The sequence below is a fragment of the Labilibaculum euxinicum genome, from assembly GCF_009795715.1.
Classification (GTDB): Bacteria; Bacteroidota; Bacteroidia; order Bacteroidales; family Marinifilaceae; genus Labilibaculum; species Labilibaculum euxinus.
Genome location: NZ_WTCR01000007.1, coordinates 57,672 through 115,342 on the forward strand (window position 1 = coordinate 57,672; position 57,671 = coordinate 115,342).

The following is a 57,671-nucleotide window of genomic DNA, read 5'->3' on the forward strand; positions in this document are numbered from 1 at the left end:
ACGGGCATTTTTCACCCTTTCAGGCATTTGTTCGTAAACAGATTTTATCAATTTAAAATCAAATAGCATAGTTTGATGAAGTTTTGATTTATATATATTTTCACTTGGTATTTATTTCGAATTCGAAAAAGTCTACAAAATAAATAAATTATTATCGGATTTCCCGATCTTTTTATGCATTTTATTGTACATTTCACTCAAATACCTGCATTCTGACTTACAGCTGTTTATAAGGCTTTCAGTAAAAAACTGATCTGCTAAGTATAATTAAATTTAAATATCTAAATATAACAAAAACTTGGTATATTAAAAAGCATGTACTAAAAATCTTCATGAGCTTTCAGACAGCTTAAAAAGGAGCATAATTACCCCTTCCTTCCAATAAATTCCCCCTTGATAAAACAGACTTTTCAGGTATTTCTGAACTTCGGTAAGTTAAGTGCTTTTACTTGCCCTTACTCCCAAATTCCACAACTTGAAGATCTTTAATTTCCTTTGCTTCAATTGTGAATTTCACTATTGTTTGCACTTTGTGGAAACCATGAACTCCAGATGCTCCCGGATTTATATGCAAAAGATTCAATTCTTTATCGAAAATAACCTTAAGAATATGCGAATGACCTGAAATAAATAATTGCGGAGCATTCTCAAAAATTTCGGGTTTTACATTCCGATCGTAATTTTTGGGATAACCACCAATGTGTGTGATCCAGACATCAACCTCCTCGCAAACGAAGCGTTGGTGTTTTGGGTAAACCATGCGAACATTATGGTCATCTATATTTCCATGAACGGCTCTAAGTGGTGCAATTTCAGCTAATTTATCAGCAATTTCAATTCCTCCGATATCTCCGGCATGCCATATTTCATCGCATTCTTTAAGATGCTTTACCACAACCGGGTCAAGCCATCCATGAGTATCAGAAAGTAATCCTATTCGCTTCATAAATTTTTTATTATCCGCAATTTTGACGCGTAAATCTACAAAAAGAAAATGAAAGAAAATGCAGAAATAATCAAATTGAATTAAGCAATCGTTAGCGCTTGAAAGCAGCATATACCTAGGCTGTCACCCTTGCATGGGGTTCATCAGGCTACTAAAGGACAAGCTATTTAATCGGCAGATAAACACCTATAATCAGTAAAAAATGATTACTTTTGCATGCTTTTATTTTTAAAGAAAATACTATCAATGGGGTTTAAAGACGAGATAAAAAGACGAAGAACATTTGGGATTATTTCTCATCCGGATGCGGGAAAAACAACACTAACTGAAAAATTACTTTTATTTGGTGGTGCTATTCATGTTGCTGGTGCTGTAAAATCCAACAAAATAAAAAAAACGGCTACTTCTGATTTCATGGAAATTGAACGACAAAGAGGAATCTCTGTTGCAACTTCCGTTATGGGATTTGAATACAAGGGCCACAAAATAAATATTCTTGACACACCAGGTCACCAGGATTTTGCTGAAGATACTTTCCGTACACTTACAGCATGCGATAGTGTAATTATCGTTATTGATGTTGCAAAAGGGGTTGAGGCACAAACCAGAAAATTAATGCAGGTTTGCCGGATGCGAAAAACGCCGGTTATTGTTTTCATTAACAAAATGGACCGAAGCGGAAAAGATGCGTTTGATTTGCTTGATGAAATTGAAACCGAATTACAAATTAGTGTGAATCCTTTGAGCTGGCCAATTAACATGGGGCCTGAATTTAAAGGAGTTTACAATATCTATCAAAAGAATTTGAGTTTGTTTACTCCGGCAACTCAAACAATTCAGGAGACCATTGAATTTGACGATCTCTCCAACCCTAAATTGGAAGAATACATAGGGGATGATGCTGAAATTCTCAGAGAAGAGCTTGATCTAGTTTCAGGTGTTTATCCTGAATTGAATATTCAGGAATATCTGGATGCAAAAATTGCTCCTGTTTTCTTCGGTTCAGCTTTAAATAATTTTGGTGTTCGGGAACTTTTGGATGCTTTTATTCAGATTGCACCTTCTCCCCTTCCTTGCCAAACTGTTGAGCGTGTAATTGAACCTACAGAAGAAAAATTCTCAGGCTTTGTTTTTAAGATTCATGCGAATATGGATCCAAATCACCGCGACCGTATTGCCTTTGTGAAAATTGTATCGGGTGTATTTAGAAGAAATACGGCCTATTTACATGTTCGGAATGGCAAAAAAATAAAATTCTCGAGTCCTACAGCATTTATGGCCGAGAAAAAATCGATTATTGAAGAGGCGTACCCCGGCGACATTGTTGGTTTGCACGATACTGGAAATTTTAAAATTGGTGATACTTTAACTGAAGGTGAAAAAATCCACTTCAAAGGAATTCCGAGTTTCTCTCCTGAGCTGTTTAAATACATCGAGAATGCTGATCCGATGAAATCGAAACAACTGGCAAAAGGTGTTGACCAATTAATGGATGAAGGGGTTGCCCAGCTTTTCACTTCTGAATTTAATGGCCGCAAGGTAATTGGTACCGTTGGTGCACTTCAGTTCGAAGTAATTGAATACCGTCTGCTGCACGAATATACTGCCTCATGCCGTTGGGAACACATCAACCTTCACAAGGCTTGCTGGATCAAATCCAATGATGATGAACAGCTGAAAGAGTTTAAAAAAGCCAAATATCAATACATCGCAAAAGATAAACACGGAAGAGATGTTTTCCTTGCTGATTCTGGCTATATGCTGCAAATGGCACAAAGCAATTACCCTAAATTGGAATTCCATTTCACATCGGAATTTTAATCATCTAACTACGATATAAACAATTTTTATATGGCATTAAAAGAAGGATTATCTGTAACACAAACAATGACTGTCAGCAAAACAGATACAGCAATACATCATGGTTCCGGTAAACTGGAAGTGTTTGCCACACCGGCCATGGTGGCTTTCATGGAAAATACGGCCGTTGCCTGTATCGATCCGGAAATGGAAACAGGAACAGATAGTGTTGGTATTCAGATTGACACCAAACACAACAAAGCCAGTAAAGTTGGAGCTGTTATTACCTGCACCGCTAAATTAGTGAAAGTAGATGGCAAGAAACTAAGTTTCGAAATTGAAGCTTCAGACGAGGGCGGAAAAATCGGAAACGCGTTTCATATTCGATACATCATCGATCCTGTAAAATTTATGAGCAGACTCTAAACCCTGCTTTCAAAATATGAGAAAAGCCTGCAAACCAAATCGATTTGCAGGCTTTTCCCTTTTTCTCCTTTATATCTTAATCCATCAAGCGTTTTTCGCCATTCAGTTTTCGGATATCAGTTACATCCTGACTGACTTCAATACAGCCTTTGTAAGCATTATCCTCATCGCGTAAAGCGAAATACTGAATCAAAACAAATCTCCCCTTCATCTGAATCCAAAACGATTCGCTGCCCTTTTCACCACTTTTAAACGCTTTCACCAAATCGTCAACTACATGAACACTCTCGGGTGGATGACAATTCTGTACTGTTCTTCCAATGATCGCTTTCGAGCGGGAGAAAAAACGCTCCTTCGGATTGGAAAAGAAACACACCCGGTCATTTTCATCAATCATGGTAATATCAACCGGCAAATGATTCAGCAACATCATCGCTTGTTTCAAAGTCATTAGTCCCGTTTCAAAGTTAAGTACTGCATCTCCCAATTGATCCATATCTAATTTATCTCCTGCCATTTCGCGCTTGTTTGTTTCTTGTTTTTTTTCCTTTTTCACCAGTTTGGGGGCTTCGATAAAACTGAAGCCAATTTCATGACTTTGTGCGTTCATTTCCTCCCACAATTCTTCCGAAACAGCATTCAAAGCCACTGGAAACAGCAGGTATTCTTCTCTGGAAATAATTGCATACATGAAAAAGAACAAGTCTCCCAACAAACGGTTAATCAATCTTAAATCGATAAAACCGGATGTAAGTTCTGCTGTCAATTGCTTTTGAACTCTTCGGATATCATCGTGAATGGACCACATTACACCCAAACATTTGTAATCGGGAAACTGATTTTCGAAATAAGGAAAGAAAATATTTTCTTTGCGCCGGTAATGCTTATCCATCTCAGCCAATGCTTCTATCTTAGTTTTCAGGAAAGACAATTCATCAGCCAATTTAGCCTCATCTTTAATTGTGTTGATTCTTTTTGCCAAAGGTTTAATCTCCTTCAGTCGAGTATCCAGCTCAGCATTTTCCTGCATCATGATGCCCAAAAAATGAGTTGAATCCACATCAGGCTTTGGATGATTATGTATCTGCCTGTGAAATACGTTGAGTGCTTTATTGATCCCTATCTTAAGATCTTCCATCGGGAGTTTTGCCTCAACCAAACGATGCACTACCAAAACAATATCGTTTGGTGTTAATTGGTCGATAGCCGCCTGATGCTTTTTGATTAATTCGGTACCCTTCGCTCCATTTATCAGATGAAAACAAAAGTCATACAACGAATTAACTCTTGCCTGATTGTTATTTATAAATTCGGACATATGGTAATTTTTATCGTTCCTATATTCAGGGAAAATACAATAAAAAGCCCATGAAACCAACATATATGAAAGTTCCGTTCTATCAGTTAAACAGAATTTAAATGCATAATATGCACAGAAAACCTAAATCTTTACTGTGAAATTATTTATAAGATCCTTGATCACATTTCGTGCGTTATCGGGGTAATTTATGTGAACTGACTTTTCCTTTTGTTTTAACCAATGCCCGATTAGCTCAATGCTGTATTCTTCCAAATCATAAAAAACGGGAACACCTAATTCTTCCAATGCATGAGCATTACAAACCTGCTCGAATTGATTCTTCATCGGAATTACCGCCAACTTCTTACCCAAATGCATGGTTTCGGCTGGTGTTTCGAAACCGGCACCACAAAGAACACCTTCACAATCTTTTAGCCCTTCGATAAATTCTTCGGAATTTACAGGCCGAATGCTGACATTATTTTTCTGATATGCCTGCTTGCTGTGTTTTGAGAAAACCAACCACTTTGTAGATGAAAACTGCGACAGCACTGAGGTTATTTTTTCATCGGAATAAGCCGGCAAATACACCACATAAAAGCCCTTGTTCTGCACCTCCAATTTGCGGATTTCCCTTCGTATTATCGGTGTAAACATGTTGTGCCCGTATTCTTTAAAATGAAAACTTAAATTTTGTGAGCATGGAGCATAGTATTTTAATATTTTAAATCCGAATGCATCTATGTTTCCGGGCAAAGGGGTTCTGCTGTTCAGCATTGCTGACTGATGGCTCAGTCCTAAACAAAACACCTTTTTCAGTTTGCAGGCCCATGCTGTAACCGGTTCAAAATCGCTGATTACCAAATCGTACTCTTCAACCGGAAGTGATTTTATGTCCCGGATAAAACGGTAAACATTAAATTTTCGAATGGTTTTCCAAATATCAACACCTCCGCTTTTACCAAAAAAGAAGCCCAGGCCCTGCTTTTTATATTTAATTGGATGTTTAAATTCCAAATCGTGATGCAGACCGGAAATTAAAATATCGACTTCGGCCTCTTCCTTTAAATGAGGTATTAATTCAATTGCCCGGCTTAAATGACCATTGCCGGTACCTTGAATTCCGTATAGTATTTTCATTGATTCAGTATTATATGGAAAGGAGAAAGCTTGTAACAACTCGATTTTAGCTTTGCACTAGGATGCAATAAGCTTATTATTGGATGTAAATTCAGTAAGCATCTCCTTGAATATTTTATCGTAATCATCCAGCTTGTAACTCTCCAAATCGGGAACTATATCTCTGGCATTTTCATCTTCATTATACTCATAAATACTCCATTTTCCCTGGTGATATTCCAAAGCACTCAAACTCTCAATCCAATCTCCTGAATTAAGATACATTGTTGCCCCCTCTTTATTACTTATTTCCTTCATTTCAGGGTGATGAATGTGCCCGCAAACTACATAATCGTAGCCTTTTGTTATGGCAATATCTCCGGCAATTTCCTCGAAATTATTAATGTATTTCACTGCCGACTTCACACTGTTCTTGATCTTCTTAGATAGAGACACCTTCTCCTTGCCCAACATTTTAGCAAAAAAATTAACAGCCGAATTAATCAGAATCAGCAGATCATAACCAATAGATCCTAACTTGGTCAGCCATTTGGCATACTGCATGGTAACATCGAAAACATCGCCATGAAATATCCACGCCTTTTTTCCATCGAGATTCAAAACGATTTTATTCACGATACTTAAACCTCCCAAGGTAAAGCCTTCAAATTTCCGAAGCAATTCATCATGATTTCCGGTAACGTAATAAACAGGAATCCCTTTCGATAAAAAAGAGGTGAAATGCTTGATGATGCGCATGTGTGATTTTGGCCAGAATCGTTTGCTAAACTGCCAGATATCAACAATGTCTCCATTCAAAATTACTTTCTTAGGCTGAATCGAACTTAGGTACTTCAACAGTTCTTCGGCCCTACATCCCATGGTTCCTAAATGAATATCAGAAAGAACCAGAACATCTACTTCGCGTTTGCTTTTAGGCATAAATAACAGATTAATTTATACAATAAATATATACTGCGCCTGTTAACTTACGGCCTAACCTATTTTATGAAATAATAAAAAAATACAGCTTTATTGTTAAGAAATTGTTACAAGCCCAAAACAGAAATGAATGATCGGGAAAAGGAGAATGGTGAAAAAATAAGTGTGGCGAAAGATTTCCGAATCGGGCGAAGACTGCCCTACTTCGGGCGGGCACTCCACAAATCGGGCGAAGACTGCCCCGCTTCGGGCGGGCACTCCGCAAATCGGGCGAAGACTGCCCCATTTCGGGCGGGCACTCCGCAAATCGGGCGGACAGTCCCGAAAAAATTGTAAAGGCATTCCGGTCTGTTTTCTCCTCCACCCGTTTTATTTCCTGTTATTTCATAAGTTGCTTAAAAAAACCAGGAGTATTTGTTTCAAATGTCATCTCTTTTTTAGTAAAAGGATGTTGTATGGTAAGTGATGCCGAATGCAGAGCCAAGCGCTTCACTCCCTTTCCTTTTATTCCATACACTTTGTCGCCGGCCACCGGATTTCCATGTTCGGAGAAATGAACACGAATCTGATTTTTACGACCGGTAAACAGATTTATTTCGAGCATACTAAAGTATTTCGATTCCCTGATGACCTTGTAGCCAGTCTTTGCATACTTCCCTTTGTTCGGATTTCGCACAGAAAAAACCCTGTGAATGCTGTTCTCGGTCAGGTACGATTCTATAATGCCCTCCTTTTCGGCCAGCTTTCCTTCTACAACGGCAATGTATGTTTTACTGAAACTTTGCCACTCGGTTTGCAGGAAGATTTTCGCTGCTTCTGTTTTGGCAAATACCAATACACCTGATGTATCCTTATCCAGACGATGCACAATAAAAATTCTGTTTTTCGATCGCGGATTTCCTTTTTTCACGTAATGCGTTACGTGCTGATAAGCTGTTTTTGTGCGCTCACGATCGCTTCCCATGGTTAGCAAACCACTCACTTTTTCAACAACAATTATATCCTGATCTTCGTAAAGAACAGCACACCCTCTGGGTTGAAATCTTGGTTTTACTTTATGCTGTGGTTTCTGATTCTCTTCCATTATTTCTATCTGCGGATATCGGATTAAGGCTATGTTTTTTTTTGATTGTGCAAAGATTGCTCTTTCCTTTTAAGGATACAACTAAATTCCCTTTTTGTATTGTCGGCTGGTAGTATATTGAATGACTTCTTTCACTTTCGTTTCAGAATCTGCTTTCCCGTCAAGCAAATTTTCAAAAAGCTGAATGACTTCTGATTTCGACACCAATAGCTTGCTTTCGGTTTTTACATCCCGTAAATCAATCATAAAAGAAGAAAAAACATATGGCAAATCATTTAAAATGTCTGTATTCAGGAAATTGTTCTGATTGTAGATGGTATGATAGTTTCCTTTTGATTTTTCAATTAAAAACGAATTGTTTTTCAGGTTGGTGATGGATGATGATTTCTCGCATTGCTGAATGCATGTATCATCCACCCGGTTTTTCTCACAAGCAGTTACCTGATGAAACAAACATTGTCTGCTGGTCATCAGCACAATGGGATGATAAATGCTGTAGTGAAGTTCACAATCATCTGGTGCTTTAACAGCTTGAATCTGATTCTTCGTCAGCTCGTTAGAGATGAATGCCCCCGAGCAATTAAAATTCTCTTTTAAAGACACTAGACTGTACGAATTCACAATATTAATTTGCGGACCTGCAATCCAATTTATTCCCAACCGATAAGCTTCGTAAGCTATGCCGGTGTTATTGGTGACAATCAATTTTGGTTTTAACTGTTTCAGAAATTCGACCGCAGCAGTATAATCTTCCCCAATAATCACCGAAGGAAAGTAGGGAATCAAGCTTTTGTTCTTTGCAAAGAAATCTACAAAGTGAGAACGTTTGTTCTTAAAACTATTGGGCAGCTGAAAATAGATATCGGCCTTAGTTTTCTCAGCAAGAAACAACTCTTTTTCCGAAGAAATCAATACCGAAAGTCTCGGTTTATCAATCTCCTTTTCAGGATTATTTATAGCAGGAAGCGTAACCGGGGCAACAGTTTCTTTCGATCCATTTAAAATGAACAGGATTTTTTTCTTAAGTGAAGTAAGCTCTTTAAAAGAAATATAAACCGCAGTCTTTATGCCTTCCAAATTCAACTCCTCTATAAAATATTCGGTGTCGTTAAAAGCTTTGAATCGCTTTAAAACCATAGCCTCAGTCAACACCTCTGTGCCCTTGTTGAACAGATTGCTTTCCGAAAATATATCAAAGCCTGCATCCGGTGTTTTTACAGAAACTTTTAGCGGAGAACCACATTCTCCGGAAAGATGAATTTGCAAAGGCGCTTTTTTCGCACTTACCTGATTGATCTTAACCTCAACCAAAGCTTTAATATCTTCCTTTTCCTGATATAATTTTAACTGCCCAGCCTCTACCTCATCAGCGGAAGCATACGAATTAATTTCTGAAAGATGTTTGATGGAATGATCGCGGGGATTATCGATAAACATGCTTTTGCTGATCTCTCCTTTCAGTAAAGTATTGGAGAAACCGCGGTTAAATACCTTGTGCAAAAGGCTGTCATCCGTACCAATTTTGCCCTGTGAATAAAAAGTATCGAGTTGCTTTCTCCAGACATCCACCACCGTGTACACATAATCGTACTTCTTAATTCTTCCTTCAATTTTTAGGGAATCAACACCGGCATCATACAATTCCTTCAGATCGAAAAAGGCCGAATTGTCTTTTAAATTCAGCGGGTATTCTTTGCCTGCAGCAGTAGTCTTGTACTGATCACGGCAAGGTTGACTGCAGCGACCGCGGTTGCCCGAATTCCCACTTAAAACAGAACTAATATAGCAGAGTCCCGAAAAGGAGATGCAATTGGAACCATGCACAAAAGCCTCCGTTAAAATGTTATTATCGTGTGCAATTGAAGTCAAATTCTCTATTTCACAGATGTTTAACTCCCGTGACAAATTCACCCGGGCAACAGAAAGTTTGCTTAAGAATTTTATCTGACCTTCATTGTGGGTAGTCAACTGAGTAGAAGCGTGAATATTTAGGCTTTTGAAATACTTTCGAAGCAAATAAAGCATTCCCAGGTCTTGTACAATTACACCATCGATACTGGTACTTACCAACTTGTTCAGCAAACCAATCAGAGCCGGAATTTCACGTTCTATGATAATGATATTGAGCGTAAGAAAAACTTCACAATTGTGGCTGTGAGCCAAATGCAAAATGCCCTGCAGATCTTGAAAACTAATATTGACAGCTCTATTCCGGGCATTGAACTGATCCAGTCCGCAATACACTGCATTTGCACCGGCCAATATCGCTGCTTTTATGGAATCAACGTCTCCGCCCGGCGCTAATAATTCAATCTTTCTTTTCGTCACAATCTCTTACTCTTTATGGGATGCCAAAAGTAAAGCTTTTTTAGTTGAATTCCTGAATCTGGTCAGGCTTAACGATAATGTTTTCTTAAGAAAGTTAGATTTGCTTCAATCTCTTTATTATCGTGAATATCAGCATTAATAATTACATCAATTGAATATTCTATGTTATATCTTGATAATATTTCATCCAATTTAGTTTTCTTCATTTGAGCAACTGATATTTTCTGATAATAAGACACCAACGATCCAATTGCTTTGGGCAACACTAAAAAACCAATGCCAATTATAACCATTGGAACAGTTGACATTGCACCTTTCTTAAAAAGATAAACACCCAAAAAGTAACCAGTAAACATCAACGAAACACCAATCCCAAAATACAGACTAAAATTAAGATAGCACAAAAATTTATCTCTTCGAATTGATTCAAACTCAATATTAACCTCCCTAATTTTATCTTGATATTTCTTATCAAATATTATATCAGAACATTTTTCTTTAAAACATGGTCGCTCGTTGGTAATGCCACATCTGGTTCCCGTTTTAAAATCATATAACTGATTCTCGCAAATTTCACAGTGTTTAGACTTTTCCATATGTTTTATCATCTGATTATTCATGGGAGTATAATGGGATGCTAATTCTCAAAATTCAATAATGTTCCCATAATCGCATCCCGCAATTTTGGATCTACACTTACTTCAGTGGCATAATTATTCCAATTTTGCACTTTACTGTTTATTTCAGAGATAATTTTTTCTGCTTTTTTAATGTTCATTGCTTTTGCAAAGCTGACTAAATCTTCTCTTGTAATATCTTTCCTTTTGCCATTAATACTTAAAGCATGCTGACTCACCCACATACTGTCGGGTCGGTAGGCATGGCAAATATCGTATGCCGGTGCCAACTCCCAACTTTCTCCTTTTTTCAATCTAAAAGCAAAATTCTTGGTATGATCATCACAATTTCGTGCAATCACATTAAATACCATTCTTCGGTACATCTGCTCTGCTTGAGGATATGGCAAACGCAGTATTCTCATGGTCTGAAACAACTGCTCGTAACTAAAACTTCCTACCTCATTAAAATCATAATGCTGCATTGCACAAAAGGTTTGAATGTGGTGTTTCTGAGAACCTTCCCCCCGATCGAACCGCTTGGTCATGAAATGTGCTCTGCCATTTTCCTGAAGCAAATCAGATTCCATCATCTCTATTCCACAGTCCCTTGTCATGTTGTAATAGGCCATTTCAACTCTTCCATAACCAATGGTTTTTCCAAATTGAGCATCACTTACACCATCCAGCTTTATTAACCAATGCTCAAAACCTTTGGGAGCATTCGTTTGTCCGGAGCGAACCTGTCCTGTTTTTTTGTTGTAGGCAATAATTGCTTTTGGTCTTGCTCCACCAGCTGATGTTCCAATTTTTAGGATTTCCATCATTGCCCGCTGTTCATCTTTGCTCAAATTGGCTTCAAAATCTTCCCGCTTTCCCAGCATTTTTTGTGCAATATCAACCAAGCTAGTTATTTCAACCTGAAAAGAGTTTTTATTAGAGTTGAGTTGTGTGGGTTCAAATTCCAGCGCTCCCATTCCTCTGGTTCCAATAAAACAGAGTTGTTCTATTGGGTTCATACTGTTAGCCGGGCGGCCATTTTGTGCCAACCAAACATTAATCAGCTGATTTCCATATTTATCGGGTAACACATCTGCCAATAAACCAGGCAAACCTTTAAATGTATCGTATTCGCTGTTTTTTGAAGGCCTGAGTTCAGGAAATGAAAATATGCGCTGACTGGATTGAACCGGCATTTTGACTGGCGCTAAATCAATTCCTTTCGATTTAAATTTAGGTTCATATTCGAAACTGGCCAGGCCCTGATTCTCATCCCAGGCTACAGCCCCAACAGTCTGTCCCCAAATTTTTACATATGCCGTTTTTATTTCTACCATTCGCTTTCATTTTGCTTGTTATCATCCTTGCCTCTGGCTCTTTGCCGTTTTTGCTTATCCAACTTAGCCAGTTCCAAGGGACTTAACTTAGTTTCAAGCTTAAAATTGTCGAGTACATGCAGTAAGTCAAGAGCCCGCAGAATTTGGAGTAATGAAATTAATGAAACAGCTTCCCCTTTCTCTAATTGACTCACGGTCCAGCGATTAACTCCAGCAGTTTCAGCGATTTTTGCCTGTGTTTTATTTTGAAGTAAACGTTGCTGTTTTACATACCTGCCAATTGTAGAAATAATTGCCTTATCACTCATCGAAACCCAATTATAGTTGGTATTTTCCATCACTAATATTTTTATATGTATTTAATGTTGGTATTCACAGGCATAAATATATAAAAAAATAATTCAGACACAAACATTTTATGTTGGTAAATACAATCACTATCACATAAAACATACATTTACGTTGGCTTTTCCTATCAATAAAATTTGTATTTACTAATTTTAATATATCCTCATTTTTTAAACCAACTCTTTTGTCGGATACAGAAATGATCAATTGCTTCTGCTTATTCTCCACGCCAGATAGCTTATTTGCAATTTACACGGAAAAATTTTCATAAAAACATACAGCCAATATGACCTCATATGAAACTGAAATTATAATTTTTTTGATTTTTCAATTTCCCATATTTAACTTATATTGCGAAACTTTTATGATAATATATGAATACGAACCTCTCCTCTGTCTACAAAATTAAGCAAGGCGATATTGCCACCTTCAAGAGCTTATATCTGGAGTATTATAAAAAACTATGTTTTCACTCTTTTAAAATTACTAACCGTAATGATATTGCAGAAGAAATAGTACAGGACGTGTTTGTTAAAATTTGGGAAAAACGCGAAAAGCTTAACCTTTCTGATAATATTGGCAGCTACTTGTACCGTGCTGTACTAAACGAATCACTCAATTTTCTGAAAAAACAGAAGTATGATACTTACGACGAAAATAGTATACAAAACCTGAAAAACCTTAGCGACTGCCATGAGATGGAGGTCAACCAAAATGAGATAAGAAAAGAAATAAGGAAGGCCATAAAAAAACTACCCGACAAAACGCGACGTGTTTTCATTATGAGCCGTAAACTAGAACTCTCTTACCAAGATATAGCAGACAGGCTCAACATAAGCATTAAAGGTGTTGAATATCATATATGCAAAGCCTTAAAATTATTACGGGAAGATTTGAATTCAACTCTTTTTTTACTTTTTTTTATGCTTTTCACTATGGTATCAGCAGCTTGCATTGTTATAACTATATAAATCTCTTCTTAAAATGTCAGGTAATACAAAACATACAGAAAACGAACTTCTTATTTCCCGCTTTTTAAGCAACCATGCTTCAGAAGCCGAGAAACAGAAGGTAATTAATCTGCTGCAAACCGACGATCAATTTAAAGAAGTATTTCTCGATATGCAGCAAACAGTAAAAACCGTTGATGCTCTTCTTTTTTACGAAAGCATTGATGAAGAAAAAGCGCTTAAACAAATTTATTCGAAAGCAAATATTAAAGAAGAAAATACAGTTAAACCAAAGCCTGCAATACAATTAAGAAGAGTTCTAAAAATTGCAGGGATAATTATACTTGGAGCTATTCTTACCTTTTTGATTCAGGATAAACCAAAACAGATATTACTTTCTTCAACAAACAGTATCCTTTCTGAAAAACTAATGCCCGACAGCTCAATTGTAACTTTAAATAAAAATAGTTCTTTGAAGTACTCCAATAAATACGGCATCAAAAATCGCACTGTACAACTTAATGGTGAAGCATTCTTTTCAGTTAAAAAAAATACCCGACTTCCGTTTATTGTAGATTGTAGCGGACTTTTCGTAGAAGTAACCGGAACTTCATTTAGCATCAGTAATTGCATGAACAGCAAACAAATTAACGTTTATGTTACATCCGGGCAAGTGAAAGTTTATGATAAGAAAGGAAAATTGGAAATACTAAATCCCGGCGACATAATTGTCTACAACAAAACGAATAAAACACTAAATAAACCTCATGCCGAAAAGAATTCCAATATCAATTCCTGGTTAACCCAAACATTGGCTTTTGACGATTGCCCATTACAACAAGTTATTAATGACATCAATAATCATTACAAGGTACATATTCAGCTTGATGTTAAAAACATCGAAAACTGCAGACTTAGTGCAAATTTCGAAAAATCAAGTCTGGAATCAGTTCTTAAAATAATTTGTTTATCATTTAATTTAGAGCTAATAAATGACGGTACCCTCACTTTAAAAGGAGACGGATGTTAATACAACCCTGCAGGAATAATACCTCCACCAAATTATATTTAACCTGAAATCTCACATTAAAAATTTACAATTTGCTAATTACCCGAAATTCATGCCTGGTGTTTTTCTTTTTTTTTCATTCCTTCTCTTTCGCCCAAACAACTTTAGAAAATAAAAACATCAGCCTGCAACTTAACGAAACCTCATTGATAGAAGTAATAAAAGCTATTGAAACACAAAGTGGTGTTTCTTTTGTCTACAACACTTCCATAATGAAAAACGCTCAGAAAGTGAGTATTGATGTTAAAGATGCTGACATCAATACTCTTTTACAAAAAATTTGTAAGGAGTCGGGCAACAACTATAAAGTAATTGATAATCAAGTGGTTTTTTTTAAAGTTACTGCCCCAGTTGCAAAATCCATTAAAGTTTTAATAAAACCCGAAACAAGTCAGCTATCCACCAATATGCATGAAGCAATTTCGAAAAATATCATTCAATCAGAGAAAAATATTTGTGATCGTAATCCTCTTTTGGATACTGCGAACAAACCTACTCTTGATATCAACAAAAATATAATAACAGATCCTTTAAAAACAGCACCTCTTACAACCGAATCTATAGTAAACGAGGTGCACATTTTTCCAATTTCCACAAAATTAGCAATCAACCAAGATTGCTCTTCCGATAGCCTCAGGCTTTCATGTCTTAATATTACAGAACAAAACACTTCGACAGATAAACTCTCAGCAAACAAATACTTTTATTCCATTCAGATAAAAAAAGAATTAGGCATTTCACCTGGTTTTAGCAAAGGTGATACACTCAGTACCGAAGAGGTTCAAATATTAAACAATAGTGTGGCCAGTTATGGGATTGGCGGCGGAATAAAACTTGGATATACCATCAAACGTTTTTCATTCAAAACCGGTCTGTTGTATACCCAATTCATTGAGAGATTTTCAATAAAGAAAACTCGTAAAATATTTTCCAGACAAACACATTGGGAAGGTATCACATGGCAGGAACAAAGTTCTGAGGGGATTATAATACACACCGACACTATTCCTATTACACAAACCATTGTAAGCGATTCTGCAACTGTATTTAGGCAAAAATATAAATCCTCGTATCTTGAGATACCATTCGATATTGATTACTCAATTCCTATTAACGCAAAATGGAGTGTATTTGGCTCTTTGGGCATAACTTATGCTATCACTTTGAAAAAAAATTACACCTCACCGTTTTCCGCATACAATCCAAAAGCAGTCAATAAACTAGATCTATCAGTAGGAATAAGTACGGGGCTAAAGTTTTTTTCTAACCGTTTACACTACTATTTTATGGCGGGCGGGCGAACTCGTACTTCATTGAATGTCAACAACAAACTCATCAACAGGAATCCCATTTACCTAAACATGACTGTTGGAGTTATAAATTATTTCTAATATTTCACTAGGGAACAACAGGTATTGATTGTTATATGAGTGTAAATATTAAAAATTTAAATTATGAATACGAAAAATTTTCTTACAGGTATCTTTTTAATACTAGTTGCATTTACAGCTTGCAATAAAGATAGTATCGAAGACAACAAAACTCTATGCCCGGTTGAATTTAAAATGACAGTTAGCGAAAACAGCACAAAGTCTGCAGTTGGGAACAAGCTAAAAACTACCGAAGTTACTAATGTAAAGTCTGCTTTAGTTTCTATTGCTGATGACAATGGCAACTTAGTTTACGAACTGGAACAAATTGAGCTAATTAGTTTTAACGGCGGTTTTATTACAAATAAATTATTGCTGGAAGTTGGAAACTACACAGTAACAGAGTTTTTACTACTCGATATCAATGGCAATGTAGCGTATGCAACACCCAAAGACGGCTCTGATTTAGCCAATTTGGTTAATGACCCTCTTGCCATTAGCTTTTCGGTTAACTTAAACGAAACAACTACGGTTACTCCCGAAGTATTACGTATCGATAATTTTGAACCAGCTGACTTTGGTTATGTTGAGTTTGGATTCAGATACATTAAAACATTCGGTTTTGTAATGGGTATTTACACCCTCGATGACAACCAAACTGCAATTGCCAGTAATGCCAATATTACATTAACAGCGAATAACAAAGAATATCTCAATAAAGAAATAAACGGAGCATTAAATGTGTTAACAATAAATGATGGCCTGCAAAATTACAGCATAAAAGTAGAGAAATCAGGCTATAAAACATTTAGTGAAACCTATACGGCGGAACAATTAAAACAATATGAAACAACGCCTCTGAATATCTATCTGGAAGAGATAAAGGAATTTACTCTTGATTACAACAAAATAACTGATGCCACTCTTACAAGTTACTATCCCGACAATAACGAAAATGGAACTTTTATTCAGGCTTTTGCATGGACTTTTACTGGAGATCCGGTAAGCTGCAGGTTTCTTATGGGATTTGATTTGAGCGAGATTCCTGAAGGACAACAGATAAAAAGTGCTAAACTCTCATTATTTTATGCCGATAATCATCCCGATCCTCTTCACGAAGGCTTTTTTGGTGGTCAAAATAATTTAAAAATTGAATTAGCAGACCAAGCCTGGGACGAAACTACAGTTACCTGGAACAACCAACCATCTACAATTTCGAACGGAGCAATAATTATACCTTCAGATGAAAACGGAAAAATTGACAAACCCGATATTGACATTACTCCATTAATTCAAGCCATGATAAATAACTCCGATGGTCGTTTTGGAATTAAAATATCGCAGGTTGACGAAACAATATACAGATCAAGCTTTTTTGCTTCAACAGAAAATGAGTTGGTTAATAAAAGACCAATACTTAAAATCGTTCTTAATTAATAATTATCTCATCCTTACAATAAGCGTTACAGATTATTGTACCAAATTAATAACATTCTCAGTAGTCCACAAAGGTGCCCTTGTGGGCTACTGCTTTTTTGTAAGTTGTTATTCTATTTTGCAGATGCATCTGATCCGAAGTTAACCTGCAGCAGAAATAATGGTATGCTATTTGTTTAGCAAAACCTATTCGCGCAAACCAGTTGCTGTATGGGCTAAATAAAACCGAAAAAAAGGAACCTTATCAACTCACCGGCGTATTCTCAATTTTAAAATTAAATTTGCATCAAAACTAACATCCTACATCTATGAATAAAATGATACGCTTCTCACTTATTGCTCTTCTATTTATTTCTGCTGCCTGCAGTACCGGAAATAAAGCTCTTCAAAATGGAGATTACTATTCTGCTGTTATTAAATCGGTAGACCGGTTACGATCAAATCCGGATAAAGCAAAGGCTCAATTAACTTTAAGAGAAAGTTATCCTTTGGCAGTGAACTGGTATCAGCAGGAAATCAGCACCCTTTTATCTTCGAATGATCCGTTTAAGTATTCAAAAACAGTTGGACATTACCAGACTTTGAATAGAATGACTGATGAAATTAGAAGGTGCCCTGGTGCATTGCGCATTATTCCTTCTCCAAAGCAATACAAGACAGAAGAATACATGGCCAGGCAAAATGCAGCGCCTGAATGTTATGAAGCAGGGGCAATGGAACTTGCTAAAGGAACCCGTCAAGATGCAGTGACAGCCTTTATGAATTTCGAAAAAGCCAATAGTTTTGTTCCCAACTACAAAGATGTTGCCGATAAAATGGCTGAAGCAGAGGAAATGGCAACCTTAAAAGTGATTATTGATCATGTGCCTGTGAACTCCACAAAATATCAGTTGAGTGCTGAGTTTTTTCAAGATCAGGTAACACAATATATCTTTCACAATATCAAACGAAGATTTGTACGATTCTACACACCCAAACAAGCTGAACTGGAGAAACTGGAATATCCTGATCAGATTATTGGAATGCGTTTCGAAGATTTTGTAGTTGGCGAAACTCACGATACCGATATCGAAAAGCAAGTTGTAAGTGCTGATAGTGTTGAAGTTGGGTCGACCAAACTAAAAAATGGCGAAACAATTAAAGTATACAATATTGTGAAAGCCAAATTGCATATTCACAAACGTGAGGTGATTTCTAAAGGAATACTTTCTCTTCATATTATTGAATTCGAAAACCAAAAGGAAGTAAATAACAAACAATTTGGTGGTCAATTTAACTGGTTTTACCAATGGGGAAATTACAATGGTGACGAAAGAGCTTTAACAAAAGAAGAATTGAATATTTGCCATAGCGAGCCAATTCTCCCTCCTGCTCATCAGGATTTATTTGTAGAGTTTACAAAACCTATTTTCACTGATCTTACTGCAGAGTTAAGACGATTCTATAATCGATACTAATTAATAAACTTCTTTTTGACAAAAGAATATCTGACGTCAACGGTTTATCCTCTATAGTAATCTGAAAAAACTAAGAAATACACAAAGAGGCAGAAAAATTAAATTTCTGCCTCTTTGTATATTTTAAAACTCCTTATCGATTGCGGTGGATTAAATTGTAGTCAACAATTAGTGTTTTAAAAAACTCGAGAGGTTGCATTTCTGTTTTGATTCCCAATTTTTCCATCACATTTTTTCGTGCCCGCAACCCAAATTGCAGCTTTTCAACCGGGTCTTCCATGCTTTCAATCTGAGCAATCACCTTTTTAAACAGAGGCAGGTCTTTTTCATTAATTTTTCGGGACTCAGGGAAAACAAGCTCATAATTTTGGGGGATATCAACCAGAATCGTATTTTCAATCGACACTTTTCGCTTTGTTCTTATTACCGTTGTTTTAGCTAGAATATCGCCCAGGCGTTGTCCTTTTTCTCCTATTACAATGCACAAAATACCACAAATACCATAGGTCAACGAAATATCAACCAATCGAAACATCCATCGAATCAAATAATTTAGAAAAGTGGGTGCTGATCCGTCGACAGTACTTACCTTAATTTTCATGATTTTTTTTCCCGGAGTTTGACCATTCATAAAAACCTCAAATATCAAGGAGTAAAACATTAACGGCACTAGTAAAAACAATATCCAAACTGCATCTTTTCCTATTAAGCCAATTACAAGTAAAAGAATCATATAAATGACAAAGAAGAACAGAAGATCAAGCAAGGTCGCTGATATTCTTTCTCCAATACTTGCCAACTGAAAATTAATGCGAACATTTTGAGTTGTTTCTATTCCTATATCTGCCATTTACTATTAAATTTTGTGAACCCGAAGATACCTATCATAAGAAAACAAAAGAAATAATCGAATAATTATTTTCATCATTTAAAATCATTCTACTGACATATTGCTAGTTAGTAAACTCATCAACCATTTAACCTTAATCAAACATTTGTAATTTTCCTTAATTACAATAACTTTAGCATTGTTTTACAGAAATCCCTTAAATGAAAGAAGTAGTTTTTCTGGATCGCAACAGCAAAAAATGGATAGAATTTGAAAATCTTCTTGCTGATGAATCCCATAACGATCCTGATTCCATTGCCGATTTATACATCCAATTAACGGATGATCTTTCCTATGCACAAACCTTTTACCCAAATTCATCTACTACTGAATATCTCAATCAATTAAGTGTGAGTGTTCATCAACAAATTTATAAAAACCAAAAAGCACAAAAGGGAAAATTCAAGCAGTTTTGGACTACAGATTTGCCTTTAATTCTTTTCCAAACACGAAAACAATTACTTTATTCTTTACTAATATTTCTTACCGCTGCTCTTTTGGGTGTAGTATCGACAATTAATGATCAGTCTTTTGTACGTACTATTCTTGGAGATAACTACGTAAATATGACCATTGACAACATCAAAAAAGGAGATCCAATGGCCGTTTACAAACAGGAAGGGCAAACAGAAATGTTTCTAGGAATTACCATCAATAACATTAAAGTTTCCTTTATGGCTTTTGTTTTTGGGATACTTACTGCTTTCGGAAGCGGATACATCCTTTTTAATAATGGAATTATGCTGGGAAGCTTCACTTATTTCTTTGTTGAAAATGGTTTGTTCTGGGAAAGCACCCGGGTAATATGGATACATGGAACGCTTGAAATTTCTGCCATTATTATCTCTGGAGCGGCAGGAATTGTAATGGGAAACAGTATTGTTTTCCCTGGCACCCTGCCTCGCAAAACATCCATGCAAATTGGAGTTCGCAAAGGCATTAAAATTGTAATTGGAATTATACCTATGTTTATTGTTGCCGGCTTTTTAGAAGGCTATGTAACCCGACATACCGAAATGTCAATATGGCTAAGCTGGATCATTATTATCTGTTCCCTGCTGTTCGTTATTTGGTATTTTATAATTAACCCAAAACGAGTCTATCAAAAACTAAACAATTTATAAAATTCTAATCTTAAAAAAATGACTGATAATTTTAAATTCGAAAAAAACCGTGATTTCGGGGAACTATTCAACGACACATTTCTTTTTATTAAGTACAATTTTAAAAATTTACTAATGGGAATGATCTATTTCGTTATCCCTTTTGCATTATTACAAGGAATAGCACTAGGTGTGTATCAATATGAAGCACTTTCAACTCTTTCATCAGGGCCTTCATCAAATCCGTTTGCTGCAATGCAAGGAGCAATGAGTTCAATGCTAATCACCTATCTGTTTACCATGATTACTTATACGTTTTCTATGGCATTTGTATTTCAATACATCAAATTATACAAAGCATCGGAAAATAATGAAGTGGAATTAAAACAAGTTTGGAAATCAATGCTTGGTGTTGCTCCTAAAATTTTCCTTTCTATGTTTGTTATTGGATTTCTTTCAGGTCTTGGTTTTATATTCTTACTAATTCCGGGTATTTATTTAATGATTTGTTTTAGTCTGGTTATTCCAATTATTATTTTTCAAGGTGATTCACTTAGCGAAGCTCTAAGTTCTTGTTTTTCATTAATTAAAAATAACTGGTGGCAAACATTTGGGTTTTTACTAATCCTAGGTTTGATAGCTGGAGCATTACAATTTATATTTCAAATACCTACCACTATTTATCAAGGAATGGCAGGTTTTCATATGGTGCAAAATGGAGCTTCATCAGCAAGTCAAAGTTTAAGCATTCTATTTTCTATTATCCAAGCAATGGGAGCATGCTTTATGCAAGTAATTCCATTTACAGGAATTGGAATTCTTTATTTTAGTCTGGTTGAGCAAAAACAAAATCCCGCATTGCTAAAAGAGTTGGAAAGCGTTGGAGCTAATGAATAAAAAAATACTTACAATACTATTTATTGGCTGGTTTCAACTATTTATTGGAACCAGCCAAATTTTAGCACAGGAAACTTTCCGCCCGGATACCATCGTTGCTGATACCGGACAAGTTCAATTGTGGGAAAAATCCATTCCGAAAGAACGCATTGAAAATTATCGCAAACAGAGCGATTTCAATTACGATTTTACCGATGTAAAACAAGAAAGTTTGTGGGATCGTTTCACTCAGTGGATCAGAAATTGGTTAAATTTCATGATCAAAGGACTGGGAATCATCTGGTTCCTGAGATATATCATTCTTGCTGTGCTTATTATCATTCTTATTGCGCTGATTTACAAAAGCAAATTTACCGGCTTGTTCCGTTCCCAACAGGAAATTACATCTCTGGAATTTAGTGAAACTGCGAACCCAACAAAAATAAATTGGGAGCAAAAAATTAATGAAGCATTTCTTCAAAAAGAGTATCGTTTGGCTTTGCGTTATCACTTTTTATCCCTGTTAAAAAGTTTAAGTCAGCACAATTTAATAAGCTGGAAATCGGAAAAAACCAATTACGATTACATCCGGGAAATAAAACAGGATAAAATAAAGGCTGATTTTATTGAATTAAGCGAATTGTATGAAGCCGTTTGGTATGGCGACTTCCCAATAAACAAACAAGATTACGACCAAATTAATAAAGAATTCGGCCGATTGAATCTCCTTCTCCCGCAAGTAAAAGAATTCGCATCATGAGACTAAATATCCCTAAAAATGCACTTCCCGTAATTGGAATTCTAATCATTCTTATATTGATGGAACTTTTTGCGCCTCAGCCAATCGACTGGACAAAAAGTTTTAATGAGGATGACAAACGACCGTTTGGTTGTTTTCTGCTAAAGGAATTAATACAGAACGATTTATTTCCTGATCAGGAATTTAAAATCAGCAGTAATGCCATTTTCAACTATCCGGAGACTGATAGTCTCTCAACAAAAAAGAATTACATTTTTGTTACCAATGATTTTTCTCCTCAGGAATGGGAAATCAATACAGTAATGGATTTGGCTAAAAATGGAAATCAAATATTCATTGCAAGTTCAAGTTTAGGAAAAGCCTTTTCAGATTCTTTGCATGTACACATCGAAAGCGATATTCTGTTTTCAGAATTAGCAGCAACAAAAGGAAAATCTCAAAATTTCGAAAATCCTGATTTACAAGAGAAATCGAAATATGAATACCCAAAAGCATTCGACAATTCAACAATAGCCAAATTTAACAAGGACAGTGCAATTGTTCTGGGACGAGATCATCAAAGGAAAATTCAGTTGGTGAAAATTCCCTGTGGAAAAGGCAACTTCTTTATTAGCTGTCAGCCGTTAGCCTTTACCAATTACAATGTTGTACAAAACGAGAATGCAAATTATATTGCAGGATCATTTAGCTATTTACCTCCCAATCCGATAGTTTGGGATGAATATTACAAACCTCTTAGAGCTTTACGCTCCACAAGCCCAATCATTTTTCTGCTTTCGAGTCCTCCATTAAAAATGGCGTACTATCTTTTGATTACCTGCCTTCTGCTTGTTCTTATTTTTCAAGGTAAGCGTCAGCAAAAAATGATTCCTGTTCTAAAACCATTGCCCAATACCTCTCTTGAGTTTATTAGAACAATGGGGCGATTGTATTACAACCGCAAAAATCACAAAGACATTGCTTTAAAGAAAATTAAATACCTGAAGGAATTTTGTAAGAGCCGCTATCATATCGATTTAACCATTGATACTTTAAATGAAGTAAGTAAACGCTCAGGAATCTCCTTAAAAACTCTTGAAATTCTTTTTAATCAAGTAGATAAAATTTCTAATTCTCAGAATATATCACAGGAGACATTGGAAGACTTACACTCAAAAGTGGAATACATTTATAAATCCGGCAAATAAAATAAACCCTACAATGGAAAATAAACTGCAATTTAAAAACCGTATAGATTTGCAAGAGCTCAATCATTTGATTGGCCAAATTAAATATGAAATTAAAAAAGTAATCATCGGTCAGGAAAAGAATATCGACCTGCTATTGGTAGGATTATTTGCTAAAGGCCATGTTTTAATTGAAGGTGTTCCCGGAATTGCAAAAACTCTTTCAGCCAAACTGCTTGCCAAATCAATTTCCTCCGGTTTTTCGCGCATTCAATTTACCCCGGATTTAATGCCCTCCGATGTTTTGGGAACTACCATATTCAATTTAAGTACGTCAAAATTTGAGTTTAACAAAGGTCCTATCTTCTCAAACATTATCTTGATTGATGAGATTAACCGTGCTCCTGCAAAAACCCAATCGGCACTTTTCGAGGTGATGGAAGAAGCTCAGATTAGTATCGATGGAACCACACATAAAATGGAACAGCCATTTTGGGTAATTGCAACACAAAACCCTATTGAGCAAGAAGGAACTTACCGTTTGCCGGAAGCGCAGCTGGATCGTTTTCTCATGAAAATAGAATTCACTTATCCTGACGAACAGGAGGAACTTGAAATTTTGGCGACAAAAAATGAAAGAAAAGGTAAAAATGAAACATTTGAAATAACTGAAGTCTTGAATTCGGAGCAAATTAACATGTTGCGTCAGCAAGTTCAGGAGATACACATTGATGAGAACCTTCAGAAGTACATTGTTCAAATTGTTCAAAACACAAGAAATCACCCTGGAATTATTCTGGGCGCTTCGCCGAGAGCATCAGTTGCAGTAATGATGGCTGCAAAAGCTCTTTCAGCTATCAGAGGCAGAGATTTTGTTACTCCTGATGATATTAAAGAGGTGGCAATTCCCGCTTTGCACCACAGACTAATACTAACTCCTGAAAAGGAAATGGAAGGCGTGCTTCCGAAGCAAATCATTGCGCAAATTATGGAAGGAATTGAAATTCCACGATAGCAAATCCGAACGAATCGGTTCAGAAAAAAAACAATGTTCCCAATACTAATGAACTACAATTAATGAAATTCATTAAATCAATATATCTAAAACCAAATTTTTACTGGATACTGGTAATTGTGGCTGTAATTTCGATTCTCGGGCATTTTATTCCATTCCTATTTCCGGTGGCCCGACTACTTTTACTTTTGTTTTTGGTATGTCTGGCTTTGGATATTTTCATTCTCTACCGAAATAAAAAAGGAATTACTGCATCACGAAAATGCCCGGAGAAACTATCAAACGGAGATGAGAATAGTATTTCAATACTCGTAGAAAATAATTATTCGGTATCTACACAGATAGATATTATTGATGAATTGCCGGTTCAGTTTCAAAAAAGGGATTTTCTTTATTCTTTTCAACTAAAATCGGGCGAAGAAAAGCAAATAAATTACGAAGTAAGACCCACTGCAAGAGGTGAATATCATTTTGGTTTTTTGAATGTTTTTGTTGCCTCATTTTTTGGGCTCATCAAAAGAAGGTACAAAATAGAGGCCGAGCAGATGCTTCCCTGCTATCCGTCGTTCATGCAAATGCGTCAATACGAATTATTAGCCATTTCGAACCGTTTGAACGATTATGGTGTGAAGCGAATACGACGAATCGGGCACCAAATGGAATTCGATCAAATTCGGGAGTATGTAAAAGGTGATGATTACAGAACCATTAACTGGAAAGCTACTGCCCGTAAATCGCAAATAATGGTGAATCAGTATCAGGATGAAAAATCACAACCTGTTTACTGTCTTATTGATACCGGCCGATCGATGAAAATGCCCTTTGATGGTTTAACTCTTCTTGATTATGCAATTAATACAAGTTTGGTAATTTCAAATACCGCGGTAATTAAGCATGACAAAGCCGGAGTAATTTGTTTTGGGAAAAATATCAACGCTCACGTTCCTGCTGATGGAAGAAGAACTCAGATAAGGAAAATAATGGAGGTTCTCTACAACCAGAAAACCAATTATCCCGAACCAAATTATGAATTATTACACAATTCTGCCCGTCGGTTACTTAGAAGCAGAAGCTTACTAATTCTCTTCGCCAACTTTGAAAGTCTTGATTCAATGAAACGTCAACTACCCTATTTACAGGGATTGGCAAAAGATCATTTGTTAATGCTTGTGTTTTTTACAAATACAGAAATCAAGGAAATCACTAAAAAAACCGCAAAAAGCATAGAAGATATTTACATTAAAACCATAGGCGAAAAATTTATTTACGACAAAAAATTAATCGTAAAAGAATTGGAAAAATATGGAATTCATGCGATATTGAGCAATCCTAAAGACCTAACAATTAATACTCTCAACAAATATCTTGAATTTAAGTCCAGAGGACTGATCTAAACAGATTATTCAATTGAGATATTGAAATGAGAAAAACGCGAATCATGAAACACATTTATCTTCTTCTTGTATCTGTTATAATACTTGCAGACTTTGCGAGCGCTCAAAATCCTAAAGTTGAAATTACGACGACACTAGGAACAATCAAATTGGAAATTTTCAAAGATAAAGCACCCATTACAGCCAATTACTTTTTGGAAAATGTGAACAACAATGTTTTTAAGGATGTTTGCTTTTACCGTGTGGTAAGAATGGATAACCAACCTAATAATGACATTAAAATTGAAGTCATTCAAGGCGGATTATTCTTCGATTCCATTGTAGATCAGAAGCCGACAATTGCACATGAAACAACAAAAGAAACCGGCATTTTACATACCGATGGTGTTATTTCCATGGCAAGAAATCAGCCGGGATCGGCCTCAACAGAATTTTTTATTTGTATCGGCGATCAACCCAATTTAGATTTTGAAGGAATGCGTAATCCGGACGGACAAGGTTTTGCCGCATTTGGTAAAGTGATCAAAGGAATGGACGTTGTCAAATTAATTCAACAACAAAAAGATGATGAACAAATGCTGGTTGAACGAATCGATATTTTATCAATAACCAGAGTACAGTAGACTTATACTAGCTGAAGTAATTCCCGGATGTTTTGAATTCCGGTTATTCCAACTGTTTTTATTTCTTCGTCGCTCACCAATTCGTGCTCCCAGGTTGTGTGAAATGGAACATGAACAGCCTTGCCACCAAGGTTCAATACGGGAATTATATCTGATTTTAAAGAATTTCCTACCATTAGAAACTCATTTACAGGAATATCAAGATGTTGAATCAACTTTTTATAGTCATCTTCCCTTTTATCACTCATCACCTCGATATGATGGAAATATTTTAGCAATCCTGATTTTTTCAATTTCCTTTCCTGATCGAGTAAATCGCCTTTGGTAGCAACAATCAACTTGTATTTTCCCTGCAGACTTTCCAGCACGTCAACAACACCATCAATTAATTCAATCGACTTGTTCATCTGCCGTTTTCCCAATTCAATAATTGACTGAATTTTTTCGGAACTAATATTTCCTTTGGTTATTTTCAAACTTGTTTCTATCATGGATAGAATAAAAGCCTTTGTTCCATATCCATACAGAGGAATATTGCCAATCTCCGTTGCAAATAATTCTTCGGTAACCTCCTCAAGGCTCATTCCATTTTTCATCAGATTACAAAACTCCATTTCAGATTCTCTGAAATAGGGTTCATTCACCCAAAGGGTATCGTCTGCATCAAATGCAATCACTTTTATTCCATTCATATTTATTTCTTTTGATAGAGCAAAGCTGCAAAAAGACTTTAAGAATACAAAAAAACTAAACTGCAAAAAACAGCTGCACATCACAATACATGCAAGCCACTCATTAGCAATTAAATTTGATTCTATTTTAGTATTTCCGTAATTTAAAAATACATATTATCAAAAAGCGCATAACCTATGGAAAAACGTACGTTATTTCAAGACCATCCATCGCAGTTCTATCTTATTGCAGCCAGAATTATCGGATTCCTGATTACAGGTATCTTCATGCTATTTATGGTGCCTGAATTTATTGCCTTATTAAGTAACGAAACAGCTGGCAATGAAGGATGGATATTACTCTTTTATCTACTTTCGATTGCCTACGGCTGTGGCTTTCTAATCTCTTTCTGGAAAGTTGGACTGGGTGGTTTACTGCTCGTAATCAGCAGCATTTTAATCACTCTTTACGCATTTATTGATTCCAATAGTTGGGCGGTTTTACTCCTGTTTATTCCCCTTTCCTTCTCCGGAATTTTATTTCTGATTTACTGGAAGAAAAAACAAAACAAATAGCGAGCAATATCCTGTCTACTTCACCAAAGACTTCTTAACTTTTTTTACCGAAATAATATTCTTCTGATTCAATGGAAGTGTATTGTCCCAACGATAGGCAACAAAAACGCCGTCATTAGCAATGCAGCCATCCACGCAGCATAAATTACTACGAACAACACCTGCTTTATCTCCCAAACAATAATGTCCAAAAAATACCGGATATTCATCTTCGGAGTAAAGTGGAATATCAAAGTAGAGTTGAGATGGAATGGTGTATTGGGGCAAGCGAAATCTGTTTCCAAATGAAATCTCATCAAAACTTTTCCCATTCATTGGCTCCCACCATTTAATCCGATAAGCTGAACGTTTAAAACCATAATCATCCTTCAGCACCAAATTATCAGGAAAAGCAAACTCTCTCCCTTTTAACAGAAGCATGGCAGCATCAAATACTTTGCCTCTTTCAAAATTTATTTTTCGTAAAAACTCCTTACTCAAACAATTTTCCGGGTTTTCCTTTTTCAGAAGCTCTATCGCTTCCTGATCCCAGCAAGCATGAACAACACGAAATCCGTCCAATTCTAAGTACAAAGGCAAAGACCGTAACCATTTCAGATAAAATTTTCGTTTCACCTTATCCAATTTAAACTCTTCGTAGGTCTTTTTAATTTGAGTTTTGTTTTTCAGATTATGCCCTTTTAAAAACAGACCATCATTATCTTTGGTATAATAAGTAAGTACATTCAGTTCGTGATTTCCCACTATAGCAAAAGCATTACCGGCAGTAACCATTTCCCGGATTATTCTGAGTGTCTCAAAAATATGGGGCCCCCGATCCACATAATCTCCAACAAAAACAGCTTTTCTTTCAGGATGAAAATATCCTTCCTCCCCTTCAATATAACCCAGACTAAGCAACATATGCTGCAATGTTGCAGCCTCACCATGAACATCTCCTATAATATCGTACACGCTTATCTTTATTTTTTATTCAAATCAAAAATATAAAAAAATCCTGAAAAGAAATTCTCAGGATTAAAATCATATCTATAAAGAAGAGACAAATTTATTAGAATTTGAACAAATCATTAACAACAATCTTTTTCTTGACTTCTTGATTTCCACTATAGAAAAACTCATTTGTTTTGCGATTGTAGGAATAATCCTTTCTCCAGTCTTCGAAATTCTCCACAATTTTCTCCAAACTATCAATAAAATACAAAACCTCTTTATTTGTTGTTGTAGGATGCAGAGACCAACGTACCCATCCTGGTTTGTGAGTTAAATCGCCTGATGTAATTTCACTTGTGATCGCATCAGACTGCTCCTGACTTACCTCCAACAGATAATGACCATAGGTTCCTGCACAGGCGCAACCGCCGCGTACTTGAATTCCAAAACGGTCATTCAACAGTTTTACCAAAAGGTTGTAATGAATGTACTCTACATAAAAAGACAGTATTCCCAAACGTGACTTGATATTTTCGGCAAGTACATGTACGTCTTTTACTGCTTTTAAACGGTCGAATGCCAAATTGAGAAGCTCTTCTTCTCTTGCTGCAATATTTTTAGTACCCATCTGATTTTTCACTTCAATTGCCAAAGCAATTCGAATTGACTGCAGAAATCCAGGCGTTCCGCCATCTTCACGGGCTTCAATACTATCAACATATTTGTATTTCCCCCATGGATTGGTCCAATCCACTGTTCCTCCGCCCGGATTATCGGGGACTTCGTTCTTGTATAGTTTTGAATCAAAAATCATTACTCCGGAAGAACCCGGACCGCCTAAAAATTTATGGGGTGAAAAGAAAATTCCATCCAATTTCTCCAATTCATCTTCAGGATGCATGTTAATATCGACGTAGGGTGCTGAAGCTGCAAAATCAATAAAACAAATTCCACCAAATTCGTGCATTATTTTAGCCATTTGATGAAAAGGAGTCGCAATACCGGTTACATTGGAGCAAGCAGTAAAGGATCCGATTTTCATTTTACGTTCCTTGTATTTCTCCAACTGATTTCTCAACTCGTTCAGATCAATAGTCAAATCATTTCCGGGAGGAATCACAACTACATCAACATTGGTTTCGTACCATGAAGTTTGATTGGAGTGATGCTCCATGTGAGTAATAAACACAACTGGTTTTTCTCTTTCTTTCTGACAAGCGTGTCGTCCTAAAATTCCACAACCTTTCAAACCTAAAATCCTCTGCAGCTTATTAATAACCGCAGTCATTCCGAAACCGGCATGAATAATTACATCATCAGAATCTGCATTTACATGCTTTTTAATCAACTCTTGAGCCCGACGATAGGATTGAGTCATTAAAGTGCCTGTTTCGTTCGTTTCAGTATGCGTGTTTGCTACATACGGACCAAATTCTTCCGCTATTTTCTTTTCTATAGGTGCATATAAGCGACCACTTGCAATCCAATCGCCGTAAATAATTCTTTGCTTTCCGAATGGGGAATAAAAACCGGCATCGTGACCAATCGTATTTTTACGAAACTTTTTAAAATATTTTTCCAGATTACTCATTTAGTTTAGGCTTATGTATGTTGTTGTTGTTTGTGTCGTAATTTATTAATTATCCTTTCTTTAAAGACAACTAAAACCCACTTTTGGGTGAAAAAGATTCAGAAAAAACATTTATTAATTTCATTCAATAAAACGAGTGGGAAATTAGATATTCTTCACACGAAAATCAAGGAGTTTTTGCAGGTTTTTAGCTATTTACATATTAAAGTAGCTGCACTAAAATACATTCACAATTTTTTAATACATACAGCTTGTTTAAAACGGGCTAATCAGCTATTTTTGAAACTCGTTAAAAATCAAGAGCATTCTTACAATATAGAAGTAAATGAAAACTATCATACAACTCTTTGAGAACAGCGTTGATCTGTTTGGTGAAAATCCTTTTTTGTGGGAGAAAACCAATTCAGACTATCAATCTGTTAGTTACCAATCACTATACGACGAGGTGCAGCTGTTTGCCGCCGGCTTGTTTTCTTTAGGGATTCAAAAAGCAGATCGAATCGGGCTTCTTTCCGAAGGGAGAAATGCATGGGTGCTGTCGGAGCTTGGGATTTTATTTTCCGGTGCAGTAAATGTTCCTTTATCGGTAAAGTTAGATGCTCAAAACGAACTTAAATTTCGCCTAAATCATTCGGAAGCCCGTATTGTGGTTGTTTCAAACAATCATCTCGAAAAAATCAGATCAATTAAAGACCAATTGGAAAATATTGAAACTATAATTGTTCTTGATAAAAATATTGAGCTTCAGGAGAAGGAAATTTCACTTTCTCAACTACTGAAAATGGGTGAAGAGTTATCTGAAAATGATAAATCCAAACTTAAAGAGATTCAAAAAAACATTGTGGCAGATGATGATGCAAACATCTCCTACACTTCCGGAACCACTGCCGATCCGAAAGGAATAATTCTTACACACAACAACTACGCGAGTAATGTGTATCAGGCATCGAATTTGATGGAAATTCCTGCCAGCTTTAAAACCTTGTTAATACTCCCTTGGGATCATTCATTTGCACACACGGCGGGAATTTACAGCTTCATGCTAAAAGGTGCTTCGATTGCTGCTGTTCAGCAAGGTAAATCGCCTATGGAGGCCTTAAAGAATATCCCCAATAATATCAAAGAAATTAAGCCCGACATTATTTTGAGTGTTCCTGCTCTGGCTAAAAATTTCAAAAAAAATATCGAAAAAGGAATTAAAGCCAAAGGCCCTAAGGCCGAGAAACTTTTTAATAAGGCTCTTGAAGTAGCCTACAAATACAATGATGCCGGCTGGAATAAAGGAAAAGGAACACGTATGTTTCTAAAGCCATTATACATGTTCTATGACAAAATACTTTTTTCGAAAGTGAGAGAAAATTTTGGAGGCAACTTAAAATTCTTTGTTGGCGGAGGTGCTCTATTAGACATTGAACTGCAGCGCTTCTTTTACGCAATTGGAATTCCTATGTATCAAGGTTATGGATTATCTGAAGCTTCGCCGATTATTTCTTCCAATGCCCACCACAATCATAAATTAGGATCATCGGGATTCATTGTTCCCAATATGGATTTAAAAATCTGCGACGACAATGGGAATACAGTTCCTGTTGGCGAAAAAGGCGAAATTGTGATCAAAGGCGGTAATGTAATGAAAGGCTACTGGAAAAACGATAAAGCCTCTGCTGAAACTCTTCGTGACGGCTGGTTGCATACCGGCGATATGGGCTATGTAGATCAGGATGGTTTTCTTTACGTTCTGGGTCGCTTCAAATCTCTTTTGATTGCCAATGATGGTGAAAAATTTAGCCCCGAAGGGATTGAAGAAGCATTTGTGGATCAATCTCCATTACTTGATCAGTGTTTACTTTATAACAACCAAAATCCTTATACCATTGCACTGGTGGTTCCCAATAAAGGAGCTGTTCTGGCTCGATTAAAACCACTCCATCTTACTTTAGAGTCGGAGGAAGGACAAACAGCAGCTTTGGAATTAATACAAAATGAGCTAAATGAGTATCGTCCGGGAGGAAATCACGAAGACATGTTTCCTCACAGATGGCTGCCAACAGCAATTGGAATTTTACCCGAAGCTTTTACCGAAGAAAATAAGTTGCTAAACTCTACCATGAAAGTGGTTCGCAGCAAAGTTATTGACTTTTTTAAAGAACAAATTGATTTTCTTTATACGCCGGAAGGGAAAGACTTATTTAATTCCAGAAACAAAGAAAACCTCAGGGATTTTTAAAAACAACACGACTATAAATTAATATCAAATTAACTATTTAAACTCATTACGAATAATATTTAATTAGTAGATTTGGTAAAATTTAAACAAAATAAAATGTTACAAACCAAGATCAACTTGAAACAAATTTTTGCCATTGCATTGCTGCTGATTTCCTTTAACAGCATTGCTCAACCCAGCAAAAGAGATTCTTACAAAAGTAAAGCGCCCAAGTATATTTTCTATTTTATAGGCGATGGTATGGGCTTATCGCAAACCAATGCGGCGGAAGCCTATTTGGGATCTTTGGAAAACGGCAACGGCATTAAAAAATTACAGTTGAGTACTCTTCCTAATCAAGGATTTTATACCACCTACGCACTCAACCGATTCATTACAGGTTCTGCAGCAGCAGGTACTGCACTGGCTACCGGACATAAAACTACAATTAACACCATTTCGATGGATGCACAAAGATTGCAGCCTTTAAAAACCATTGCTGAAATGGCAAAAGAAAAAGGCTATAAAGTAGGTATTGTATCTTCGGTTTCCATCGATCATGCTACGCCTGCCACCTTCTATGCTCATCAGCCTACCCGAAACATGTATTATAAAATCAGCCTTGATTTAAGTAAAAGTGATTTCAACTATTTTGCCGGCGGTGGATTTAAGCACCCCGAAGGTGATGGTAAAACAGACGAGAAATATTCCCTGTCGAATTTTGGGATGGGAGCAACTGAAGATATTGAAAATAAAGAACCTAACTCTATAAAAGTTGCTGAATCGAGAGGATATACTTTTGTAAATACGGTTCATGATTTTAAAAAGCTAAAAAAAGGAGATGATAAAATTATTGCTGTCGCCCCCAAATTAGCCGCAGGCTCTGCTCTTCCCTATTCAATAGATCAGAAAAACGGAGCGGATATTTCGTTGGCCGATTTTACCGAAAAAGGCATTCAGCTTTTAGATAACAGCAATGGCTTTTTCATGATGGTTGAAGGAGGAAAAATTGACTGGGCAAGTCATGCCAACGATGCTGCTTCGGTAATAAAAGAAGTATTACAATTTGATAAAGCTGTGGCAACAGCTATGGAATTCTACAATAAACATCCTGAAGAAACATTAATTCTTGTTTGCGGCGATCACGAAACAGGAGGTTTGGCATTGGGATTTGCCGGCAGTCATTACGACTCGTCTTTTAATTTACTTCAATACCAAAACTTATCTTACGAGGCTTTTTCAGATAAATTAGCTTTGTACAAACAAGAACATGCAGATAACTACAGCGTTGCTGATGGTCTGGACATGGTAAAAGAACATTTTGGTCTGGGTGATGCATCAAAAGGCCTTCAATTATCACCATTTGAAATGCAGCAATTGAAAGATGCCTTTGATAAAAGTATGACTTATGCTGATGAAATGACAAAGAATGATCAGTTCTATCTACTATACGGAAGTTACGATCCATTTACCGTAACTGCTTGCCATATTCTATCGCACAAAGCAGGTATCGGCTGGACATCTTATTCGCACACGGCTTCACCAATACCTATTCGCTCAATTGGTACCGGAGCAAGTTTATTTACTGGTTTTTTTGACAATACCGACATTCCTAAAAACCTGATGAAACTGATTGAAAACAAATAAAATCTGAAATATATATGAAACGCCCTGCAGCTTAGCAGGGCGTTTTTTTATCAAGCCTAAAAGTCCTTGGTTATTTCACCTTTCAACCATTCAAGACTCCTCAAGACTTTCAACTTTTTAATACCTTTACAACTATGTTCAAATTCCAGCTTCCTCAAAAATCAGATCTTATATTGGTTGGTTTGCTTCTCATTTTAAGTACCGTTATACTATATCTTCCCACTGGATTTTCTGAAAATAATTATGAAAATTCAGAACGTGTAAAAGCCTTGGTTTTAGCAACAGATAATTCTCTTGTTGTGGAAACCGGAATTCTAAAAACAGGATCGCAAACAGTTCAGATAAAAATATTAAACGGGAAATTCAAAGGAAAAGAACTGACTGCCTTTAATCAGTTGATTGGAAGAATGGAATTCGATAAATATTTTTTTCCCGGTGATAAAACACTCACGGTTCTTAATTTTAATCAGGATAAATCTGAAATAATCAGCGCCAATGTAATCGATCACTACAGAATTAATCTGGAAGCTTTCTTACTTGGATTATTTGTTCTATTCCTGATTTCTTTTGCAGGATGGACCGGTGTAAAGGCAATGCTTTCGTTTCTTTTTGCCGGAATCACTATTTGGAAATTACTATTGCCCGGATTACTTAAAGGTTATGCCCCAATCCCTCTCTCGCTGGGTATCGTTGCTTTGCTTACCTCTGTAATCATCTTTTTGGTAGCCGGAACCAATAGAAAAGGGCTTGTGGCCTTTTTCGGTGCCATGAGTGGTATCGCTGTCACCTGCATCATGGCCATACTTTTTGGAAAACTATTCAATATTCATGGTGCCATTAAACCGTTTTCCGAAACCTTGCTCTATTCGGGCTATTCATACCTAAACTTAACGGAAATTTTTCTGGCCGGGATTTTCATCTCTTCATCAGGAGCCGTAATGGATATTTCTATGGACATTGCTGCTTCGCAGGCTGAGGTGTACCAACAAAACAACAACATTACAGCCAAACAGTTGCGAAAATCAGGTTTCTCGGTAGGAAAAGCCGTTGTAGGAACAATGACAACAACTCTGCTTCTTGCCTATTCAGGCGGATTTTCAGCTTTATTAATGGTATTTATTGCACAAGGAACCCCAATGATCAATATCCTGAACCTAAATTACGTTTCAGGTGAAATACTGCACACATTGGTCGGTAGTTTTGGATTGGTGCTTGTTGCTCCTTTTACCGCAATTATTGGTGCTTGGGTATTTACAAGAAAAAAACAAGAGACCATTTCTCTCAAATAAAAAACAGTCTCTTAACGAATCAATTTCTATTACACTGCTTTGTATAACTCATTAAATTCAAAGGTTGGAGAAAACTTTTATTACTTTGAAATACTTATGGATTCTATATTGAAGCGAAGTACTTCAATTTAAATGCATAATTACTAGTTTAGCAGGATTTTGATGTTAATTTCTACATCGGATCGCATGCAGGAATAGTTCCATTTACAGGAGTATCATCAATACAGGCTCCACCTCGGCAACAAAAACCGGAAGGGCATTCTCCCGCAGGTCCACACGATTTTAAAACTGGCTGTCCACCACTAATTTTTCTTTGTTCCACTCTACTTAAAATCTTAACGCCATGAATATTTACTAAATTTTGCATATGTAATTTATCTTTTAATTATGCCTTGGCACTTTAAAGACACCCAAGACTCTAGTCTCGATTATCTATATTTAATTATATTCTAAAAATTCATAATGTTTTTTTATTCGCCTCTAAATTACTTTAATCCTATTTTTTTGACGTTTCATCATAATTACTTACCAATTTACAACAATATTAGAATATACCAAAAATATAATTGTCATCATTATACGATATTCACCAATAGCCAAATTGAAGACTTACACATCCAAATTATGTTTCCTGCAAAAATATTAGTATTGCACAAGGAACCCCGATGATCAATATCCTGAACCTAAATTACGTTTCAGGTGAAATACTGCACACATTGGTCGGTTGTTTTGGATTGGTGCTTGTTGCTCCTTTTACCGCAATTATTGGTGCCTGGGTATTTACACGAAAACAAAGAACAACCCATTAGCTTTAAAACCCGGCCTGATCTTAAGCATAAACATTCTAAATTCAATTTCCCTTTAATTTCACGAGCAGGTATTAGTCATTAATCCTTACTTTTAGCCTTCCACAAATTTATTCGGGAAAGGAGTATCATTGATGATGCTGAATTCGCCTAAACATATTTTTTATGAGTATCCAAATCCTAGAAGTTCAAAATCAAAATCAACGCAAAGCATTCGTTAACTTTCCCTTTAAATTGTATAAAAATAATGAATTTTGGGTACCTCCTTTTAAAGCAGGCGAACTGGAACTCTTACTGCCCGAAAAGAATCCTGCTTTTGATTTTTGCAAGGCTAAATTTTGGCTGGCTTACAAAAATGGAAAAATCGCAGGCCGAATTGGTGCCATTGTAAACCACTTGTGTATCGAAAAACAAGGTGAGAAAATTGGACGAATTACCCGAATGGAATTTGTTGACAGCCATGAAGTCTCAGAAAAACTTTTTGCAGTGGCTGAAGAATGGCTAAAAAGTGAAGGCATGATTGGCGTGAGCGGACCGCTGGGGTTTTCAAACTTAGATCATGCCGGTTTGTTGATTGAAGGACATGAATGGCTTCCTTCCATGGCTTCCGATTATCATTTTGCTTACTATCAAAACCATTTTGAAAGATTGACCTATGAGAAGGAAATTGACTGGTTGGAATTCAGAATCAGTCTGCCGGAAGAAACGCCGGAAAAAGCAAGCCGGGTTGCCGAACTAATCAAAAAAAGATATGGTTTGCAAACCGTAAACTTCACAACAAAAAAAGAGCTGGAACCCTACAAAGAAAAAATATTTAAGGTTTTTAATGATGCCTTCTCCGATTTGTTTGGCTCTATTAAACTCCCCGAAAAGTTAATCCGTTTCTACATTTCAAAATACTTTCCCATTCTGAATCCCCGATACGTTAAAATCATTTTAAACAAAGAAGATAAATTGGTTGGATTCATTATTGCTTTGCCTTCCTTATCGAAAGCCCTGCAAAAAGCCAAGGGCAAATTATTACCATTCGGATGGTGGCATCTTAAAAAGGCACTCGAACACCCTACCGAAATGGATTTGATGCTGACTGGTGTAGATCACGACTGCCAAAAACTGGGATTCGTATCCATATTGATGAATGAATTGCTAAAAACATCAAATAGTGACGGACTAAAATTTGCTGAAACAACTGGAATGCTTGAGAACAATCATGTAGCTATTCAACTTTGGAAATCATTCGATCACATTCAGCACAAACGCAAACGCTGCTACCGCAAAATGTTTTCTTATAAAAAACAATAAATTATGAATAATTTATCCGTACTAAACAAGCAATCTACCAGACAAGAAGTTTTGGATGAGCTTGTAAAATTATTTACTCCTTATGCCCGAAATCTTTTGGGCTCAGGAGCCGATTTTAGTTATATGAACATGTATGCCGATAATTTCCGCGATCAGTTACTAAATCAGACCAGCCTTTCAGAATATGACATCTATACGATTTTAAACGAAGCTTGTGATCTTAGCTGGAGAAATCAAGTGAATCAGTAAAAAAGCAAAACTGTGAGCTTCGCTTGCCAATTTACTAATCGTTTATTTTTGATTGTTTCACAAAAAAATCAAGCTTCTTTGTTTTCACCTCATCAAGGCATTTGATTTTTACATGGCGGCGATATTTACCATTTCCTTCCAGCAGCTTTTCAGGATCCTGAAATAAGAATCCATTACCAAACTCAAAAGAAACATGATTCTTATATACGAACACACCTCCAAAATCGTCGTTAAGAGAAAACAGGATGCCACCATACATCATTCGTTCCTTAACATCCGGAAAATTCTCAAAAACAATCTTACGCAACTCAAGTAAAATCTGATGTTTTATAGGATCACTTGCTCCTGTTTTGTCTATAAATTCCTGAACTCCTTTATCTACTGACTTTTCCATTTGCGCATTGTTATTTTCATTTACTTCTTACTGCTCAGAACCTGATACAAGCTGTTTTTTATCCTTCCTAAAAATACTGACAAGCAGGATACTTACTCCTATACCACTTAAAAAACCCGAAAGAAAATCAGTAATTTCTTCGTCGATAATAACAATCTTGCCTTGGAAATAAAAATGATAAGTTACTCCTGCCACAAGGCAGAGAAATGCGATTGTAATTTTGATTTTATTTGTCATGATTAAGTTTGTTGGAATAAGGTTAATTTGTTTTATAAGCTATAATCTACTTGCTTATATTCTTACGTATAATTGGTTGGATCTTAAAACCATTTCTTTCTTTTAAAATAGACTAATGGAATAATAAAACTCAGAATTAACCCCAGAACAGTAAATGGATATCCGAAATCCCATTCCAACTCCGGCATGTATTTAAAATTCATTCCATATACACCTGCAATTAAAGTAGGCAGTGATATGCATACAGTAATGATGGTAAGAATTTTAAAAATCTTATTTTGTTCCAATTCTATCTTCGAATTTATATTCCCATGCAAATCATCCAATCTATTAAAATTGTATTGCAAATAATCTGCTATTACTCTAAGATCGCTTAATTCTTCACTAATTTTAATGGATGTGTGGTTCTTATTTTTATAGCTCTTTTTTAAAAGAAGAAGAATCCTTTGGAACTCGGAAAGGGATTCCCGAATAAGAAGATTATTGAACCTTAATTCGGCAATGTAATCCAAGTCATTTTCCTTGAATTGTTTCGATTTGAGCGTATTTTGGAAAAGGTCTCTGATTTTTTTTGAAATCAGCTCGACAATATCAGCATAGTAATCGGAGATTACCCCTATTTGAAAAATGAAAAGTTGATGATAGGTGTCAACTTTTGTGTTCTCAAAATTATAAATAGATTGTGTTAATTGATTCAAGCTATCTTCTATATCGGGTGAAAGAAATGTAAATACAATTTCGTTTTTAATCAGAATGGAAATGTCTTTTTCCTCAAAAAAATCACTGGAAGAATAGCTTGGAATCGTAAAGTTTAAAGACAACTGGTCAGGAGAATCGATATAATGGGAACTTATTTCGATATCCTCTTTTTTACTGAAAGAAGTTAAATCGAGATCAAACTTTTCAGAAATCAGTTCCAAATCTGAATTCCTAAAATCAATAAACCGGATACTGAATATATTGTCTGGTAAATAATCAATTTCATCAATCAATTTATATTTCTGTATCTCATTATTCTTATAATAGATCTCAATCATATTCTCTTATTTATAGTACAGCTAACAGTAATTTGTCTAAAACCCTAAATCAATTGCAATCAAGTTTTTTTTTTTGAGTCTGATTGTCTTGCTGAAATTTATTGGGGTCCCGATACCTAAGGTAGAATATAGAGCAACAACACCCATTCCCGTTTCACAAACCCAAATCTAGCAAATTATAATCAATAGTTCGACGCTGTTCATAAAGTTTAGAACAGCAACAAGGTATTGAATGGAAAATTGAAGAGATCACTCTTCTTGATTCAAGCGTAAATAGATTCATGCAAGTAATTCTTCTTCGGAACTGCGCTTATTAGGACGAACGCGAGTAACTCTTCTTCGGCATTGTGCATTTCAACCAATGCAAGTGATTCCTCTTCGGAATTGAGCAACTAAAGGACAATTTGGCAGATTTCTGATTGGATTTGAACGCGTTGCTGCAAAATTGAACGATTTCTGATATGAAAAGATCTATTTCACGGCAAATGTGGGTGTTTCTGATGTGAAATGGGCAATTTGAAGGCAAATGTGGTCTATTTCTCATCGGCGACATTCAATTCGGCACCAAATCGGCTGTTAACTGATAAGAGAAGGCCTAATTGAATGCAATTTTGACCGCTTTTTGGCCTTTTCCATCCAGTAAAAACATTGAGAAATGAGAAAATCAATCGTTCCCATTGAGATGGCGTGTAATTCAGCACAAAAACCGACTTTGCATGTGAGTCAGGACCGAAATAAGAGACACCGTCTATTATTTTGGTGAGTTACGCCATACAATGCAACAGCTACTGTTTGACTTTTCAATTATCAAGACACCCCTCTCCCTGTCGGGATCTCCCTTCAAGATGTGAGAACCAGTAAATTGGCTTATTCTTGACTGTTGGACTTTCCAGACAACGTAAGGGATAAAAACCACTGACGGGCTTTTGCCTTTCTCCTTGGAACTTACTTCCCTTCCCACTCCTGATAAAACTGATTAAGATACTCCTGCATAAAAGCATGGCGTTTTTCGGCCATCGCTTTACCTGCATTTGTGTTCATTCTATCTTTTAACAAAAGCAATTTTTCGTAGAAGTGATTGATGGTTGGAGCATCACTATTCTTATATTCCTCTTTGCTCATATTTAGGTTGGGAGAAATGCCTGGGTTGTATATTTCGCGGTTTTTGTGTCCGCCATAGTTAAAGGTTCGGGCAATGCCTATGGCGCCAATGGCATCCATTCGGTCGGCATCCTGCACCACATCCAACTCCAGAGATTTGAATTTTTGTGCTTCCTTGCCCCCTTTAAACGAGATGTTGTTAATGATGTTCTCTACATGAAGAATGGTTTGCTCATCCACCGAAAGGGAAGAAAGAAATTCTCTGGCTAAACGCGGGCCAATTTCCTCATCTCCCCCATTAAATTTCGAATCAGCAATGTCGTGAAGCAAAGCACCCAGCTCTACCACAAACAAATCTACCTTTTCTGTCTTAGCCAACTCTTTTGCCGATTTCCAAACCCGATAGATGTGCCACCAATCGTGCCCGCCTTCAGCATCGGCAAGTGTTTGTTTTACAAATTCAACGGTTCTGCCTATAATGTGTTCCTTATTCATCTTTGTCAATTTTACCAATACGGTTCTAAGCTTTCAATCCTCCTATTATTCTCGAAACGATTCCTTTTTTACTCGTAACTTCCTCAATTAAAACCCCAGCCAAATGAATTGCGATAAAAGGAATCAAGTAATAATTAGAAAGTACATGTATTCCTTCCATTGATTTTTTCAAACTTTTCGGTCCCCATTCTATAAAAACCCCGGTAACTAATGAAATCAAGACACATACATAAAAAATGATATACGTCCATTTTTGAATTTTCTCTTTTACTGATAAATTTTTATCCTGTGGATTTTGAATTTTCATTTGTCCAAAGAATGGAATCGTGAAACGAACCGCAAATAATCCAACCAATACATAACCAATGTACAAATGCCAATTCCACATTGGCTGTCGTATTTGTTTTGCTAAACGAATGAGCTGGTCATGCGATAAAGACAGATCAATACTCACCAAATAATTTTGTATAATATCTGCCACATTATTTTTATTCAACCAAGTTGATCTCAAAAATATAGTGGCTAACAACAGCAAAAAAGAAACTGCTATTGCCCAATGAATAATTCGGTAAATTTTAGAATATTCTTTATTTTCCATGGTATTTTTTTTATGATATTCGTATTACAGCCCTACTTTTTAATCAATTTATTAACTGGTTTTGGGCTTCAACTTGTTCTTCAATTATCTTTCGACAAAGATTTTTCGCAAATTCCTCATCCTGATACAATTCATGTTCCTGATCCGGAATCAAATTAAGATCCAATTCCAAATCCCTAAACCACTCCACGTCAGGCTTGTATCGATCGTTGGCTCCGAAATAAAGGACACACTTACAGTCCGGCTTTTCCTTTTCATATCTCAACCGAGTTGATGAGATGGCATAAAGGGTGGAGATATTAAGACTTTTCAACCCGGCTTTCCAGGCAATTACCCCTCCTACACTAAAGGCAAGAACAATAATGGTCTCTTTCTCCTGCAGACCAAGTTTGTACACTCCACGATCAATTCCTCCGTTTACAAACCGGGCATGAATCAGTCCTTCCGAATTATCCGACAAATCAAGATCAACCAACATACGGGAATCGAAGTATTCTATTTCGAAGTGTGGATTCAATATCTTTTGATAAGAATGCATCCATACCGCCTCTTCAAATCCCCACAAATCCGATAATATGATAAGCCGTTTCTTCATGTTGAAGTTTATTTTTCAAAGGCTGAAAGATAGGGAAAAATGTATTGTGGAAGAATAAGAAAAAGTTAAAAATAATGCTCGTTTTGATGATGTATTTGCAGAACAAAACACCTCAGCCCTCACCCCTTTTTCTAAAAGTGAAGGAGAGTTTTTAATTTGCGATGATTTGGAGATGTGTTCTCTTCTCATTCATAAGAAAGACAGGTTGAGGTATCCCGAAGATGCGATTTTCAATAAAAATTCCTCAACTTTGCTTTTCTTAAACCAGCCTTATGCTCGATAAAAAACTGCAAATTTCAAACAAGCCAGCACTTGATCAATTGTTTCTAAAAGAACAAATTGAGGCTTTACGGAAAGAATTGGAATTCATCGAGCAAAAAACAATTGCTTTTGAAACCCTGCTACGCACCAGTTTGGCTGATGAATTAATTGAGGAGCAAGAATTGAGGATTATTTACAAAAAATTAAAACAAGCCAAAAAGGAAAAAAGGCTGGAACAAAAAAAGCACGGTAAGAATTACAAAGAACCAATCGGAATTAAGCCTATCAGCACGGCTGCAGTAAACAAAACTTCAAACAAGGAGGAACAAAAGGAAATTAAGCGCCTGTATCGGGAAGCTATGCTTCATGTTCATCCCGATAAATTTTCGATGAACGAAGAAAAAATTGATCTCGCTACAGAAGTAACCAGTAAACTAATCGATATTTACAGAGCTGGCAACCTGCATGAACTTCAACAATACCATGCGCATATTTTTAGTGGCAATGCTCTCAATCAGGAAATTGAAGTTCTTTCTAAGGGAACAAAAATAATCGTTCAGAATTCTTATCTGAAAAAAGAAAAAGAGCACTTGGAAGACTTGTTGTTTGCCGCCAAAAACAGACACACCTACAAAGTACTGACTGAATATCCTGATCCACTCCTTTTTGTTGAAGAATTAAGGGTTTATTATGCCGATAAAATTATCAAATTGCGAAAACGAACAAGAAAGGCTGTCTGAAAATGAAAAATCCCAACAGAACAATTGCTCTATTGGGATTTTCCTTCCAATCTTATTCCATATAGACACGCCATGGCATGTCCCTACAGTTAAAAAATTAATATCCGATACCTGCCGCCATAATGTTGTTAGGATCGAAAGCATGGCAAGGCGTTACACCGTGTACCATATCACATTTCGGACAATGTCCTTCGAATTCTTCCATTGTGAAGGTTTCTCTACAGCCATGGCATTCTATATCCAATGGCATTGGCATTAATTGCTGAGCAAACCCCATCATTCTTACTTTATCAACTACTTGTTGTCCGTTCTCGAAACTTCCTGCGCATCCGTCATGCATAATTTTATCCTCCTGTTTTTACAGATATGAAATTGGAGAAACGAATTCCCCAGTTTCAATATCCTATTTTATATTTTGATTCTTATTTCAAGAATTATCAGTAAACGAAATGAATATTGTAAATCATCTCAAATCTAATCTCTAACTTCTCAAATCTCTTTTAAAATCCTATATCTTCTTTTTTAATGATTTCGCCGTTACGAAGTCGGGTTCTCATGTTTTGAACTACAGCATCCATACGCTCTAAATCAACCAATAGATTTCTCTCATCATCGCTGGTCTCAACCACTTTGTGAATTCCACCATTCTTTATCACGATTCGCTTATCGCCCATTAAAGCCAACATCGGATCGTGAGTTGCCATCAGTACAATCTTTTCTTCGCCAATCAGCAAATCGAGTGCTTTTTTGCGGTCGATACCGGCATTCTCAATTTCATCAATCAAAATAATCGGCGACTTACTCAGAATGGCAGTATCAGCAATCATCAATGCTCTCGATTGTCCGCCACTCAAACTTGTAATAGGAGTGGTTAACTCAAACTTTTCTCCGGCAAGCTTATTTGCTTCTTCAATTATCTTGGCAATAAGACCTTCAACATCCTCAACCAATCTACTTTGTGCATGTAATTCTAAAAACTCATAAACAGATAGATCCATTACAAAGTTCATATTCTGCGAAAGCTGTGCAACCAATTTATTTCCTGAACTTACCCGCCATTTTTTGTCTCCCATTTCTTCATTCACCAAAATGGTTCGTGAAGTCGGAGTATCATTTTGTGCTACCCATTCAATATCAGCAAGCAATCTACTTTTACCCGATCCGGTTGGTCCAACAATACAAACAATCTCGCTTTTGCTGATCTTTAATTCTCCAAACTGCTCTGCTTCACCAGATTTATTGGTTCCGGGAAGAATGGTAATGCTATGAACTCCGTCATCTACATCTTCACCCAAAAACTCCAACATTTGAGAAATATAAATAGTCATCGAATTCAAAAGCTGATCTCTATCAATGGCTCTGTTTTCAGCTTCTTCCTCATCATCTAAAAACTTCAGATAATCGATTAACTTTTCGTTGATCTGTCCATTAACCTGCAATGTATTTTCTTCGAAAAACCCCGGGAGAAATGGATATTGCTCGAATAAATCGGCAATTGTTTTTTGTTGTATATCTTGAACTGTGATCATGTTTCTGCTTTTGTAATTGTTATATCGCTTTCAACAAGCCTCTTCCCTTAAAAAGGGAGCAAGTCCTTATTTTGCTTTCGCATCTTCGAATCGATATCTTCCCTTTCAGGGGAAGTGCCGACAGGCGAAGGGGTGGACTCAACTTGGCGCTTTCAGCTATTACTACTTTACTTTTCGCCCTTCTTGTCGCTCATATCAATCTTTCTCACATTACCCATTTGGTAACTTTCTCCAATTCTGGTTTCGCCCAAACAGTATGAACAAAGTGCTGATGGCATTGAGAATCGTAATTTTTCGCCCACCAATGTCTTTATTTCAACTTTTTCATCATAAAGCAAAGTGCTTAATTCATAAGCTCCCTGACCCGTTAATCCATTTATGTGCATAATGCTTGCTCCAGGATTCACCTGATTTACTCTCGATGCAAACACTTCTCTTTCAGCCTGTGATACAATATCTCCTTTTGTAATAATCACAATATCGGAACTCTTTAACATCGGACCAATTTTCTTTGGGGTGTTAATTCCACTTAAGTTATCGATAACACAAACAGCCGTAATACTTTTTACATAGGGCGAACAACGATTACACAATCCTGCACTTTCCGTGATCAGTAAATCGAGTCCTTCCTTAATTCCCCACTGAGTTACCTCTTCAATATTACTTACAAAATAATGATCCGGACAAAGTGAACCTGACAATCCCTTTTTCACCTTCACGCCAGCCTTTTCGTACAAAATATCATCATCTGTATATAGACAGTCAAATTTTACCACACCAACTTCTAATCCTCTCTTCTTTAACGAATCAATGGTCTTTAAAATCACCGCTGTTTTTCCTGATGAAGGAGGTCCTGAAACTGTAACTAAGTTCATATCTGATTATTTTAAAATCTGCAATTTTAGTAATACTACTTCTGAGGCATATAATTCAACGGTCCCAAATTAGCAAACGATTCATCCTGAATGGACTTATTAAAAATGCGCTCACATTTCTTTATTAAAGCACCAATATCGTTACTGTTAATGTAATCCCAACCCAACCACATAAATTTATTCTCTGCAGGTAATCGGTTATCCACTTCAGGATTAATACTTGGAAACAAACCTTGATGTGAAAGAATCTCTCCTACCGCTTTCGAGGCAAAGAAATCAATAACAGGCTGCGTTTTCTCCAATTTATCTTTCTTGGTCAACATGAAAATAGGACTGATAATAGCTCCGTCTTCAGGCCAAACAGCAACCATTGGACCGCCAACTTTCACCATTTTGGTAAAGAAGTAAGGCATAATTGTAATAGCTGGTCGTACGTTCTTTTTGGTATGAGACTTCACCATTTGTGCAGGATGCATACTCTCCAATAAACAAGCTCCTAAGCCTCTTACTCCTTCTTCGCCGTATGTCTTGTAAATGTGTAGCAACATCGAATTGAATAAATCAAAATCGCTGATTGGCAAACTTACACTGCGCTTAAATTCCGGCTTAAAAATATCAGCCCATGTGCGTGGAATCGGACGATCTCCTAATTCTGCGGTATTTACCAAAAAAACAGCAGGTACTACACCAATCATTGAATAATGTCCTTCCGGATCTTGCAAACAAATCTCATCATTGTCAAAATCCTTGTTCAAACGCTTAAAACCAGTACTGTCTTTAAAAACACCCTGCTTCTTAAATTTCCCCATCAATTTATCATCGAAGAATAAATCAAAACCTGCTGAAATAAAAATATCTGCTAAATTATCTGTGTTCTCCTGATTGATTACATCATCGATTAACCAATCCAATCCCATCGAAGCAGCTTTCAAGTCATAAATAATCTCATTTTCATGATTCTTTTCATATTCATCAATAAAAGCATCAATACCTTCAACCAAAGGAATACGAACCGGACAAGGCAACAACCCTTGCACATGAATAGAATCTGATTTTTGTACTTTGCTATTTTGATTCAAATCACCATCCACCGAATTTCTATTTCCATCAATTCCTTCTATTAATAAGGTAGAAAAAGTATCCACATTTAATTTTTTCATCTTCAAAGCCAATTCCAAAGAAAGAGATTTACCAAAGACCGCTCTCTTCGCCTCATCCTCCAATTGCTTGAATCCATTTGAAACAAAAATTTTAATTGTTTCAGGGTACTTAGTACAAATATCAAGCAAACTATCCGTGGTCTTAAAATATTGATTCTTCATTTCGAAACAGAATTTAAATGATTTCTTGATACAAATGTATAACCGATCCATTCAGAAAACTGTAACCGATGTTACACATCTAAAAAATAGATGCCGAAAAACAGAACAAAAAATGACATCTAAACGTAAAATACGTGACGAAACGATTTGTAAAAATGACTAACGGCTTATTTTTACTGACTAAAATTAGCCTCTTGACTATTTTAGACTATATTTACATCAGTCAAAATTGATTCTTTTAAGTTCTAATCCCATAAAAAAAAGAAGATGATGAGCAGATACAAAGCCAAACTAACGCATCTATCCATAAAAACCAGTTTCGTTTTACTATTGTTGTGCTCAGCTGTTTCCGGGTTTTCTCAAAACGATACAGTTCGTATCAATTCCGATTATCAGATCATGTATTGCTCGGCAACCAATGGTACTGTGCTGCCGATGCAGGAAATACAACTTCTTTTAAAAGGACCAAAAGATAAAAAATGGTTTGTAAGCTTTTCTGTTAACAACAGTCCTGCCATGATTCTTAATGGTAATGAAGGCATCGATTTTTCAGAGTACAACATGTCTCTCTTTTTTAAGAACACTTCGGGGCACATAAAAAACTATACCATCGAATTAAAGAAAGCTTGGCTTGAAGATTTGTCTCCAGTTTTTATTCCTGAAGAATCTAAATCAGCAACCATTCAAGTTATGCCATTGGCAACTCCTGAAATTGAGGATTATCACCCAAAAGTAAAAATCAATACTTCGCAAAAATATGCCGCTAAAATTGGGAAAAACTCAAGCTATTCTGTTTGGGTACCCGAGGGCGCTGCAATACTAAAAAATGAAAGTAAAATTGAGGATCATAAACAAGAAATTGAATTAAATATTAAGTGGCCGGATCACGAAGCATCAAATTATTTTAAATTGATAGAAACAGATGCATTTGGCTGTAACAGCGATACAATTTTTGCAGGCCTTGAAGTAGTAAAAAGCTTTCAGGTTACTTTCGGTGATAACAACAATCTATGCGAAGGTCAAAGCCTCGTACTCACACCAATTATTGATTTACCTTCTGATTATTCCTATCTGTGGAGCACCGGTGAAAACACAAAAGAAATTAGCGTTGATAAAGAAGGAACCTATAACCTTACTGTTACTGATTTAAATGACAATCAAGTTGTAAAATCCAGAATAGAAGTTTCAACGCAAAAATCACCTGGTGTAAACATTGAAGATCATGTGGTAATAGATGATGAAAATCCTATTCTTGATATTTTCGAAAAAGGATCCACTTATTTATGGTCAGATGGCTCGACAGATTCAGAACTTAACATTTCGGAATCAGGCAAATATTCTGTTACAGTTACATCCGGAAATGGTTGTTCTTCTACAAAATCATTTTCGGCTAAAATGAAATCAGAACTTTTTGAAATAAATCTGCCGGAAGAGATTCAGTTATGCGGCAATCAAAAAATGAATTTGGAACCAAGTTTATCAATTGATCAGAAGTACAGATATCTTTGGAAAAATGGCTCATCAAATCCTTCAATTGATATCGATAAAGCCGGAGACTATTGGGTGAAAATTACCGATCCGGATGGTTTTCAGCAAACAGCAAACACAAAAGTGATCTATCATCCAAACCCAATAATAGATTTGGGTACAGATATTACTTTGTGGGATGGAGAAAGTGCTGTTTTAGATGCCGGCAATGAGGGCTCTGAATTTATTTGGAATACAGGCGAAAACACTCAATGCATAAATGTAAATAGTGGTGGTGTTTTTGTTGTTGAAGTAAAAGATCTTAACGGTTGTTTAAATAAGGACACTTTATACATACACCACAGAAAAGGTGAGAAATTCGGTGTGTTTTTGGGTGAAGATCATTCAATTTGTTCGGGCGATTCAATATTAATCAATCCTGTAATTGAAGGAAGTCCGGTTTATCCATTGCAATACAATTGGCTCGGACTCGCAAACAAAACCCCTGAAATCTATTTAAAAGAAAATGGTCATTATTGTCTGGAAGTAACAGACGCTAACGGCAATACGGAATCGGATTGTTTGGAAATAAATTTATTGCCTACTCCGAAAATTGATTTAGGACAGGATCTGAAGAGTTATGCAGATAAAAAAATTGTTTTGGATGCAGGTACTCCAAACTGCTTTTACAAATGGGTAACCGGAGATATTACCCGAAAAATTACCGTTCAAACCGAAGGAAAATACTGGGTGGAAGTTACCACCGACTCAAATTGTACTGCCAGCGATACAATAGATGTAGGCTTTCTCGAGAACTATCCATATGTTGGTTTACCAAAAGCATTCTCTCCGAATGGAGACGGTCACAACGACAAACTATTTGTCAGAGGTGAGGATGTGAAAGAAGTAACTCTGATAATTTACAACCGATTGGGACAAAAACTTTTCGAAACCACAAATATCAATAGCGGATGGGATGGATTCTTCAAAGGACAGATGCAGGATATTGATGTTTATGTTTATGTTCTGGAAGTGACTTTTTTGGATGGCAAAACAGTCATGAAAAAAGGAAATGTAGCCTTACTCCGCTAACCAACAGCAAAATCGCCTTCTGTTTGTCATATAAATTGTGTAAATTTAGAGTTGTCACAAACTAAAAACAACTCTACCCATGCTTATTGCTAAAAACCTAAGTAAATCCTTCAAAGAAGTTAATGCATTAAACAATATTTCCCTTGCTGTTCAGGAAGGTGAATTATACGGCCTGCTCGGGCCAAACGGAGCCGGAAAAACAACAACAATCAGCATTTTAAGTTCACTGCTAAAGCCTGATAGCGGCGAAATCCTTTATCAGGGAAAATCACTTTACCAGAACCTGACTAAATCTAAAAAAATGATTGGTGTTGTTCCTCAGGAAATAGCTCTTTACGAAGATTTGACAGCCTTAGAGAATTTGAAATTCTGGGGAACTTTATATGGCATAAAAGGCAAAGAACTGCAATCAAAAACAGAGGAATTATTAGATTTTCTGGGCTTATCGGATCGGAAAAACCACAAAATAAAAACCTATTCGGGTGGAATGAAAAGAAGAATTAATATTGCAGCAGCTCTTCTTCACGATCCAAAGATCGTTTTTATGGATGAACCAACGGTCGGGATTGATCCGCAAAGCAGAAATCTTATTTTTGAAGTCATTCAAGAACTCCATTCCCGTGGTCTCACAATGATTTACACTACACATTATATGGAAGAAGCCGAACGTCTATGCGACAGAATCGGCATTATTGATGAAGGGAAAATTATTGCTGAAGGTAGTCTCGAAGAGCTTAAAAAATCATCTAAAATCAATGAGGAAATTCATGTAAGGTTTACAAATGTTCAAAAAACTGACCTCTCAAATATCAATAATCATTTTAATGGCCAACTTCTAATTCATGAGAATCAGATGGTACTGTCAACTTCACTGGCCAATACCGATTTGCCCATTCTAATTCAAATGTGTACGAAGGCAAATCTGCACTTGGAAAATCTTCAGGTAAAAAGTTTAAGTCTGGAGAGTATCTTCCTTGAATTAACAGGAAAATCCTTACGCGATTAAATAGTGCATATCCATTACTAATTTAATGATCTTCCATTCGATTTAAACTGAAAAAATCATGTTCACAATAGCATTTAAAGGCATTCGACAATATTTTAAAGACCGTACAGCAGTTTTGCTATCACTATTACTGCCAATCGTATTAATTACACTTTTTGCATTGATGTATGGAGGAATAGGGAAAAAAGAAAAATCACATCCGATTTCTCTTCTTTTTACAGATCAGGACAATACTGAACTTTCAAAAGAAGTATTTAATACTTTGAACGATAAGGATGGAATGCAGCTATTTCCCAAAAGCTACGAGGAAGCTTCCGATCTAATCAAAAAAGGTAAAAACACTGCAGTATTGGTTCTGTATAAAGGATTTCAGGATTCTGTGGAAGCAGGAAACAAAGCCCCAATGGAATTATTTTACGATGAAGCCAAGGAAATTGAAATGGGTTTATTGCAACAGGCATTGTGGTCTAATTTATTTGGTATCACAATGAAAAAAGGAATCAAAGGAAAAGTCAACACTTGGATCAAAGAAAAAAATCCGGATCTGGCAGATGCAGAACTTCTGGATATTCAGGCACAGGTTGAAGAGCAGTTTACTGATTTCGATAATTCGGATGATTCAAAAGAATTGGAAGAAAAGTCGAACCTGCCAATGACTGCAATTGTTAGTGAAGAAAAAAATGGCAATCTGGGATTGGTGCAGGCCATTGCAGGCACAGCAATTATGATGTTGCTTTTTAGCGTATCGGGAAGTGGTGCTTCCTTATTAAAAGAAAAAGAAGACGGAACCTTTCGCCGGTTATTGGTATCTCCTATTTCTCCATCCAGTATCCTTTACGGCAAAATGCTGTCGACACTTTTTATGGCCGTATTACAACTAACAGTTATGTTCTTGTATTCATGGCTTGCCTTAGGATTGGACATATTTATTAATCTGCCAGCCTTACTCCTTATGATTTTATCGGCAGCAATTGCCTGTACCAGTTTTGGAATTTTCATGGCTACTATCTGCAAAAGCAGAAAGCAGGTGGAAAGCTTATCGACCTTGATAATACTGGTTATATCAGCACTGGGAGGAAGTATGATGCCACTTGTTTTCATGCCCGAAATCATGCACAAACTAGCTGTTGTTTCTGTAAACTATTGGGCAATAGAAGGCTTTTTCGATGTTTTCTGGAGACAACTTCCTTTATCAGAAATCTATCCAAAAATGTTAGTCTTGCTGGGTATTGGTATCGTTCTCACCTCTATTTCAGTTATTAGTTTTAAACGAAATCTTCTGAAATTAGTATAGAAACTCTGCTAAAATAAGTATTTAATGAATACAGTGCATGGAATTTAAGACCAATTCATCCCTTATTCTTTGCAAACTGCAAAGAAAGACCTAATATTGAGAGTAATTTAAAACCTCATAAAAAAAATGCTATTTCAACAACTATCACAATCTCCCGTTTTCAGAGGAATTTCTCCTGACGAGATGGAAAATTTGCTGATCGACTCACAGTATCAGATTAAGAAATTTTCGAAAGGTGACATGCTTGCCTTTCGGGAAGATAAATGTGAAAATCTGATGATTGTTTTAAAAGGCAGTGTGAAAGGCGAAATGCTCGATCCATCAGGAAAAAGCATTAAGATTGAGGATATTATGGCTCCCTATCCTATTGCATCCGCATTTTTATTCGGACAGAGAAATCAGTTCCCGGTAAACGTAACAGCAAATGAAGAAGTGGAAGTTTTCTACCTGTCCAAAAACTCAGTAATTGAAATGTTTCAAAAAAATAAGGTATTTCTGACCAATTACTTAAATTCTATATCGAATAGAAGTCAGTTTTTAGCCAACAAACTGATGTTTTTAAATTTTAAAACGATAAAAGGAAAGTTAGCAAACTACCTTTTAAAACTGGCAGCCCCCGATAAAACTGAAATTACTTTACCAAAATCTCAAGCAGAAATGGCTCAGTTTTTTGGCGTTACACGTCCTTCTTTTGCCAGAAGTTTAAAAGAAATGGAACAGGAAGGCTTAATTGAAACCAACAGAAGAGAAATAAAAATCCTAAATAAGCAACAACTCATCAGACTTTTACAGCAATAGGTAAGAAAATTAAAAGAAGATGTTGTAGAAGCATTTCGAAAATAAAAATATTCTTAATTTTGTGGGCTGTAAACAAAGTGTTCCGATTTCTTGTTATAAATCAGAACAAATAAGATCTCAAACTCCTTTTGTCGCGACAGTAGTTGCTTCAATGAGATAGAAAGGTCTGAATATGCAAAATCGACAAAATCATAAAGAATGCACAATAGAAACAACATTACTGACAAAATTTTCTGGGTAGGAACAAATGACCGACGCACTCATTTATTTGAAAACTACTGGCCGTTGCCAAAAGGTGTAGCTTACAACTCGTATGTTATTGTTGATGAAAAAACAGCCATTGTAGATACTGTTGAAAAAGGTACTATGGATGAATATTTGGACAACATTACTGAGGTATTGGATGGTCGAAAAGCAGATTATTTAATCATTAACCATATGGAACCTGATCATTCAGGCTCTATCCGTTCTTTGGTTGAACGTTATCCTGAAATGAAAATAGTAGGAAACAAAAAGACATTTCCGATGTTGGAGCGTTTCTATGGAATCAAAGAAAATATTTTTGAAGTTCAGGAAGGTGATCAAATTGACTTGGGAGAACACAAATTAAACTTCTATATGGTTCCGATGCTGCATTGGCCGGAAACCATGGTTACTTTTGAAACCACACAAGGAATTTTATTTTCGGGAGATGCTTTTGGTGCTTTCGGAACTTTGGATGGTGGTATTTTCGATGATGAATTGGATTTGGATTATTTGGATGAAGAAATCAGCCGTTACTATTCCAATATTGTTGGAAAGTATGGTCGTCCAACTCAAAATGCATTGAAGAAATTAGATGGATTGGAGATCAAAATGATTTGTGCAACCCACGGACCAATTTGGAGAAGTCATGTAGCTGATATTATTGCCAAATACGACAAGTGGAGTCAGTATAAAACCGATGCAGGTTGCGTTATTGTATATTCTTCGATGTACGGAAATACAGAGAAAATGGCTGATAATATTGCCCGCCAATTGGTTAAAAAAGGAATTAAGAAAGTTCGTATTCACGATTCTTCAAAAACACATCCATCTTATATTATCAACGATATTTTTAAATACCGTGGTGTAATTTTAGGTTCTTGTGCTTATAATGGTGATGTTTTCCCAACCATGGAAACCCTGATTAATGAATTGGAGCACATGGCTATTAAAGATCACGTTTTAGGCGTATTCGGTTCCAAATCCTGGGGCGGTGGCGGCTTAAAACGCTTGAACAAATTTGCCGAAGAAATTAAGTGGGAAACTATTGAAGCAACACCTGAAGCTCTTTGCGCTCCTAACAGCGAAGATTTCGATTTGTGCGAAGCTTTGGCTGAAGGAATGGCAAGCCGTTTAAAAGAACTTTACAAATAGAAAATTAGTACTCAATATAATGAACTCCTCCGCATTCGGGGGAGTTTTTTTGTGTCATTTAATTAAAATATATATTCCATAAAGTATCGTCTGATTATATGTGGAGTTCGAAATTGAGTCCGGAGATCGGGACCCGTATAGTGAAGAATGCGTTAATAACAAAAAGTTGTCTGAGCACAGCGAGTTCTTTTTATTCATATATAAATTTCATAAATAGGAGTTCATGATCTCACAAGTTCGGTAGTTTAGTATTCGAAATAGTAACGGGTGGTTGAGGACGTTTTCGTTGATTTTTTGTCTACTTTTTCATCCAAGGAAAAAGTAGAAGCCCATCTGGCTTTAAGACAATATTTCAAACAAAAAACTCCCTTAATAATTAAGGCGTTTCTCAATATCATAGAGAATTACGATTTAATTAGAATACAATCCCCAGCTGAAGACGAATAAAATCATAATTGCGGGATAAGTTTGCGCTAAAACCAATATTGCCACTGACATTTGGCCCCATTTCCCATCTAATCCCAAATGAAGGAACAAGCCACGCATTATAATTCCGATCATCCTCTTCGTAACAATTGGAATAATAGCAATCATCCTCATCTTCCGGATCAATAATTTCCAATGCTATTGTAATTAAATCGGTTCCCAATCCAATATAAGGTTTCACTTTCCCTTCACCCAGAAATAATTTTGCATTCACCAACCATAAAAAATTGGTCTCTTTAAAATTTATTTCATCAGCATAACCTGTATCATAGTAATCTCGCCAAGAGGTAAGAGTAAATTCAGTTCCAAAATAAAAATTTCCTGAATTCACACCTAAATCCAAACTAAAAGCACTTCCTGATTTTGCAAACTCTTTTGCATCTCCTGATGTCCATGCCGGACCATAATGAAAACCAACTTCAAATTTTGAAATGTGATCGATATCAGGAGAATATTTCTCTACTGGTTTTTCGTAGGTATACTGAGCGAAAGAGTAATTCGCCAACAGAATAATGACAGATAATAAAAAGAGTTTAGTTTTCATGATGTCCTTTTTAGAATTGATCCTTTTCATTAATAAGACAAACAACTACACCTCCTCACTTACTCTAAATATAAAATTATCCAGCAAAAAATGGCCATCTCATTTGCATGAGACAGCCATTCAATTATATAATTCGATTGATTATTTCAGTTTCTCAACCGATGCTTTTATTCGACTGATAGCTTCTGCCATTTGCTCTTCGCTGGTGGCATAAGACAATCGCAAACATTCAGGAGATCCGAATGCCTCACCGGTTACAGTTGCTACATTCGCATCTTCCAACAAGAACAAACTTAAATCTGTAGAATTGTTAATGGTGTAACTTCCATTTGCCTTCCCAAATAATTGAGAAACTTTAGGAAACAGATAAAATGCACCATTTGGCTCACGGGTTTCGAAACCAGGTACTTCTCGAATTTGTTCCAAAGCTAAATCTCTTCTTTTGTGAAATGCTTCTCTCATGGCAACAGTTGTTGACTGATCACCATCTAAAGCCGCAACAGAAGCAATTTGAGCAATCGAAGATGCACCTGATGTCATCTGTCCTTGTAACTTGTTACAAGCTTTTGCAATCCACAACGGAGCCGCAATGTAGCCAATCCTCCATCCTGTCATGGCATAACCTTTAGAAACACCATTAATCACCACTACGCGGTCAAAAATATCTGCAAACTGGGCAATACTTTCGTGAGCACCAACGTAATTGATGTGCTCATATATTTCATCAGAAAGAATCGTAATATCCGGATATTTCACAAAAACGTCAGCCAATGCTCTTAGCTCATCTTTAGAATACAAACTTCCGGTTGGATTGCTTGGTGAACTGAATAAAAAGGCTTTCGTTTTTGGAGTAATCGCCGCTTCCAATTGCTCAGGAGTAATTTTAAAATCCTGCTCGATTGGTGCATATACAAAAACATTAACTCCTTCAGCTAACTTTACAATTTCGCTGTAACTTACCCAATAAGGCGAAGGAATAATTACTTCATCTCCTTTATTGATGATACTCAAAATAACGTTGGTAATTGATTGTTTCGCTCCATTTGAAACAACAATTTGATCAACGGTGTATTCCAAATCATTTTCCCGTTTCAGCTTACCTACCACTGCCTTACGTAATTCAACATAACCAGGAACCGGCGAATAATGAGAATAATTATCATCAATAGCCTTTTGTGCTGCCTTTTTAATGTGGTCAGGAGTATCAAAATCTGGTTCACCTACGCTCAGATTGATAACATCAATTCCGAGAGCTTTCATTTCTCTGCTTTTTTGAGACATCGCAAGAGTTGGAGACACTTCCATTCCTGCAATTCGATCCGAAACTTTCAACATTCTAAATTAATTTAGGGATTTAGTAAATTGCTTAATACTTTTGTGTTTGTTGTTGTTGTTTTCCCCCTTGATAATTAAAATAAACGGTGCGATTAGTTTATCTTCGAATTATCATTTCAGTGGATAAAGATACAGTTTTTAAATACATAGGGAATCCATAACTATCGAAAAATATAAAGAAACTATTAAAATGAAAGACATTCTTGAAATTAGTAAGTATATCCTGCCATCATTGGTTGTTTTTGCTACTGCTTATCTGCTGATAAAGCAGTTTTTAAAGCATGAAGAGCGCAAAATTAAGCATCAGCTTTTACTGAAGAATCAAAAACAAACCACTCCAATAAGACTTCAGGCCTGCGAACGGTTAATTATTTTTCTGGAACGTATTCATCCCGAATCGTTAATTGTTAGAGAAAATACAAGCGGGTTAACAAATTTACAATTGCAGCAAAAATTGATTCTTGCCATTCGTACTGAATACGAACACAATCTTGCACAGCAACTTTATGTTACCGATGAATCGTGGATGCTGTTAAAAAATGCAAAAGACAGTACAATTCGATTAATTAATACTGAAGCCACGCAAACGGCACCTGAAGATTCTTCAATTGTTTTGTGCAAAGCGATTATTGAAACACATATGCAGCAACAAAAACCGGCTATTGTAACTGCAATTTCGGCATTGAAAAATGAGATTCAACAAATATGGAGCTGATTTAAAGCATTGAACAGCTATACAAATAAGAACGATAAACAATGAAAGATCGCTAATGTCGGTTTATTTGCCTATTTTTGCACAAATTTTCAAATACCATGGTAATGATTTCATTTGACGACATCAAAATAAGCAAACAGATTAGAATGGCGCTTGACGAGGCGGGATTCGAGAAACCAACAGAAATACAAGAGAAGGTATTTTCCCCTATTCGTGCAGGCAAAGATGTAATTGGGATTGCCCAAACAGGAACAGGTAAAACCCTGGCCTATTTGATGCCAATTTTAATGAAATTAAACTACGCACAGGGATTTGATCCAAGAGCATTAATCGTTGTTCCTACCCGTGAATTGGTTTTGCAGGTTGTTGAAACAATTGAATTACTGTCTCCCTATATCAACCTGCGCGCCGTTGGGGTGTATGGCGGGGTGAACATCAATACTCAAAAGGAAAAATTGTATGCAGGCATTGATATCATTGTGGCGACTCCTGGTCGTTTAATGGATATCTACATGACCCGAATTCTGAAATTCACCCTGATTAAAACTCTTGTGGTTGATGAGGCTGATAAATTAATGGATCTGGGGTTTATGCCTCAGTTAAAGGCGATTTTCGAAATCATTCCTGAAGTTCATCAGAACCTACTGTTCTCGGCAACTTTCTCGGATACGGTTGCTCAATTAGCTGATGATTTTCTTATAAATCCTGAGCGAATAGAAATTGCGC

At 36.3% G+C, this 57,671-nt stretch carries 56 protein-coding genes (2 of these 56 cut by a window edge); 29 read left to right on the forward strand and 27 right to left on the reverse strand.

Features of this window, described 5'->3' with window-relative positions:
• Together GQR60_RS10735 and GQR60_RS10740 are read right to left on the reverse strand one after the other, a co-directional pair.
• On the reverse strand, window positions 1-69 hold the 5' end (the start) of the coding sequence (locus GQR60_RS10735; RefSeq protein WP_124992920.1) for an aconitate hydratase. The gene continues 2,199 nt to the left of window position 1, outside the view; the window shows 69 of its 2,268 coding nt (coding positions 1-69); the start codon lies at window positions 67-69; the stop codon falls past the left edge of the window.
• A gap of 376 nt (window positions 70-445) precedes the next feature.
• A complete protein-coding gene (locus GQR60_RS10740) occupies window positions 446-946 on the reverse strand; it encodes a metallophosphoesterase family protein (protein WP_124992921.1) in 501 nt (166 codons plus the stop codon).
• 216 nt (window positions 947-1,162) lie between these two features.
• Between GQR60_RS10740 and GQR60_RS10745 the strand changes: the two genes are divergently transcribed.
• Window positions 1,163-2,767 (forward strand): peptide chain release factor 3, encoded by a 1,605-nt coding sequence (locus GQR60_RS10745; RefSeq protein WP_225441389.1) that lies wholly within the window; start codon window positions 1,163-1,165, stop codon window positions 2,765-2,767.
• Window positions 2,768-2,797: 30 nt separating this feature from the next.
• Complete coding sequence (locus GQR60_RS10750; protein WP_124992922.1) at window positions 2,798-3,172, forward strand: thioesterase family protein; 375 nt, start codon at window positions 2,798-2,800, stop codon at window positions 3,170-3,172.
• Window positions 3,173-3,248: 76 nt separating this feature from the next.
• Here GQR60_RS10750 and GQR60_RS10755 read toward each other — a convergent pair whose 3' ends face one another.
• From GQR60_RS10755 to GQR60_RS10790, 8 genes are all read right to left on the reverse strand, one after another.
• Complete coding sequence (locus GQR60_RS10755; RefSeq protein ID WP_160463461.1) at window positions 3,249-4,490, reverse strand: DUF438 domain-containing protein; 1,242 nt, start codon at window positions 4,488-4,490, stop codon at window positions 3,249-3,251.
• A 123-nt stretch (window positions 4,491-4,613) separates the two neighbouring features.
• Window positions 4,614-5,612, reverse strand: a complete 999-nt coding sequence (locus GQR60_RS10760) for a glycosyltransferase family protein (protein ID WP_124992924.1) — start codon at window positions 5,610-5,612, stop codon at window positions 4,614-4,616.
• A 57-nt stretch (window positions 5,613-5,669) separates the two neighbouring features.
• A complete protein-coding gene (locus GQR60_RS10765) occupies window positions 5,670-6,533 on the reverse strand; it encodes a UDP-2,3-diacylglucosamine diphosphatase (protein WP_124992925.1) in 864 nt (287 codons plus the stop codon).
• 379 nt (window positions 6,534-6,912) lie between these two features.
• Window positions 6,913-7,617 carry an RluA family pseudouridine synthase gene (locus GQR60_RS10770; protein WP_124992926.1) on the reverse strand — a complete coding sequence of 235 codons (705 nt, stop codon included), beginning with the start codon at window positions 7,615-7,617 and terminating at the stop codon, window positions 6,913-6,915.
• A gap of 81 nt (window positions 7,618-7,698) precedes the next feature.
• Window positions 7,699-9,945 (reverse strand): U32 family peptidase, encoded by a 2,247-nt coding sequence (locus tag GQR60_RS10775; protein WP_124992927.1) that lies wholly within the window; start codon window positions 9,943-9,945, stop codon window positions 7,699-7,701.
• A 68-nt stretch (window positions 9,946-10,013) separates the two neighbouring features.
• Window positions 10,014-10,541 carry a hypothetical protein gene (locus GQR60_RS10780; protein WP_124992928.1) on the reverse strand — a complete coding sequence of 176 codons (528 nt, stop codon included), beginning with the start codon at window positions 10,539-10,541 and terminating at the stop codon, window positions 10,014-10,016.
• 41 nt (window positions 10,542-10,582) lie between these two features.
• A complete protein-coding gene (locus GQR60_RS10785; RefSeq protein ID WP_124992929.1) occupies window positions 10,583-11,899 on the reverse strand; it encodes a type II toxin-antitoxin system HipA family toxin in 1,317 nt (438 codons plus the stop codon).
• The gene (locus tag GQR60_RS10790) at window positions 11,893-12,237 is read right to left on the reverse strand and encodes a helix-turn-helix domain-containing protein (RefSeq protein WP_124992930.1); all 345 of its coding nucleotides are present in this window, start codon (window positions 12,235-12,237) and stop codon (window positions 11,893-11,895) included. Before GQR60_RS10790 ends, GQR60_RS10785 begins: the two co-directional genes overlap by 7 nt.
• Window positions 12,238-12,621: 384 nt before the next feature.
• Here GQR60_RS10790 and GQR60_RS10795 point away from each other — a divergent pair, with 384 nt between their 5' ends.
• The 5 genes from GQR60_RS10795 to GQR60_RS10815 all read left to right on the forward strand — a co-directional run bounded on the left by GQR60_RS10795 (window position 12,622) and on the right by GQR60_RS10815 (window position 18,530).
• Entirely contained in the window at window positions 12,622-13,218 is a 597-nt protein-coding gene (locus tag GQR60_RS10795) for an RNA polymerase sigma-70 factor (RefSeq protein ID WP_124992931.1), read from the forward strand.
• Window positions 13,219-13,231: 13 nt separating this feature from the next.
• The gene (locus GQR60_RS10800) at window positions 13,232-14,227 is read left to right on the forward strand and encodes a FecR family protein (protein WP_124992932.1); all 996 of its coding nucleotides are present in this window, start codon (window positions 13,232-13,234) and stop codon (window positions 14,225-14,227) included.
• A gap of 185 nt (window positions 14,228-14,412) precedes the next feature.
• Window positions 14,413-15,657 carry an outer membrane beta-barrel protein gene (locus GQR60_RS10805; RefSeq protein ID WP_148096535.1) on the forward strand — a complete coding sequence of 415 codons (1,245 nt, stop codon included), beginning with the start codon at window positions 14,413-14,415 and terminating at the stop codon, window positions 15,655-15,657.
• 63 nt (window positions 15,658-15,720) lie between these two features.
• Window positions 15,721-17,073 carry a DNRLRE domain-containing protein gene (locus tag GQR60_RS10810; RefSeq protein ID WP_124992934.1) on the forward strand — a complete coding sequence of 451 codons (1,353 nt, stop codon included), beginning with the start codon at window positions 15,721-15,723 and terminating at the stop codon, window positions 17,071-17,073.
• A 308-nt stretch (window positions 17,074-17,381) separates the two neighbouring features.
• Window positions 17,382-18,530: a hypothetical protein gene (locus tag GQR60_RS10815; RefSeq protein WP_124992935.1), complete on the forward strand. Its 1,149-nt coding sequence runs from the start codon at window positions 17,382-17,384 to the stop codon at window positions 18,528-18,530.
• A gap of 133 nt (window positions 18,531-18,663) precedes the next feature.
• Here the strand turns inward: GQR60_RS10815 and GQR60_RS10820 are convergent, their stop codons facing one another.
• Complete coding sequence (locus GQR60_RS10820) at window positions 18,664-19,380, reverse strand: RDD family protein (RefSeq protein ID WP_124992936.1); 717 nt, start codon at window positions 19,378-19,380, stop codon at window positions 18,664-18,666.
• Between the two features lie 200 nt (window positions 19,381-19,580).
• On the opposite strand from GQR60_RS10820, the gene GQR60_RS10825 reads away from it, so the two are divergent.
• The 7 genes from GQR60_RS10825 to GQR60_RS10855 all read left to right on the forward strand — a co-directional run bounded on the left by GQR60_RS10825 (window position 19,581) and on the right by GQR60_RS10855 (window position 26,356).
• Complete coding sequence (locus GQR60_RS10825; protein ID WP_124992937.1) at window positions 19,581-20,543, forward strand: stage II sporulation protein M; 963 nt, start codon at window positions 19,581-19,583, stop codon at window positions 20,541-20,543.
• A gap of 18 nt (window positions 20,544-20,561) precedes the next feature.
• The gene (locus tag GQR60_RS10830) at window positions 20,562-21,419 is read left to right on the forward strand and encodes a glycerophosphoryl diester phosphodiesterase membrane domain-containing protein (RefSeq protein ID WP_124992938.1); all 858 of its coding nucleotides are present in this window, start codon (window positions 20,562-20,564) and stop codon (window positions 21,417-21,419) included.
• Window positions 21,412-22,158: a DUF4129 domain-containing protein gene (locus GQR60_RS10835; RefSeq protein WP_124992939.1), complete on the forward strand. Its 747-nt coding sequence runs from the start codon at window positions 21,412-21,414 to the stop codon at window positions 22,156-22,158. The genes GQR60_RS10830 and GQR60_RS10835 overlap by 8 nt, the downstream gene beginning before the upstream one ends.
• Window positions 22,155-23,345, forward strand: a complete 1,191-nt coding sequence (locus tag GQR60_RS10840; RefSeq protein WP_124992940.1) for a DUF4350 domain-containing protein — start codon at window positions 22,155-22,157, stop codon at window positions 23,343-23,345. The genes GQR60_RS10835 and GQR60_RS10840 overlap by 4 nt, the downstream gene beginning before the upstream one ends.
• A 13-nt stretch (window positions 23,346-23,358) precedes the next feature.
• A complete protein-coding gene (locus tag GQR60_RS10845; protein ID WP_124992941.1) occupies window positions 23,359-24,339 on the forward strand; it encodes an AAA family ATPase in 981 nt (326 codons plus the stop codon).
• A 62-nt stretch (window positions 24,340-24,401) separates the two neighbouring features.
• Entirely contained in the window at window positions 24,402-25,733 is a 1,332-nt protein-coding gene (locus GQR60_RS10850; RefSeq protein WP_124992942.1) for a DUF58 domain-containing protein, read from the forward strand.
• A 44-nt stretch (window positions 25,734-25,777) separates the two neighbouring features.
• The gene (locus tag GQR60_RS10855; RefSeq protein WP_124992943.1) at window positions 25,778-26,356 is read left to right on the forward strand and encodes a peptidylprolyl isomerase; all 579 of its coding nucleotides are present in this window, start codon (window positions 25,778-25,780) and stop codon (window positions 26,354-26,356) included.
• A 2-nt stretch (window positions 26,357-26,358) separates the two neighbouring features.
• Here the strand turns inward: GQR60_RS10855 and GQR60_RS10860 are convergent, their stop codons facing one another.
• Window positions 26,359-27,048 carry an HAD family hydrolase gene (locus GQR60_RS10860; protein WP_124992944.1) on the reverse strand — a complete coding sequence of 230 codons (690 nt, stop codon included), beginning with the start codon at window positions 27,046-27,048 and terminating at the stop codon, window positions 26,359-26,361.
• A 177-nt stretch (window positions 27,049-27,225) separates the two neighbouring features.
• On the opposite strand from GQR60_RS10860, the gene GQR60_RS10865 reads away from it, so the two are divergent.
• Window positions 27,226-27,603 (forward strand): DUF7670 domain-containing protein, encoded by a 378-nt coding sequence (locus tag GQR60_RS10865; RefSeq protein ID WP_124992945.1) that lies wholly within the window; start codon window positions 27,226-27,228, stop codon window positions 27,601-27,603.
• Window positions 27,604-27,618: 15 nt separating this feature from the next.
• Here the strand turns inward: GQR60_RS10865 and GQR60_RS10870 are convergent, their stop codons facing one another.
• Window positions 27,619-28,557: a metallophosphoesterase gene (locus GQR60_RS10870; RefSeq protein WP_124992946.1), complete on the reverse strand. Its 939-nt coding sequence runs from the start codon at window positions 28,555-28,557 to the stop codon at window positions 27,619-27,621.
• A gap of 97 nt (window positions 28,558-28,654) precedes the next feature.
• A complete protein-coding gene (locus GQR60_RS10875; RefSeq protein WP_124992947.1) occupies window positions 28,655-30,127 on the reverse strand; it encodes an aminotransferase class V-fold PLP-dependent enzyme in 1,473 nt (490 codons plus the stop codon).
• A gap of 325 nt (window positions 30,128-30,452) precedes the next feature.
• Between GQR60_RS10875 and GQR60_RS10880 the strand changes: the two genes are divergently transcribed.
• From GQR60_RS10880 to GQR60_RS10890, 3 genes are all read left to right on the forward strand, one after another.
• A complete protein-coding gene (locus tag GQR60_RS10880) occupies window positions 30,453-32,354 on the forward strand; it encodes an AMP-dependent synthetase/ligase (RefSeq protein ID WP_124992948.1) in 1,902 nt (633 codons plus the stop codon).
• A 96-nt stretch (window positions 32,355-32,450) separates the two neighbouring features.
• Window positions 32,451-33,980: an alkaline phosphatase gene (locus GQR60_RS10885; RefSeq protein ID WP_124992949.1), complete on the forward strand. Its 1,530-nt coding sequence runs from the start codon at window positions 32,451-32,453 to the stop codon at window positions 33,978-33,980.
• 134 nt (window positions 33,981-34,114) lie between these two features.
• Window positions 34,115-35,269, forward strand: a complete 1,155-nt coding sequence (locus tag GQR60_RS10890; RefSeq protein WP_124992950.1) for a YibE/F family protein — start codon at window positions 34,115-34,117, stop codon at window positions 35,267-35,269.
• A 172-nt stretch (window positions 35,270-35,441) separates the two neighbouring features.
• Here the strand turns inward: GQR60_RS10890 and GQR60_RS10895 are convergent, their stop codons facing one another.
• Window positions 35,442-35,636: a hypothetical protein gene (locus GQR60_RS10895; RefSeq protein ID WP_124992951.1), complete on the reverse strand. Its 195-nt coding sequence runs from the start codon at window positions 35,634-35,636 to the stop codon at window positions 35,442-35,444.
• Between the two features lie 280 nt (window positions 35,637-35,916).
• On the opposite strand from GQR60_RS10895, the gene GQR60_RS10900 reads away from it, so the two are divergent.
• The 3 genes from GQR60_RS10900 to GQR60_RS10910 all read left to right on the forward strand — a co-directional run bounded on the left by GQR60_RS10900 (window position 35,917) and on the right by GQR60_RS10910 (window position 37,626).
• Window positions 35,917-36,078, forward strand: coding sequence for a YibE/F family protein (locus GQR60_RS10900; RefSeq protein WP_317163667.1), 162 nt, complete (start codon window positions 35,917-35,919; stop codon window positions 36,076-36,078).
• Between the two features lie 162 nt (window positions 36,079-36,240).
• The gene (locus tag GQR60_RS10905; protein ID WP_124992953.1) at window positions 36,241-37,377 is read left to right on the forward strand and encodes a hypothetical protein; all 1,137 of its coding nucleotides are present in this window, start codon (window positions 36,241-36,243) and stop codon (window positions 37,375-37,377) included.
• Window positions 37,378-37,380: 3 nt separating this feature from the next.
• Entirely contained in the window at window positions 37,381-37,626 is a 246-nt protein-coding gene (locus GQR60_RS10910) for a hypothetical protein (protein ID WP_124992954.1), read from the forward strand.
• Window positions 37,627-37,660: 34 nt separating this feature from the next.
• Here the strand turns inward: GQR60_RS10910 and GQR60_RS10915 are convergent, their stop codons facing one another.
• The 6 genes from GQR60_RS10915 to GQR60_RS10940 all read right to left on the reverse strand — a co-directional run bounded on the left by GQR60_RS10915 (window position 37,661) and on the right by GQR60_RS10940 (window position 42,083).
• Window positions 37,661-38,020 carry a DUF1801 domain-containing protein gene (locus tag GQR60_RS10915; protein ID WP_124992955.1) on the reverse strand — a complete coding sequence of 120 codons (360 nt, stop codon included), beginning with the start codon at window positions 38,018-38,020 and terminating at the stop codon, window positions 37,661-37,663.
• A gap of 27 nt (window positions 38,021-38,047) precedes the next feature.
• On the reverse strand, window positions 38,048-38,257 hold the full coding sequence (locus tag GQR60_RS10920) for a hypothetical protein (RefSeq protein ID WP_124992956.1): 210 nt from the start codon (window positions 38,255-38,257) through the stop codon (window positions 38,048-38,050).
• An 83-nt stretch (window positions 38,258-38,340) separates the two neighbouring features.
• Window positions 38,341-39,294 (reverse strand): CorA family divalent cation transporter, encoded by a 954-nt coding sequence (locus GQR60_RS10925; RefSeq protein WP_124992957.1) that lies wholly within the window; start codon window positions 39,292-39,294, stop codon window positions 38,341-38,343.
• A 945-nt stretch (window positions 39,295-40,239) separates the two neighbouring features.
• On the reverse strand, window positions 40,240-40,890 hold the full coding sequence (locus GQR60_RS10930; protein ID WP_124992958.1) for an HD domain-containing protein: 651 nt from the start codon (window positions 40,888-40,890) through the stop codon (window positions 40,240-40,242).
• A gap of 25 nt (window positions 40,891-40,915) precedes the next feature.
• Window positions 40,916-41,488 (reverse strand): cytochrome b/b6 domain-containing protein, encoded by a 573-nt coding sequence (locus GQR60_RS10935; RefSeq protein ID WP_124992959.1) that lies wholly within the window; start codon window positions 41,486-41,488, stop codon window positions 40,916-40,918.
• A 43-nt stretch (window positions 41,489-41,531) separates the two neighbouring features.
• Entirely contained in the window at window positions 41,532-42,083 is a 552-nt protein-coding gene (locus tag GQR60_RS10940) for an alpha/beta hydrolase (protein WP_124992960.1), read from the reverse strand.
• Window positions 42,084-42,355: 272 nt separating this feature from the next.
• Between GQR60_RS10940 and GQR60_RS10945 the strand changes: the two genes are divergently transcribed.
• A complete protein-coding gene (locus GQR60_RS10945) occupies window positions 42,356-43,084 on the forward strand; it encodes a J domain-containing protein (RefSeq protein WP_124992961.1) in 729 nt (242 codons plus the stop codon).
• A 97-nt stretch (window positions 43,085-43,181) separates the two neighbouring features.
• On the opposite strand, the gene GQR60_RS10950 is transcribed toward GQR60_RS10945, so the two are convergent.
• From GQR60_RS10950 to GQR60_RS10965, 4 genes are all read right to left on the reverse strand, one after another.
• Window positions 43,182-43,424, reverse strand: coding sequence for a hypothetical protein (locus GQR60_RS10950; protein ID WP_124992962.1), 243 nt, complete (start codon window positions 43,422-43,424; stop codon window positions 43,182-43,184).
• 160 nt (window positions 43,425-43,584) lie between these two features.
• Window positions 43,585-44,613, reverse strand: a complete 1,029-nt coding sequence (locus tag GQR60_RS10955) for an ATP-binding cassette domain-containing protein (RefSeq protein ID WP_124992963.1) — start codon at window positions 44,611-44,613, stop codon at window positions 43,585-43,587.
• Between the two features lie 167 nt (window positions 44,614-44,780).
• Window positions 44,781-45,488, reverse strand: coding sequence for a GTP-binding protein (locus tag GQR60_RS10960; RefSeq protein ID WP_124992964.1), 708 nt, complete (start codon window positions 45,486-45,488; stop codon window positions 44,781-44,783).
• Between the two features lie 35 nt (window positions 45,489-45,523).
• Window positions 45,524-46,810: an ABC transporter substrate-binding protein gene (locus GQR60_RS10965; RefSeq protein ID WP_124992965.1), complete on the reverse strand. Its 1,287-nt coding sequence runs from the start codon at window positions 46,808-46,810 to the stop codon at window positions 45,524-45,526.
• 270 nt (window positions 46,811-47,080) lie between these two features.
• Between GQR60_RS10965 and GQR60_RS10970 the strand changes: the two genes are divergently transcribed.
• The 5 genes from GQR60_RS10970 to GQR60_RS10990 all read left to right on the forward strand — a co-directional run bounded on the left by GQR60_RS10970 (window position 47,081) and on the right by GQR60_RS10990 (window position 53,865).
• Window positions 47,081-49,369 (forward strand): gliding motility-associated C-terminal domain-containing protein, encoded by a 2,289-nt coding sequence (locus GQR60_RS10970; RefSeq protein ID WP_160463462.1) that lies wholly within the window; start codon window positions 47,081-47,083, stop codon window positions 49,367-49,369.
• A gap of 79 nt (window positions 49,370-49,448) precedes the next feature.
• Window positions 49,449-50,375 carry an ABC transporter ATP-binding protein gene (locus GQR60_RS10975; RefSeq protein WP_124992967.1) on the forward strand — a complete coding sequence of 309 codons (927 nt, stop codon included), beginning with the start codon at window positions 49,449-49,451 and terminating at the stop codon, window positions 50,373-50,375.
• A gap of 58 nt (window positions 50,376-50,433) precedes the next feature.
• On the forward strand, window positions 50,434-51,669 hold the full coding sequence (locus GQR60_RS10980) for an ABC transporter permease (protein WP_124992968.1): 1,236 nt from the start codon (window positions 50,434-50,436) through the stop codon (window positions 51,667-51,669).
• Between the two features lie 126 nt (window positions 51,670-51,795).
• Entirely contained in the window at window positions 51,796-52,467 is a 672-nt protein-coding gene (locus GQR60_RS10985; protein ID WP_124992969.1) for a Crp/Fnr family transcriptional regulator, read from the forward strand.
• 198 nt (window positions 52,468-52,665) lie between these two features.
• Window positions 52,666-53,865: an FprA family A-type flavoprotein gene (locus tag GQR60_RS10990; protein ID WP_124992970.1), complete on the forward strand. Its 1,200-nt coding sequence runs from the start codon at window positions 52,666-52,668 to the stop codon at window positions 53,863-53,865.
• A gap of 415 nt (window positions 53,866-54,280) precedes the next feature.
• Here the strand turns inward: GQR60_RS10990 and GQR60_RS10995 are convergent, their stop codons facing one another.
• Complete coding sequence (locus GQR60_RS10995) at window positions 54,281-54,895, reverse strand: hypothetical protein (RefSeq protein WP_124992971.1); 615 nt, start codon at window positions 54,893-54,895, stop codon at window positions 54,281-54,283.
• Between the two features lie 141 nt (window positions 54,896-55,036).
• Window positions 55,037-56,230 (reverse strand): pyridoxal phosphate-dependent aminotransferase, encoded by a 1,194-nt coding sequence (locus GQR60_RS11000; RefSeq protein WP_124992972.1) that lies wholly within the window; start codon window positions 56,228-56,230, stop codon window positions 55,037-55,039.
• Between the two features lie 190 nt (window positions 56,231-56,420).
• Here GQR60_RS11000 and GQR60_RS11005 point away from each other — a divergent pair, with 190 nt between their 5' ends.
• Together GQR60_RS11005 and GQR60_RS11010 are read left to right on the forward strand one after the other, a co-directional pair.
• The gene (locus GQR60_RS11005; protein WP_124992973.1) at window positions 56,421-56,945 is read left to right on the forward strand and encodes a DUF7935 family protein; all 525 of its coding nucleotides are present in this window, start codon (window positions 56,421-56,423) and stop codon (window positions 56,943-56,945) included.
• Between the two features lie 104 nt (window positions 56,946-57,049).
• On the forward strand, window positions 57,050-57,671 hold the beginning of the coding sequence (locus GQR60_RS11010) for a DEAD/DEAH box helicase (RefSeq protein WP_191991611.1). 707 nt of this gene lie beyond the right edge of the window; 622 of the gene's 1,329 nt are visible here — the first part of the coding sequence; it begins with the start codon at window positions 57,050-57,052; its stop codon lies beyond the right edge, outside the window.

Bases quoted from the DNA above. Each gene is read 5' to 3' on its own strand.
- GQR60_RS10740 (WP_124992921.1), bottom strand. From the start codon at position 946: ATGAAGCGAATAGGATTACTTTCTGATACTCATGGATGGCTTGACCCG.
- GQR60_RS10745 (WP_225441389.1), top strand. From the start codon at position 1,163: ATGCTTTTATTTTTAAAGAAAATACTATCAATGGGGTTTAAAGACGAG.
- GQR60_RS10750 (WP_124992922.1), top strand. From the start codon at position 2,798: ATGGCATTAAAAGAAGGATTATCTGTAACACAAACAATGACTGTCAGC.
- GQR60_RS10755 (WP_160463461.1), bottom strand. From the start codon at position 4,490: ATGTCCGAATTTATAAATAACAATCAGGCAAGAGTTAATTCGTTGTAT.
- GQR60_RS10760 (WP_124992924.1), bottom strand. From the start codon at position 5,612: ATGAAAATACTATACGGAATTCAAGGTACCGGCAATGGTCATTTAAGC.
- GQR60_RS10765 (WP_124992925.1), bottom strand. From the start codon at position 6,533: ATGCCTAAAAGCAAACGCGAAGTAGATGTTCTGGTTCTTTCTGATATT.
- GQR60_RS10770 (WP_124992926.1), bottom strand. From the start codon at position 7,617: ATGGAAGAGAATCAGAAACCACAGCATAAAGTAAAACCAAGATTTCAA.
- GQR60_RS10780 (WP_124992928.1), bottom strand. From the start codon at position 10,541: ATGGAAAAGTCTAAACACTGTGAAATTTGCGAGAATCAGTTATATGAT.
- GQR60_RS10785 (WP_124992929.1), bottom strand. From the start codon at position 11,899: ATGGTAGAAATAAAAACGGCATATGTAAAAATTTGGGGACAGACTGTT.
- GQR60_RS10790 (WP_124992930.1), bottom strand. From the start codon at position 12,237: ATGGAAAATACCAACTATAATTGGGTTTCGATGAGTGATAAGGCAATT.
- GQR60_RS10795 (WP_124992931.1), top strand. From the start codon at position 12,622: ATGAATACGAACCTCTCCTCTGTCTACAAAATTAAGCAAGGCGATATT.
- GQR60_RS10800 (WP_124992932.1), top strand. From the start codon at position 13,232: ATGTCAGGTAATACAAAACATACAGAAAACGAACTTCTTATTTCCCGC.
- GQR60_RS10810 (WP_124992934.1), top strand. From the start codon at position 15,721: ATGAATACGAAAAATTTTCTTACAGGTATCTTTTTAATACTAGTTGCA.
- GQR60_RS10815 (WP_124992935.1), top strand. From the start codon at position 17,382: ATGAATAAAATGATACGCTTCTCACTTATTGCTCTTCTATTTATTTCT.
- GQR60_RS10820 (WP_124992936.1), bottom strand. From the start codon at position 19,380: ATGGCAGATATAGGAATAGAAACAACTCAAAATGTTCGCATTAATTTT.
- GQR60_RS10825 (WP_124992937.1), top strand. From the start codon at position 19,581: ATGAAAGAAGTAGTTTTTCTGGATCGCAACAGCAAAAAATGGATAGAA.
- GQR60_RS10830 (WP_124992938.1), top strand. From the start codon at position 20,562: ATGACTGATAATTTTAAATTCGAAAAAAACCGTGATTTCGGGGAACTA.
- GQR60_RS10835 (WP_124992939.1), top strand. From the start codon at position 21,412: ATGAATAAAAAAATACTTACAATACTATTTATTGGCTGGTTTCAACTA.
- GQR60_RS10840 (WP_124992940.1), top strand. From the start codon at position 22,155: ATGAGACTAAATATCCCTAAAAATGCACTTCCCGTAATTGGAATTCTA.
- GQR60_RS10845 (WP_124992941.1), top strand. From the start codon at position 23,359: ATGGAAAATAAACTGCAATTTAAAAACCGTATAGATTTGCAAGAGCTC.
- GQR60_RS10850 (WP_124992942.1), top strand. From the start codon at position 24,402: ATGAAATTCATTAAATCAATATATCTAAAACCAAATTTTTACTGGATA.
- GQR60_RS10855 (WP_124992943.1), top strand. From the start codon at position 25,778: ATGAAACACATTTATCTTCTTCTTGTATCTGTTATAATACTTGCAGAC.
- GQR60_RS10860 (WP_124992944.1), bottom strand. From the start codon at position 27,048: ATGAATGGAATAAAAGTGATTGCATTTGATGCAGACGATACCCTTTGG.
- GQR60_RS10865 (WP_124992945.1), top strand. From the start codon at position 27,226: ATGGAAAAACGTACGTTATTTCAAGACCATCCATCGCAGTTCTATCTT.
- GQR60_RS10875 (WP_124992947.1), bottom strand. From the start codon at position 30,127: ATGAGTAATCTGGAAAAATATTTTAAAAAGTTTCGTAAAAATACGATT.
- GQR60_RS10880 (WP_124992948.1), top strand. From the start codon at position 30,453: ATGAAAACTATCATACAACTCTTTGAGAACAGCGTTGATCTGTTTGGT.
- GQR60_RS10885 (WP_124992949.1), top strand. From the start codon at position 32,451: ATGTTACAAACCAAGATCAACTTGAAACAAATTTTTGCCATTGCATTG.
- GQR60_RS10890 (WP_124992950.1), top strand. From the start codon at position 34,115: ATGTTCAAATTCCAGCTTCCTCAAAAATCAGATCTTATATTGGTTGGT.
- GQR60_RS10895 (WP_124992951.1), bottom strand. From the start codon at position 35,636: ATGCAAAATTTAGTAAATATTCATGGCGTTAAGATTTTAAGTAGAGTG.
- GQR60_RS10905 (WP_124992953.1), top strand. From the start codon at position 36,241: ATGAGTATCCAAATCCTAGAAGTTCAAAATCAAAATCAACGCAAAGCA.
- GQR60_RS10910 (WP_124992954.1), top strand. From the start codon at position 37,381: ATGAATAATTTATCCGTACTAAACAAGCAATCTACCAGACAAGAAGTT.
- GQR60_RS10915 (WP_124992955.1), bottom strand. From the start codon at position 38,020: ATGGAAAAGTCAGTAGATAAAGGAGTTCAGGAATTTATAGACAAAACA.
- GQR60_RS10920 (WP_124992956.1), bottom strand. From the start codon at position 38,257: ATGACAAATAAAATCAAAATTACAATCGCATTTCTCTGCCTTGTGGCA.
- GQR60_RS10925 (WP_124992957.1), bottom strand. From the start codon at position 39,294: ATGATTGAGATCTATTATAAGAATAATGAGATACAGAAATATAAATTG.
- GQR60_RS10930 (WP_124992958.1), bottom strand. From the start codon at position 40,890: ATGAATAAGGAACACATTATAGGCAGAACCGTTGAATTTGTAAAACAA.
- GQR60_RS10935 (WP_124992959.1), bottom strand. From the start codon at position 41,488: ATGGAAAATAAAGAATATTCTAAAATTTACCGAATTATTCATTGGGCA.
- GQR60_RS10940 (WP_124992960.1), bottom strand. From the start codon at position 42,083: ATGAAGAAACGGCTTATCATATTATCGGATTTGTGGGGATTTGAAGAG.
- GQR60_RS10945 (WP_124992961.1), top strand. From the start codon at position 42,356: ATGCTCGATAAAAAACTGCAAATTTCAAACAAGCCAGCACTTGATCAA.
- GQR60_RS10950 (WP_124992962.1), bottom strand. From the start codon at position 43,424: ATGCATGACGGATGCGCAGGAAGTTTCGAGAACGGACAACAAGTAGTT.
- GQR60_RS10955 (WP_124992963.1), bottom strand. From the start codon at position 44,613: ATGATCACAGTTCAAGATATACAACAAAAAACAATTGCCGATTTATTC.
- GQR60_RS10960 (WP_124992964.1), bottom strand. From the start codon at position 45,488: ATGAACTTAGTTACAGTTTCAGGACCTCCTTCATCAGGAAAAACAGCG.
- GQR60_RS10965 (WP_124992965.1), bottom strand. From the start codon at position 46,810: ATGAAGAATCAATATTTTAAGACCACGGATAGTTTGCTTGATATTTGT.
- GQR60_RS10970 (WP_160463462.1), top strand. From the start codon at position 47,081: ATGAGCAGATACAAAGCCAAACTAACGCATCTATCCATAAAAACCAGT.
- GQR60_RS10975 (WP_124992967.1), top strand. From the start codon at position 49,449: ATGCTTATTGCTAAAAACCTAAGTAAATCCTTCAAAGAAGTTAATGCA.
- GQR60_RS10980 (WP_124992968.1), top strand. From the start codon at position 50,434: ATGTTCACAATAGCATTTAAAGGCATTCGACAATATTTTAAAGACCGT.
- GQR60_RS10985 (WP_124992969.1), top strand. From the start codon at position 51,796: ATGCTATTTCAACAACTATCACAATCTCCCGTTTTCAGAGGAATTTCT.
- GQR60_RS10990 (WP_124992970.1), top strand. From the start codon at position 52,666: ATGCACAATAGAAACAACATTACTGACAAAATTTTCTGGGTAGGAACA.
- GQR60_RS10995 (WP_124992971.1), bottom strand. From the start codon at position 54,895: ATGAAAACTAAACTCTTTTTATTATCTGTCATTATTCTGTTGGCGAAT.
- GQR60_RS11000 (WP_124992972.1), bottom strand. From the start codon at position 56,230: ATGTTGAAAGTTTCGGATCGAATTGCAGGAATGGAAGTGTCTCCAACT.
- GQR60_RS11005 (WP_124992973.1), top strand. From the start codon at position 56,421: ATGAAAGACATTCTTGAAATTAGTAAGTATATCCTGCCATCATTGGTT.